Origin of the sequence: Streptomyces sp. Inha503 (assembly GCF_047215865.1) — a bacterium.
Taxonomy (GTDB): domain Bacteria; phylum Actinomycetota; class Actinomycetes; order Streptomycetales; family Streptomycetaceae; genus Streptomyces; species Streptomyces lycopersici.
The window spans coordinates 1,376,438-1,434,108 of record NZ_CP178360.1; the positions used below are offsets into that span (position 1 = coordinate 1,376,438).

Sequence of the window (57,671 nt, forward strand, 5' to 3'; positions counted from 1 at the left end):
GCTGAAGCCGGGCTTCCTGCGCTTCCCGGGCGGCTGTCTGGTGAACACCGGAAGCCATAAGGCGTACGAGGCGCCGGACTGGGAGCGCAAGCGGTCCTACCAGTGGAAGGACACCGTCGGCCCGGTCGAGGAGCGGCCCACCAACGCCAACTTCTGGGGCTACAACCAGTCCTACGGCCTCGGGTACTACGAATACTTCCAGTTCGCCGAGGACATCGGCGCCACCCCGCTGCCCGTGGTGCCCGCGCTCGTCACCGGCTGCGGCCAGAACAAGGCCACCGACGACCCCGAGCTGCTCAAGCGCCACATCCAGGACACCCTCGACCTGATCGAGTTCGCCAACGGGCCGGTGACCTCCACCTGGGGCAAGATGCGCGCGCAGATGGGCCATCCACGGCCTTTCGGCCTGGACCGTCTGGAGGTGGGCAACGAGGAGAACCTCCCCGACGCCTTCTTCGAGCGCTTCGCCGAGTTCCGCAAGGCCATCGAGGCCAAGCACCCGGAGATCACGGTGATCAGCAACTCCGGGCCCGACGACAGCGGTGTCACCTTCGACCGCGCCTGGGAGCTGAACCGCGCGGCCAAGGTGAAGATGGTCGACGAGCACTACTACAACAGCCCGCGGTGGTTCCTGGAGAACAACAACCGCTATGACTCCTACGACCGCCAGGGCCCGAAGGTGTTCCTCGGCGAATACGCCTCGCAGGACAACCGCTTCGGAAACTCCCTGGCCGAGGCCGCGTACATGACGGGCCTGGAGCGCAACGCCGATGTGGTGAAGATGGCCTCCTACGCCCCGCTGCTGGCCAATGAGGACTACGTCCAGTGGCGGCCGGATCTGATCTGGTTCAACAACGCCGCCACCTGGGGCTCGACCAGCTATGAGACCCAGAAGCTGTTCATGAACAACGTCGGGGACCAGGTGGTGCCGAGCCGGGCGTCCGCCACCCCGTCCCTCCCCTCCGGCCCGATCACCGGTGCCGTCGGCCTGTCCACCTGGGCCACCAGCGCCGCGTACGACGACGTCCAGATCACCTCGGCGGACGGGGCCACCCTGCTGAGCGACGACTTCTCCGGCGGCGACGGCAAGTGGACCAAGGCCACCGGGACCGGCTCCTGGCAGGTGCGGGACGGCGCGTACGTCCAGTCCGACACCGCCGCCGAGAACACCATGGTCACCGCGGGCGACAGCGGCTGGCAGAACTACGACCTGAGGCTGAAGGCCACCAAGCGCTCGGGCAGCGAGGGCTTCCTCATCGCCTTCGGGGTCAAGGACACCGGCAACTACTACTGGTGGAACCTCGGCGGCTGGGGCAACACCCGGTCCGCCGTGGAGAAGGCCACGGACGGCGCCAAGCAGACGATGGCCGAGGACGATACGAGGATCGAGACGGGCCGGGAGTACGACGTGCGGATCGAAGTCCGCGGCCGACAGGTGACGCTGTACCTGGACGGGAAGAAGTGGGGTTCGTTCACCGATGACAAGGTGGCCGAGCCGTTCCGACAGGTGGTGACCCGCGACAAGGCCACCGGCGAGCTCATCGTCAAGGTGGTCAACGCCCAGGACGCCGCCGCCCGCACCCGGATCGACCTCGGCCAGGGGGTCAGGGCCCGGCGGGCCGCACGGCTGACCACGCTCCAGGGCGCCCCGGACGCGGTGAACACCGCGACCGATCAGCCCATCAAGCCGAGCAGTTCCACGTTCGACGGTGTGGACACCACCTTCAGCTACACCTTCCCGGCCAACTCCATCACCTTCATGCGGATCGCCACGCGGAAGTGAGCCGGGCTCGCGGCCGGTGACCGGAGCGGTCACCGGCCGCGGTCTCATCCGCGGCCCCGATCGCCGAGCGCACCGCCCGCCGCGCCCACCGCCAGGCCGAGGACGACCATCACGACATAGCCGTACACCGCATAGCCGTCGGGGACGAGGAAACGGACGAACCCCATGAAGTGGAGCCAGCCCCACCATTCGTGCAGCAGACCGCTTCCGCCGCCGACGACGAGGGTGAAGGAGAGCAGATGCGACACGGCGGCGAGCGGGGAGGTGTCCTTGGTGGATGTCATGACCCGAACCTAGGCGGGCCGCCCCGGGCGGCGGATCGGGCACAAGGCGGCCCGGCGGTGACCAAAGGAGACCGCACGCCACCGGGGAGTGGTACTTAAGTATCCGCTCGCGGTACGAGTCCCCGCTCGCCCGCCCGGTCCGCGTAGATTTCCGGGACATGCGCCGCATCCACCGCACCCGCCGGGACTGGGCAGCCGATCTGGGGCTGATGCTCTTCGCCGCCTGCTTCGCCGCCGCCAGCTCCGACTCCATACCGATCGAGGAGAACCTGGATCCGGTGTGGCTGACCGTCGATCAGGTGATCGGCGGGCTGGGGTGTGCGACGGTCCTGCTGCGGCGGCGGTGGCCGGTGGCGCTGGCGGTGGCGCTGCTGCTGGCGGGCAGCGAGCTCTCGCACTATCTCACCGGTCCCGCGATGGTGGCGGTGTTCACGGTGGCCGCGACCCGGCCGGGGCGGGCCACCGCGTGGGTGGCGGCGGTGGCCTTCGTACCGCTCCCCGTCTTCCTGTGGCAGCTGCCGGAGGAGTCCGGGGACCGGAAGAGCTCGGCGCTGACGTACTTCGCGCTGATCGCCGGGACCATCGGATGGGGGTTGTTCCGGCGGTCCCGGCAGCAGCTGATCGCCTCCCTGCGGGCGCGGGCCGAACTGGCCGAGGCAGACGCGGAGTTGCGGGCCGAGCGGGCCCGCCGGGAGGCGCGGGAGGAGATCGCACGGGAGATGCACGATGTGCTGGGACACCGGCTGACGCTGCTGAGCCTGCACGCCGGGGCGCTGGAGTTCCATACGAAGGCGCCCCGCGAGGAGATCGGAAGGGCCGCCGGGGTGATCCGGGAGAGCGCCCGCCTGGCGCTGAGCGATCTGCGTGAGGTGATCGGGGTACTGCGCGCGGGACCGGCGCAGGACGAGCGGCCCCAGCCCGAACTGGCCGATCTGGCCCGGCTGGTGGCGGAGGCCCGGACGGCGGGCGGCCGGATCGAGCTGACCGGGCCGCCCGACGGCCCGGCCCCGCCGCCCGTGGTGGGGCGCACGGCGTACCGCATCGTCCAGGAGGCGCTGACCAACGCGCGCAAACACGCGCCCGGCGCGGCGGTCACGGTACGGGTGTCCGGAGGCCCGGCCGACCGGCTGACGGTGGACGTCCGCAACGCGCCGCCGCCCAGTGCGGCCGCGGACACCGGCGGTGGCGAAGGCGGCCGTGGCGAGGGCGGCGGGCAGGGGCTGATCGGGCTGGCCGAACGGGCCCGGCTGGCGGGCGGCGAGCTGAGCGCGGGCCCGGCCCAGGGCGGCTTCCGGGTGCGCGCCTGGCTACCCTGGCCCGCGGCGGACACGGTGTCCGCCCAGGGGTGAGGGAGGACGGCGCGGGTGATCCATGTCCTGCTGGTGGACGACGACCCGATCGTACGGGCCGGACTGCGCCTGATGCTGGGCGGCGCCCCGGACATCGACGTCGTCGCGGAGGCCGCCGACGGGGCGGAGGTGCCGCCCCTGGTCGCCGCCCACCGGCCCGATGTGGTGCTGATGGACATCCGGATGCCGGGCGTCGACGGGCTGACCGCCACCACGGAGCTCCGGGCCCGGCCCGGCGCCCCGGAGGTGCTGGTGCTGACCACCTTCCACACCGACGGCCATGTGCTGCGGGCGCTGCGCGGCGGCGCGGCCGGGTTCCTCCTCAAGGACACCCCGCCAGGGGACATCGTCACGGCCATCCGCACGGTGGCCGCCGGGGATCCGGTGCTCTCCCCCGCCGTCACCCGCCGGCTCATCGAGCAGGTGGCGGGCGGCGGGCAGGAGGACCGGGCCGCCGCCGCCCGGGCCCGGCTGGCGCTGCTGGGCGAACGGGAGCGGGAAGTGGCCCGCGCGGTCGGGCGGGGCCGCTCCAACGCGGAGATCGCCCGGGAGCTGCATCTGGCGCTGCCGACGGTGAAGGCCCATGTGTCGCGCATCCTGACCCGGCTGGATCTCAACAACCGCGTCCAGATCGCCCTGCTGGTCCATGACGCCGGCGCGTCGAACGACTGCTGAACGGCGCTCCTCGCACCTCGATGGGTGAACGATGGCGAGCAATTTTAATTCAGTCGCTTGACTTAAGTGAGGCCCATGGGGTTGCCTGATCTTGTCGATGACCGCCCCGCCCCGTACCGAGGGAGAAGCGTCGTGACTCCAGGAGACGGCGAGCCGTTACTCAGCTATCCGATCCCCAGCGATACGGCGCTGGGGCCACCCGCCGAGTGGGCCCGGCTGCGGCAGCGGTGTCCGGTGGCGAAGGTGGCCCTGCCCAGCGGGGACGAGGCATCGCTGCTGACCCGCTACGACGATGTGAAACAGGTGCTGTCCGACCCGAGGTTCACCCGGCTGCTGAACGCCGACGACGCGGCCCGGATCTCGGACAGCGAAACCGGCGGAGTGTTCAACAGCTCGATGGCGCAGTCGCTCCCGCAGGGCGGCGAGGGCCATCAGCGCTGGCGCCGGATGGTGGCCAAATGGTTCACGGCCAAGCGCATGAACGCGCTGCGGCCGGGGATCGAGGCGATGGCCGAACGGCTCATCGACGCCATGCTGGTCCACGGCCATCCGGCGGACCTCAAGGCCCACCTCGCCTTCCCGCTGCCGGTGTGGGTGATCTGCGATCTGCTGGGCGTCCCCGACAGCGACCGCGACCGGTTCGCCCACTGGTCCGACACCCTGCTCAATCTCACCCGCTACCGGCAGGACGAAGTCGACGCCGCCCAGGCCGAGTTCGCGGACTACATGGCCGCCCATGTGGCGGCCAAGCGCACCGGTCCGGGCGAGGATCTGCTCAGCGAGCTCATCACCGCCACCGATCCCGGCGGCCATCGGATGTCCGACGCGGAACTGGTGGCCACCGGCCAGGCCCTGCTGGTCGCCGGGCACGAGACCACCGCGAACATGATCGGGAAGATGATGGCCATGCTGCTGGCCGACCGGAGCCACTGGGAGCGGCTGCTGGCCGACCGCTCGCTGGTGCGCACCGCCGTGGAGGAGGCGCTGCGGTTCGACGCCAATCCGGGGTTCGGGATGCCCCGGTACATCGGTGAGGACACCGAAGTGGCCGACACCGTACTGCCGCGCGGCACCACCGTGGTGTGCAGCATGGCCGCCGCCAACCGTGACGAGACCGCCTTCGAGGGCGCCGGCGAGCTGGCGCTCGACCGCAGCCCCAACCCCCATCTGGCGTTCGGCGCCGGGACGCACTCCTGCCTGGGCCAGGCGCTGGCCCGCACCGAGCTACAGGCCACGCTGGACGTACTGCTGCGCCGCCTGCCCACCCTGGAACTCGCCGTCCCCGTGGCGGAGTTGCGGCGGCTGGAGGGCCTGGCCGTGGGCGGGCTGCGTGACCTCCCGGTGCGGTGGTGACCATGGCGGGCAGGGCCGTACGGCACGAGCGGGCCGATGCCACGCGCGGGGCGATCCTCGCCGCCGCGGAGCGGCTGTTCGCCGAGCGCGGGGTGTACGCGGTCTCCAACCGCCAGGTCAGCGAGGCCGCCGGACAGGGCAACAACACGGCGGTCGGCTACCACTTCGGCACCAAGGCCGACCTGGTACGGGCGATCGCCCGGCAACACGCGGAGCAGGTCGAGCGGTTGCGCCTGCGGATGCTCGACGAGATCGGCGACTCCACCGACGTACGGGACTGGGTGGCCGCTCTGGTGCGCCCGGTCCTCGAGCATCTGGCGGAGCTGCCCAGCCCGACCTGGTACGCGCGGTTCTGCGCCCAGGTGATGACCGACCCGGCGCTCCACGAGATCATGGCCGATGAGTCCATGGCCTCTCCGGCGCTGCGGCGGACCGTCGAGGGGTTCAACCGGTGCCTCCCCGAGCTGCCGATCGAGGTGCACATCGAACGCGGGGCCATGTCGCGCCATCTGATCCTGCACATGTGCGCCGAGCGGGAGCGCGCGCTCGCCGAGCACACCGCCACGCCCCGGTCCAGCTGGCACGACGCCGCCACCGGCCTGATCGACGGGATCGTCGGGCTGTGGCTGGCGCCCGTCACCCGCTGACCGCGGCCGCCACACACCGGCGGCCCGCCGAGGGCCGTCGAGGGACAACGGGGGCAACGGGGTCAACGGGGGACAACGGGGGTTCCACCACATGCCTCAACCGAATTGAGGGAGCGATGACCAGCACAGTGAACCCGGTGGACGAGCGCGCCGCGCGGGCCCCGGAGTTTCCGATGGCCAGGGCGGCGGGCTGCCCGTTCGACCCGCCCCCGGCGCTGCGGGACCTTCAGCGAGAGGGCCCGCTGGCGAGGGTCCGCCTGTGGGACGGCAGTACGCCGTGGCTGGTGACCCGGTACGCCGATCAGCGGGCGTTGCTGGGCGACCCGAGGGTCAGCGCCGACATCCACCGGCCCGGCTACCCCCGCCAGGCCCCGATGCCGCCCGGAGGTACGGGGGTCAGCTTCATCCTGAAGGACGACCCCGAACACGCCCGGCTGCGCCGGATGGTGACGGCGCCGTTCGCCATCAAGCGGGTGGAGGCCATGCGGCCCGGTGTGCAGAAGATCGTGGACGACCTGATCGACGAGCTGCTGGCCGGTCCGAACCCGGTGGACCTGGTGGAGGCGTTCGCCCTGCCGGTGCCCTCGCTGGTCATCTGTCAGCTGCTCGGAGTGCCCTACGCGGACCACGACTTCTTCCAGGACAACAGCAAGGTCATCATCAACCGGAACGTCACCCCCGAGCAGCGCTCGGCCGCCCACGGCAACCTGATCGAGTATCTGGACGGCCTGATGGGCGAGAAGATCGCCCGTCCCGTGGACGATCTGCTGTCCGGTCTCGCCGAGCGGGTCACGGCGGGCGAACTGTCCCGCAACGAGGCCGCGCAGATGGGTGTGCTGCTGCTGATCGCGGGCCACGAGACCACCGCGAACATGATCGCGCTCGGCACTCTCGCCCTGTTCGAGCACCCCGGGCAACTCGCCCTGCTGCGCGACACCGACGACCGCCGGCTGATCGCGTCGGCGGTGGAGGAGCTGCTGCGCTATCTGCACATCACCCACAGCGGAAGGCGCCGGGTGGCGGTTGAGGACATCGAGGTCGGCGGGGAGGTCATCCGCGCGGGCGAGGGGCTGATCCTGGCCAATGACATCGCCAACCGGGACCCCGGGATGTTCGCCGAGCCCGACCGGCTGGACCTCCGGCGGGACGCCCGCCGCCATGTGGCCTTCGGCTTCGGGGTGCACCAGTGCCTGGGCCAGCCGCTGGCCCGGATGGAGCTCCAGGTCGTCTACGGCACGCTCTACCGCCGTATCCCCACTCTGCGGCCGGCCACCGAGCTGGAGCGGATCCCGTTCAAACACGACGGATCGGTCTACGGCGTCTACGAACTGCCCGTGACCTGGTGAAAAGGGAGGAAGCCCCGATGAAGGTGACCGTCGATCAGGACAGGTGCGTCGCGTCCGGCCAGTGTGTGGTCGCCGCGATGGAGGTTTTCGACCAGCGCGACGAGGACGGCATCGTGGTGCTGCTCAACGCCGAGCCCCCGGCCGAGCAGGCCGACGACATCCGGCACGCCGCGGCGGTGTGCCCGGCCCTGGCCATCGCGGTCCAGGACTAGGGCCGGATCCGGGGCCGGGTCCCGGACCGTACGGCCGCAACCGGGCGGCGGCGCGGGCGTTTTCCTCGTCCGCGCCGCCGCCACCCCGTGCACCCCGGTGGGATGCGCACGGCCCTCAGAACACGTCGATCTCGGACAGCATGAAGAAGGGAAGACAACCGTGAGCAGTACCGGTCTTAGGGATCGCGGCGTCATCGTCACCGGAGCAGGATCGGGGATCGGCCGGGCCGCGGCCCTGACGTTTGCCGCCGAGGGGGCGAAGGTACTGGTCGCGGACCTCGACCGGGACGGCGCCGACCAGGTTGTCACAGCGATAGGGGCGGCGGGCGGAGTGGCCCGCGCGGTCATCGGCGACCTCGGCGACCAGCGGGTGGTGGACGAGGTCGTCGCCACGGCCGTGGAGGCGTTCGGCGGGCTGGACGTCCTGGTGAACAACGCCGGTGTCATGGACCGCTTCTCGGCGGTGACGGACACCGACGACACCGAGTGGGACCGGGTGCTGCGGATCAACCTGACGGCCCCGTTCATGCTCACCCGGGCCGCGCTGCCGCACATGCTGGCGGCGGGCCGGGGCGCGATCGTCTTCACCGCCTCGGAGGCGTCGCTGCGCGGCAGTACGGCCGGGGCCGCCTACACCGCCTCCAAGCACGGTGTGGTGGGCCTGGTGAAGTCCCTCGCGGTGATGTACCGGGAGCAGGGGATCCGGGCCAACGCGATCGCCCCGGGCGGCACCGCGACCGGCATCCGGGTCGACGCCAGGCCCGGGGCCCACGGCCCGGCCGTCATAGGCGCCCATGCCACCAGCATGGGCAGGATCGCCACGGCCGAGGAGCAGGCCGCCGCCATCCTCTTCCTGGCCTCCGACGCCGCGAGCAATGTCAACGGCGTCATCCTGCCCGTGGACAACGGCTGGTCGGCCGTCTGATCCGATGCCGGGCCGATCATACTGGCCTGTTTTCGATATTGCTCAAGGTGACGGCGGCTCACTAAAGTAGTTGTTGAGGTTTAAAGGAAAATTGTCACGGCTTTCCCCTGTCATCGCGCTCTCCACCGCATCGCGCTCTTGAAAGGAAGGCACTGTGCACAACCAACCTCTCCACTCTTCCGAGACTCTTGACTACCTCGTCATCGGTGCCGGCCCCGCCGGCCTCCAGCTCGGGCAGCTGCTGGCGACGGCGGGCCACACCTACCGGATCCTGGAAGCCGGAAACAGACCGGGGACCTTCTTTCAAAAGTTCCCCCGCCACCGTCAGCTGATCTCCAGCAACAAGGTGCACACCGGAATCGACGATCCCGAGTTCAACCTCCGGATGGACTGGAACTCCCTGCTGTCCCCCGATCCGGAACTGCTGTTCACCCGGTACAGCAAGCGCTACTTCCCGGCCGCCGACGACTATGTGCGCTATCTCGCCGACTTCGCCGAGGCGTTCGATCTCGACATCGCCTTTGACACCCGGGCGGTGCGGATCCGCCGCGACGACGACGGCTTCACCGTCACCGATCAGCACGGCGGCGACCACCGTGGCCGCCGGCTGGTGATGGCCACCGGGGTGAGCCGGCCCTACATCCCCGATGTGCCCGGTATCGAGACCGCCGAGGACTACTCCGATGTCTCGGTGGACCCCGAGGACTTCACCGACCAGCGCGTATTGATCCTCGGCAAGGGCAACTCCGCACTGGAGACGGCCGACAACCTCATCGAGACGGCCGCCGTCATCCATGTGGCCGGACCGCACAGCCTGCGGCTGGCGTGGAAGACCCACTATGTGGGCCATCTGCGCGCCGTCAACAACAACTTCCTCGACACATACCAGCTCAAATCACAGAACGCCGTACTCGACGGCAATGTGCTCTCGATCGAGAAGGAGCCGGGCGACGGCGGCCGGTACCGAGTGCGGTTCGGCTTCTCCCGGGCGAACGAAGTCGTGAAGGAGATCCCCTACGACCGGATCATCGTGTGCACCGGCTTCCGTTTCGACGCCTCGCCGTTCGACCCCGAATGCCGCCCCGAGCTGGTCATCAACGACCGCTTCGCGGCCCTCACACCGGCGTACGAGTCGGTCAACGTACCCGGGCTGTACTTCGCCGGTACCCTGACCCAGCAGCGCGACTTCAAGAAGTCCACCAATGGCTTCATCCACGGATTCCGCTACGGCGTACGGGCGTTGAGCCGCATTCTCGACGAACGCCACCATGATCTGGCCTGGCCGGCCCAGCCGCTGGCCACCGACCCGTCCGCGCTGGCGGACGCCGTGGTGGCGCGGGTCAACCGCAGTTCCGCGCTGTGGCAGCAGTTCGGTGTGATCGGCGACCTGCTGGTCGCGGCCAGCGGCGACCAGGCCCGTTACCACGAGGAGGTGCCGGTCGCCTACGCCCACGAAAGCCCCCTGACGGCGGGCGCCGACTACTTCATCGTCACCCTGGAGTACGGCCCCGACCACGACAAGGTCGATCCCTTTGACATCACGGTGCGCCGGGCGGCGCAGAACTCGGTCGGGGAAGCCTTCGACGCCTCCTATCTGCATCCGGTGATCCGCCACTTCCGGGGCGGTGAACTCCTCGGCACCCACCACATGGCCGAGAACCTGGAGAACGAGTGGAACCACCCGAAGGTCCACCACGCCCCGCTGGTCGAGTTCTTCGCGCGCGAGCTGGACGCGCAACCCGCCGGCGCGGGGCGGTGACACCGCGCCATGCTGATGACCGTCCAGGACTTCGAAACCACCGCCCGGACGAGACTCGACCCCGTCTACGCCGACTTCATCGCCGGTGGCGCCGGGGACGAGATCACCGTACGGGCCAATGAAGAGGCGTTCCGGCGGCTACGGCTGCTGCCCAGGGTGCTGCGCGGCAACGCCGAGCGGGCGCTGGACATCACCGTGCTCGGCAGCCGCGCGCGGACTCCGATCCTGCTCTCGCCGACCGCCTTCCACAAACTCCTCGTCGAAGAGGGGGAGTTGGCCACCGCACGAGCCGCCGCGGCCGCCGGCACGATCATGATCGTGAGCATGGCGTCCACGGTGGCGGTGGAGGACATCGCGGAGGCCACCCGTGGCGCCGGTGAGGGCGGCGGCCCGGCACCCCTGTGGTTCCAGCTCTACCTCCAGCCGGACCTGGAGTTCACCCGGTCCCTGGTGCGGCGGGCCACCGACGCGGGGTGCACCGCGCTGGTGGTCACCGTGGACTCCCCGGTGCGCGGCGCGCACGAGCGCGATCTGCGCAACGGCTTCCTCGACCTGCCGGACGGACTGCGCTGCGAGCACATGGTCGATCCGCGCGAGCGCGGCCGGGTGCGGCCGATCGCCATGTCGCCGGAGATCTCCTGGACCCATATCGACTGGCTGCGCGGGATCACCTCGCTGCCGATCCTGCTCAAGGGTGCCCTGCACCCCGAGGACGCCCGGCTGGCGGTGCGCCACGGCGTGGACGGACTGCTGCTGTCCAACCACGGGGGCCGTCAGCTGGACACCGTGCCCGCCACGATCGAGCTTCTCCCCGGGATCCACGCGGCGGTGGCCGGACGGCTCCCGATCGTGCTGGACGGCGGCGTCCGGCGGGGCACCGATGTGGTCAAGGCGCTGGCGCTCGGCGCGTCCGCCGTGGGCATCGGCCGGCCGGTGATGTGGGCCCTGGCCGAGGGCGGTGAGAAGGGCGTACGGCGGCTGCTGGAACTGCTGCGCGAGGAGCTCGACCAGGCACTCGCGCTGTGCGGCGCCTCCGGTGTCCAGGGCCTCACCCCGGATCTGGTGCGTGCCCCGGTATGGCCTCCCGCCGACGCCTCCGCCACTCCGCCCGGTGGAGTGGCGTCATGAGCCGCCTCAGACGGGCGGCCACCGGTGCGACGGCCGTGGCGCTGACGGCCAGCCTGCCGTACTGGCTGCCCCGGCTGGTGATCGGCCTGCGGGTGCGCCTCTTCGCGCGGGTCAACGGCGAGGAGGGGATACCGGCGCCCGGCCGTGAGGTGCCCGTCGAGGAGTTCAAGCGGGTCTACGGGCATCCGGCCGCGAACGGCCGCAGCCGCGGCGCCGCCCTGTCCGACCTCTTCTGGTACTGGCTCTCCCCCGGCCCCGAGGTCCACCAGGAGCATCTGGAACCCGGCCCGCGGTACGACGAGGTGGCCAGGACGACCCGGCAGATCCTCGCCGGGCTCTCCCGGGAACGGTGGAGCGAGCTGGTCGGCCGCTGCACCCGGCGGGTGCTCGATGAACTCGACCAGGGCACCGGCCGATACGGCACCCGGGAACACCGGGTACGGCTGCGCGATCTCATGATGCCGGTGTGGGCCGAGGTCTACTACGAAGTGGTGTTCCGCGAACCGTGCCCGCGCCATGTCCGGGACCTGATAGTCGGCAACGCCGACGACGTGGTCAGCGCCCTGAAGTGCACCAGCCTGCGCCATATGGACCGGCGGAACCGGCTCACCTCGTATCTGCGCGAACGGCTGGCGAGCGATCCCCCGCCGGTGCCGCTGCCGTCGCTGCTCAGTCGGCGGGAGCAGGCGTACTACCTCCAGGGCACGTTCTTCAACACCGCCGTGGTGCAGACGTCGGAGGCGATGGCCCATCTGCTGCTGGCACTCGCCACGCACCAGAGCGTCCAGAACCGACTGCTCTCCGGCGAGGAGGACGCCGACTACCTGGACCATGTCATCAACGAGACGCTCCAGCACTTCCCGCTGTTCGGCGTGGCCCACCGCATCACCACCGGGGAGATCCCCCGGACCGACGGACCCCCGATACCCACGGGCTCGGTCCTGCTGTTCAACTACCCCGAGTATCAGCGGTCGGGAGCCACCGGCCCACAGCGGTTCGACCCCGGTCGCTGGCTGTCCCCCGACACCCGGCCCTCGGCCTTCATCCCGTTCGGCGTGACCGCCAACCGGCCCTGTCCGGCCCGTGGTTTCGCCGTGCTGACCATGCGGGTCGCGGCCGAGGAGACACTGCGGCGCTTCCGGCTGGAGTCCACGGCCGAACACACCCGGTCGCTGCCCAGCCGCGGCCCCTGTCTGCTGATCCCGCACACCGCCCGGTCGGCCCCGGCGGGCCGGAGACCGGCCGGGCGGGCGATGAGGCTCACCGGGATGCGGCTGGGCGACCGGTGGGCGGCCATCCCGCGCAGCCTCACCCAGCTGGTGCTCGGTGGCTACATGGTGTGGGACGCCCGGCGCCAGGGGCTGTGCCGGAACTACTTCGCCACGGCGCCCGGCGACATCGCCGAACCCGCCGTCGCGGTCAGCCGTTGGGGAGGATGAGTGATGAGCCCCACTGAGCTCGCCCCCGCCTTCTTCATCGCCGCCGTGGTGATCCTGCTGACCTGCCGTCTGGTGGTGATGGCGACCGGCCGGTTCGGCCAGCCTCCGGTGGTCGGGGAGATGATCGCCGGTGTGCTGCTCGGCCCGTCGCTCTTCGGGCTGGTGGCTCCGGGCGCCTCGGACGCGATCTTCCCGCCGGAGCTCACACCGGTGCTCTATGTGGCCGGGCAGATCGGCCTGGTGGCCCTGATGTTCCACGCGGGGTACGAATTCCGGGCCCACGCGGGCAAGGGACTGGCCGGAACCGCGGTGACGGTCTCCGCCGCCGGGGTGGTGGTCCCGCTACTGCTGGGCGTGGGACTGACCTTCGCCGCCCATGGCCACGTCCCCATCTTCGTCGACGGGGTCTCGGTCTGGGTGACCGCGGCCTTCGTCGGGGTCGCCCTCGCCATCACCGCCTTCCCGATGCTGGCCCGCATCATCACCGAGCAGGGGATCTCCGGGACCCGGTACGGTTCACTGTCCCTCGCCTCGGGGGCCACCGACGACGCGGCCGCCTGGCTCATGCTCGCCGGGGTGCTGAGCGTGGCCTCGGAGAAAGCAGGACCGATCGTCAAGGCGCTGGGCGGTTCGCTGATCTTCGTGGCCGTCCTGTTCCTGGTGGGTCGGCGCCTGCTGGCGTGGATCATGACCAGGCCGGGGCTGAGCGACGAGACCCGGCTGCTGTTCACGGTCGCGGTGCTGTTCTGCGGCGCCTGGTTCACCGACACCATCCAGCTGTACGCGGTCTTCGGGGCGTTCTGCGTCGGCCTTGCCATGCCCCGCCACGAGGCGTCCGAGCGGGTGGTGCGGACCGTCCAGGGGACGACCCAGGTCATCTTCGTGCCGATGTTCTTCACGTACTCGGGTCTGAACACGCGCTTCGATGTGTTCGCCGACCCGGCCGTGATGGCGTTCGGCGCGGGCTGCGTCGTGCTCGCGTCGGCCGGCAAGTTCGGCGGTTGCTGGGCGGCCGCCAAGCTGTGCGGGGAGCCGGGCGCGGTGGCGGTCAGGGTCGGCGCCCTGATGAACGCGCGCGGGCTGATGCAGCTCATCGCGCTCAACATCGGGCTGTCGGCCGGGATCGTCGGCGATGAGCTGTTCGCGGCACTGGTCCTGGTCGCGCTGGTGACCACGGTGATGACGGTCCCGGTGCTCAACTGGCTGGACCGCCGGGACGCCGGATCCCGGACGGCCGGGGAGCCGAGCGACACCGCGGCGCCGGTGCCGGCCGGGAGCTGAGCACCACCCCCGTACGGGAGAGTCGCGGTGTGCCCGCGGGCACACCGCGACCTCTCAGCCCCGGTGACCTCACACCGTCATGCCGTCTCCAGCGGGCCGGTGACCCGCGACAGCAGCGCCAGTTTGTCCGGTTTACCGCTCGGCGCCACCGGCACCTCGGTCACCACGGTGACGGTGGCGGGGACACTCGCCTCCCCCAGCTCGGCCGCGACAAGGGCGCGTACGGCGTCGAGGTCCGGTTCACGACCCTCGGCCGGGACGACGAAGGCGTGTGCGGCCTCGCCGGTGCGCTCGTCGGGCGCGCCCACCACATACGCCTGGTCGACATCGGGATGGGCCGCCAGCGCGCGTTCGATCGCCCCGGCGTAGTGCACGATCGCGTTGATGATGACCACCTCCCGGGCGCGCCCGGTGAGCCGCAGAAAGCCGTGTTCGTCCAGGTGCCCGACGTCGCGAGTACGCACCCACCCCGCCCGCAGCACCTCTCGGGTCCGCCTCTCGTCCTTCCAGTAGCCCGCCATCGCGGAGTCGGTGCGCACCCATATCTCGCCGGTGGTCCCGGCGGGCACCGAACGCCCCCCGGGGTCACGGACGTCCAGCTCCACACCGGACCACGCCCGGCCCACCGAGTCGTACAACTGGTCCGGCCACTGGGCCATATGGTCCGGGGTGAGCAGGGTGAGCATGCCGGTCTCCGTCTGCCCGTAGCCCTGGTGGACCACCGGACCGAGCAGCCGGGCCGCCTCCGCGAGCCGGTGCGGGGCGAGCGGGGACCCGGCCACCAGCAGCACCCGGAGGCTGGAGGTGTCCACGCGCTCCGTGCGCAGGACGTCCAGCACATGGTGCAGCCGGGGCACGGTCATCAGACACGCGGTGATCCGGTGGCGCTCGAAGACCTGGGGGAAGGCGAACGGCGGTTCGGGAATGACGGCGGTGCCGCCCCCCATCAGACAGACCCCGAGATGCTCGAAGATCACCGCGCTGCTCAGGGTGCCGAAGAGCAGATACCGCTCGTAGCCCGCCGCGAGCCGTGCGGTCGGTTCGGACCAACGTGCGGGCTGCCAGGCCCAGTTGAGGGCGAGCGAACGGTAGCTGTGCGCACAGCCCTTGGGGCGTCCGGTGCTGCCACTGGTCAGCGTCACCAGGGCGATGTCGTCGGGGCGGCCCTGGGCGGTCGGCTCCCCCGTCGCCTGCGGGTGACCGTCCAGGAGGTCCGGGCCCAGCCGCGACACGGTCACCCCGCCCGCCCCGTCCAGCAGTTCGGGGGTGGCACCGGTCTCGTCGGCCACCAGGACGTCGATTCCGTCGGAGAGGACGTACTCCAGATGGGCCGGGGTCATGCCGGGCCGCAGCCCCGTCACCCGGCAGCCCAGCGCGTACGCCGCCACCAGCAGCGCGAAACCCTCGGGCGTCACATCGGTGGCCACCGCCACCGAGCGGCCCGGGCCGAGTCCGGCCGCCCGCAGCCCGTCCGCGCACCGGCCGATCAGCTCCAGCACCTCGCCGCGCGAGAGGACGCGTGAGCGGTGTTCGAAGGCGGGGAGATCCGGCCGCGCGCGGAAGGCGTCAAGGAGGGCCTGGGGGAAGGGTGCCGTGATGGGCCCGGCGTCGTGGTGGGGGGATCTGTGACCGGATGCTCCCGCTGACGTGTCCATGTGCGTCTCCGTTCGGGGGTGGTACCCAATGGGACGTGGTGGATCACCTGACACGATACGGCGGCACGGACCGCCCGCGGCCACGGTCGCGGATCGTCACCGTCACGCGGTCATTCGCCGCGCCAGATGTTGTCGTAGGCCGCTTCCTCGATGGCTCGCCGCTGCCGCTCGGCCTCCAGCTCCATCACGGCGTCGTTGACGGCGGCGAGCACGGTCACGGTCGCGTCGCCGGCCGTGCCCGCGGCGTCCTCCGCGGGCTCCTCACGGATGCCGATGGCCGCCGCGAGGGTGGCGAGGACGGGCTCGTCCGAGGCCCAGCGGTCCGTCGCGTGGCGGCGGGCGGGCGAGTCGACCGGCACCGCCTGACCGGCGCGGAGCGGCAGCCAGCCGTGGCGCCGCCGGGTGATCTGCCCCGCCTCCTCCAGGGCGTCCAGATAGGCGGAGGACAGACCGCGGCCCCTGCGCCACAGCCACTCGCCGACCGGCTCGTGGGGCGGCTGGCGAACGAGTGCCGCCGCGGCCTCGTCCAGCAGGCGGTCCCCGGTCGGCGGGCAGAGCCCCGGCACGATCCGCTCGTCCTCGATCGTGAGCGCCTCGGTGCCGAGGAGGTCGATCAGCTCGGCCCCCGCGAGCGCGAGCGACAGGTCGCCCCGCTCCAGGGGTCGGATGGGCGCCACGTCCAGAGTGACGATCAGCAGGTCCCGCGGTGTGGTCATCAAACGCTCCGCTCGCCGTTCCCGCCAACGATACGTTCCCAAGCGCACGGACGTACGCCGACGTGCCTGCCGGGTACGCCATGCCGGAGGCCGCTCAGGAGCCGGTGGCCCCCCACGCGTGGGCCAGCGCGGCCGCCTCGCCACGCGAGGTGACGCCCAGCTTCTCCAGGATGTTCGCCACATGGAACTTCACCGTCGACTCGCTGATGTGGAGCTCCTGGGCGATCTGCCGGTTGCGCCGTCCGCGGGCTAGCTGCTCCAGCACCTCCAGCTCACGCGCCCCCAGGCCGTCCAGCGGATCCTCGCGGGCGGGCTGCGGCGGGCCCAGCGGCACGGTGGCCGTCACCGTGGTGCCCCACTCCGGGACCGCGTCCACGTCCAGCCGTCCGCCCAGCGCGGCCAGCCGCTCCCCGACCCGGCGGGCGTCCAGGTCGGTCCGCCTCAGGACGCCGGGGCCGTCGTCCCGTACGGTGGCGCGCAGCTCGCCCTCGCCGACCTTCCAGCCGATGTGTACGCGGCGCACCGGGCGCGGCGCGCCGTCCTGGCCAGGTCCCTGCTCGCCGAGCATGGCGTGCACCACGGCCCGCACCACCGCACGGGCCGTATTGGCCACGTCCGCGGCGAGCCGCCGGTCCGCGCCCTCCTCGGTGCCGGGCGGGCCGAGGTCCAGCCGTACGGACAGGCGGCGCAGCTCCGGGCGGAGCGATTCGGCGAGCCGGGCGAAGGCGTCACCGGCCGGCTCCTCCACCAGCGCCTGATCGCGGTCGGTCCGGGCGCGCAGTTCGGCCAGGGCGCCGACGGCGAGGTCCACCGCGCGGGCTCGGGCGGTCCGGTCGTCCAGATCGCGGGAGCGCAACACGCCGAGCAGGGCGGACAGGGCGGCGCCATGGGCGTCGACGAGCTCGGCGATGGCCGTGGCCCGCGCCGCGGCCGCGGCCCGCGACTGGCCCAGCATCCCGGGCACCGCCTCCACCGCCATCCGGTCGCGGTGGGCGGTCACCAGGTCCCACAGGGCGCGGGCGGCCGCCAGGGCCTCACCCGGGACGGGGGTCTCCTCGGTCCGTACGAGGACGAGCAGCGCGCCCCGCGCGGTGGCGTCGCTGTGCACGGCCAGCACGGGCACCTCGGCCCCGGCCATCCACGCCCGGCCCTGCCAGGTTCCCCCGGCGCGCGCCAGCGGGGCGATGGCGGCCATCTCGGCGCTGGTGATGGGGGTTCCGGGGTCGCCGGGCGGGTCGCCATGGGTCTTGAACGGTGAGTGCGGGCAGTTGCCGGAGAGTTCGGCCACCGCCCGGTGCGCGATCGCCTCGGAGAGCGCGGCGGACAGGCGCGGCAGGATCTCGCCCAGGGGTGCCCGGATCACGTCGACTGCGGCCGTGAGGTCCATGTCCGTCAGCGTAATGGGCCCGTCCCGCGACCCCGGCTGCTCCTCCGGCCAGGTGGAACTGGCCGAAGGAACGGCGGGGCCGGGGCATGCCCCGGCCGAGGATGGCGTTGTCGCAACAAACAAGCCCCCTCGACAGGGCTGACGGGAGTGAGAGTGATGAAGGCGATCGTCTACGAGGAGTACGGCGGCCCCGAGGTGCTGCGGCTGAAGGAGACGGAGGAGCCCCATCCGGGTCCCGGGCAGGTGCGGCTGAAGGTCATGGCCGCCGCCGTGAACCCCCTCGACCACAAGATCCGCGGTGGCTGGATGCCACAGATGGGCCCCGCCGCGTTCCCCGCGATCCCGGGTATCGAGGCGGCCGGGGTCGTCGACGAGGTCGGTGACGGGGTCACCGATGTGTCCGTGGGCGATGAGGTGCTGGGCTGGACGGACACCGGGGCCTACGCCCCGTACGCGCTGGCCACGGATGTCGCCCCCAAACCGGCCGGACTCGACTGGGAGACGGCCGCGGCGCTGCCCGTGGCCGCCGAGACCTCGGCACGCGTCCTGGACCTGCTGGGGCTGAAGGAGGGCGAGACCCTGCTGCTGCACGGGGCCGCCGGTGCGGTCGGCGGGGTCGGGGTCCAGCTCGCGGTGGCCCGGGGCGCCACCGTCATCGGCACCGCGTCGCCCGCCAACCACGACTATCTGCGCTCGCTCGGCGCGATCCCGGTGGCCTATGGCGAGGGTCTGGCCGACCGGGTGCGCGCCGTGGCGCCCAAGGGTGTCGACGCCGTCTACGACGCGGCCGGCCAGGGCGCCCTGCCCGTCTCGATCGAGCTGCGGGGCGGCACGGCCGACCGCGTCGTCACCATCGCCGACCCCGCGGCCGCCGATCTCGGTGTCACCTTCTCGGCGGGTGGCGGCGGCCGCCCGGTGGAGGCCGTCGCCGAGTACGCGCGGCTCGCCGCGGCGGGCCGGCTGCGGGTGCCCGTGGTGCGGAGCTTCCCGCTCGCCGACGCCGCCGCGGCCCATGAGCAGAGCGAGACCGGCCACAGCCGCGGCAAGCTCATCCTGCGGCCCTGATGAGCGCTGCCGCGGCCGCTTTCGTGACCGCTTTCGTGGCCTAGGAGGCCGCGTTCATCAGGTCCAGTGCGCTGTGCTGTCGTGCCGCGTCGGTCTTGTCCAGCGGTCCCGACCAGCGCAGTCCGTACTGGTCCAGGGCGTTGCGGTCGGCGGCGTAGGCGCGGTCCGCCTGCCGTTTGAGGTAGGCCGTGTAGGGGTGGTCGGCCAGGGCCGCGTTCAGCTTGGCCAGCCCCCGTACATGGGCACCCTTGAACGACGGGCCGTCGGCGCCGCAGTCGCCGGTCTCGCAGGGGTCCCTGAGGATGCCGTCGGCCGTGTTGAGCTGGGACGACGTGGTGGCGGCCGTGCCGATGCGACGGGCCGTGTCGAGCACGGAACCGTCACCGGTCGCCCGGTACAGCTCGGTGAGGCCGCCGAGCAGCACACCCTGGTTGTAGGACCAGACCGCGCTGCCGTTGTTCTTGCAGGTGCCCAGGTCGATGCCGTCGTTGACCAGGTTCGAGGAGTTCACCATGCCGGTGCCCTGGAACCAGGTCCACTCCGACTTCGCCCGCTGGAGATGGGCGGTGTCGCCGGGGATCCGGTTGTGCAGGGCGGCGTTCAACTGGAGGTAGAGGGAGTTGGCGATGGCGTTCTTGTACGTCTTCGCCGTGCTCCACCACACCCCGCCGCCACAGGTGGAGTCCCAGTAGGAGGCCATGTAGTCGGCGTCGGCGCGGGCGGTGGCGAGATAGCGGGAGTCCCCGGTGAGGTCGTAGGCGGCCACCCAGGCCAGACCCCACCAGCCGGTGTCGTCGATGTAGTCGTTGCGGAACTGCCCGCCCTGCGCACCGAGGTTGAGGTCGTAGGTGCGGGCGATCGCGTACTCATAGCTATGCATGCCCGTGACGCGGATGTTGTCGATGACGGCCGTGAGGGCGTTGGCCGAGTTCCACCAGCCGGTGGTGGAGAACAGACCGGTCCCGTTCGAGTAGAACGCCATCTGGGCGGTGGCGGCGGCCGTACGGCGGTCCCATGCGTTCCAGGTCGTACGGGCCCACTGCGTGCAGGCGATGTCGGCGCGGTCACCGGCCTTGCCGCAGGCCCGCAGCGCGCCGACGCCCTGGACGCCCCAGTCGTCCACGTTGTACATCAGGGTGCGCCAGCCGCGCTGTCCGGCGGGGATGGCGGTATTGCCGAGGCGGCTGCCCGAGAACCAGGTCCGGCCGCCGTCGAAGGAACGGTCCAGCCACACCTCGTCACCGGGGCTGCCGTTGTCGATGGAGGCCCAGCCCATCGCGTCGGCGTCGTCGAAGTGCAGGGCGATGGAGCGGGAGAAGACGGTGGCCGTGACGGGGGTGCGGCTCTGCGGGGCGAGCGCCGGATCGCGGGCGTCGCAGTACTTGTTGCACACGGTGGCGGACGGCGCCGCTTCGGCCGTGGCCGGGAGGAGTTGCGGGGCCAGCAGGGCGAGCGCTCCGATGGCGAGGGCGGCCAGACGGGTGCGCAGCGGTCTCTTGCGTCTCATGCCGTGCCTCCTCCCGGCCTAGTTGAAGGGGTCCAGGGTGATGGACGCCTGCTGCGGATTGCCGTCGTGGACGAGCGACTCGTGCTGGCCGACGTCGTCGAAGGCGAAGGCGTACGCCTTTCCGTCGGCCATCTGGCCGTGGATGGCGCGGGCGTAGTGGTTGGTCACGCCGTCGGTGTAGAACCCGGCGTCACCGGTGTCCGGCTGGTTGGGGTTGGTGAGCAGGGTCGTGCGGTTGTAGCCCGCGCACAGGGTCCGCGAAATGGGGCCGCGCACCTGGTCGTTGGGGGCGTCGAGGCGCTTGTAGCAGCCGAAGACGGAGTCGGAGTCCGGCTTCTGGAAGCTGGTGACCACGGCTCCCGAACCGTTGGTGAAGTTCATGACGTCGCCGGAGACCCGCCCGAAGTACTTGGTGTTCGGCCGGTCGGCGAAGGGCGTGACCGTGAGGGTGGTGCCGGCGTACTTCCGCCACACCCGGTTGATGTAGTCGTCCATCGCGTTCGCGGGCAGGGCGCCCGCCTCGATGCCGTGCCCGGGTGACAGGGCCCGCAGCACGGTGCCGTCCGGGCGGGTCTGGATGAGTTTGCCCCAGCCGCCGGCCTGTGCGCGCAGCGCGTTGAGGACGCCGTTGTAGCCGCCGGGCTTGAGATGGCCGGTGGTCTTCGTACTGCCGTCGGCGCCCCGCACGCCCACCGCGTACGGCGCGGAGAACATGTCGACCTGGGTGCTGTTGATGTACAGCCCGGAGTCGTCGAGGGTGAACTCGCTCCAGTTGAACAGGATGTTCCGGTTGGGGTCGGAGGGGTTCTGCACGGCGGGCTGCACCAGGCCGCCGGTGGTGAGCCGGAAGTCGATCTTCTGGCCGTAGGAGAAGTAGACCCGGCCGGAGAGCTTGGGGACGCGGATCGTCAGGGACTGGCCATTGGCCGGTCCGGCGATCGACGCGTCGGGCGCCGGGGTGGGCGGGTTGCCACCGGCGGGCCAGGGGTGGAAGGTCCCGGAGGCGTCGGCCCAGCCCTGCTGCCCGGTCGAGAGCAGGGTGCCGAGCGTATAGACGTAGATCTGGTCGCCGCGCCCGGAGTTGTTGGTGAACTTCAGCGGGATCGTGTTCGGCACGGCCGGCCGGGCGGACGCCTCGGGGGCCAGTGCGGTCATGCCCAGGGCCAGGAGTAAGGCCGACGCCCAGCAGGGCAGGGTGCGGAATCGGGTGGAGACGCGTCTGGACATACGCCACCTCTCGCGCGGCCCCACGGGGCCGCGTCAGCGGGGGGAATGGGGGGTCTCATGAAGCGGGGGTGCCGGAAGTGCAGAGTCATAATGGCAGTGAACATGACACTGGTCTAGACATTCTCACGTACCGACATCAGCCCAGGGCCGGATGCGGAGCCCTGAGGTCCGCGGAGCCCGCCGGGTCGAGATCGTCCCGCTTGGCACGGAGCTCGTCGGTGTCCGGATGGCCGATCTCGAGGGCGATCTCCAGGGCCTGGCCCCGGGCGGCCCGGGCGGCGTCCAGGTCGCCCGCGGCCAGCTGGGTGTCGCCGAGGTGGTTCAGGATCTCGGTCTCGTGGTACCGGTCGCCGAAGCCGCGCACCAGGCGCAGGGCCCGGGCGTAGCACGTCACGGCGGCGGGGTACTCGGCCAGGTGGTGATGGGCGTAGCCGAGGCTGTCCCACGCCCCGGCCTCGGCGTGCCGGTCCTCGATCTCCTGGTTCACGGACACCGCCTGGGCGCAGTAGTCCAGCGTCCGCCGGTAGTCGCCCAGTACCGCGTGCACCCACCCGACGTTGTTCAGCGCCAGGGCCTCCCCGGCCCGGTGCCCCGCCTGCCGATAGAGCGTCAGGGCACGTTCGTTGTGGCCGAGCGCGTCCCGGTGGCCGTCCAGCCGGCCGCAGACCCAGCCCAGGCCCCGGTGGACATGTGCCTGACGGACGGGATCGCCCAGCCGCTCGTAGAGGTCGAGGGCGTGCCGGAAGTGGCGGCGCCCCTCGTCCAGGCGGCCCATCTGGGTGAGGCAGCTGCCCAGACCGCGGTGGGCGGCTGCCTGCCACGCCGGATCGCCGAGCCGCTGGGCCGCGCCGAGGGCGATGCGCTGGACGGCGGCCCAGTCGTGCCAGTGTCCGCGGTAGTCGAAATAGGTCTCCAGGTTCCTGGCCAGCCGCCAGGCCCCCGCGTCGAGATCGGCGCCGGTGGCCAGGTCGACCACGCCCAGCAGTACGGCGTGCTCCGCGGTGAACCAGGCGAGCGCCGCGGCCTGGTCCGCCATCTCCTGCGGGCAGGCGTCCGGCACGGCGGGTGGCAGGGGGACGCGATCCCGGTGCGGATCCAGCAGCCCGGCCGCGCGATCGGCGGTGCGCAGATAGTGCTCGACGACACGGCGCCGCGCACCCCTGCGATCGGCCTCGGGGTCCACGGTGTGGGCCAGTTCGCCCGCGTAGGCGCGGAGCAGGTCGTGCGGCGCGTACCGGCCGGGCGCGACCTCCTCGACCAGGTGCACCCGGACCAGCTCGGCCAGCGGGGGGCGCACCCGGGAAACCGGGAGGCCGGCCAGGCCCGCCATGGCCGGGAGGGAGATGTCCGGTCCTGGATGGAGGCCTAGCAGCCGGAACAGCCGTGCGGTGTCCGTGCCGAGCGCGTGATACGACCAGGAGAACACCGCCCGTACGTCGGTCGCGGTATCGCCCCCGCTGAAGACGTCCAGGCCGAGCTGGGTGTCGTGCAACTCCGCGGCGAGCGTCCGCAGCGGAAACCGCGGGGTCACCGCGACCCTCGCGGCCACGACCGCCAGCGCCAGCGGCAGCCCCACGCACGCCGCGGTGATCGCGTCGAACGCCTTCGGGTCGTCCGTCCGCCTGACCCGCCTCAGATGGCGCTCCAGAAGCAGCCGCGCCTCGCCGTCGGTGAGCGGGTCCACCGCGCACGGGCGTGCCCCATTGGCGGCGACCAGTCCGGTCAGGCGGTCGCGGCTGGTCACCAGCACCACACAGCCGCCCGTGCCGGGAAGCAGCGGCCGCACCTGGTCGGCGTCGCGGGCGTTGTCCAGCATGATCAGCATCCGGCGGTCGGCGATCAGCGACCGGTACAGCCCGGCCTGTGCCTCCGGATCGGCGGGCATCTCCTGCGGATCCACGCCCAGTGCGCCCAGGAAGCCGCGTACGGCCGCCGCCGCGGGCACGGGTCCGGCGGCGGGAGCGAACCCGCGCAGGTTCACATACAGCTGCCCGTCCGGGAAGCGCGGCAGGTTGCGATGGGCCCAGCGCAGCGCCAGCCAGGTCTTGCCCACCCCGCCGACACCGCTGATCGCCGCGATGTCGAGCGTGCCCTCACCGTCGGCGGTCCCGCACAGGTCGTCGAGCGCGGCGAGTTCCCGCTCGCGGCCGACGAACGTGACCGGCGGTGCGGGGAGTTGCTGGGGCACCGGCCGCGGTCGCCGTCGGGGCGTCACGGACGCCGTGTCCGGGGCGAGGGCGAGCGCCGGATCCGCGGTGAGGATCCGCTGGCGCAGCAGCACCAGCGGCGGGCTGGGGTCGAGCCCCGTCTCCTCGGCCAGCCGGCGCCGGAGCCGCTCATGGTGCTCAAGCGCCTCGGTCTGGCGCCCGCACCGGTACAGGGCCAGCATCAGCTGTCCGGCCACCCGCTCGTCCAGCGGATGTGCCTCGGCGCGGGCGGCCAGCTCGGGCAGTGCCCGGCCGTGCTGCCCCAGCCGCAGCCGTACGTCCATCAGATCCAGCTGCCCGGTGAACCGCTCGGCCTCGAGCACCGAACGCTGAGCGTTGAACCAGGGTGTGTCCGCCCCGGCGAACGCCTCACCCCGCCACAGCCCCAGGGCGGTCTCCCACAGCGCCGCCGCCTCCTCCCCGCCGCCGGCCGCACGAGCCCGGCAGGCCGTCTCGCGGAACCGGAGCACATCCACCGCGTCGGTCTCCGCCGCCAGCCGGTAGCCGCCCTGCTCGCGTACCAGCTCCGCCCCCGTCCCCGCCAGCGCCTGCCGTAACCGGGACACATACGCGTACAGCGCCTCCCGGCCGCGCCGGGGCACCCCCACCCCCCACACCCGGTCCACCAGCGGCCCCGTGGGCACCACCCGCCCCGCGTCGACGGCCAGCGCGGCCAGCACCAGCCGCTGCCGTGCGTGCCCCACGTCCACCGGCGTCCCGTCCCGCCACACCGTTATGGCACCGAGCACGCCGAATCGCGCCCCCATGCGTTTTCCCCCGTTGTGTCGTAGCCCCCGCGCCGACCACTTGTGGATGACAGTCGGCGCAATACCGAGTCAACAACTCCCCAAGGTACGGGGAGGACTTCCCGGTATGGAAGGGACATCACGACGGGGAACACGAGCCGGACGCGGGGGACCTTCTATCGCCCGGGTGCGCCCCTCATCCGCCCCGGGCGGCCGGCTGCGCGCCGATCGCCTTCGACACCAGCCCCGGCAGATCCGCGAGGGAGTCCCGGATGATCGCCCGCTCCATGGCGAGGACGTCCGCTCCCGGCCTGATGCCCAGCTCCTCGGCCAGTACGTGCCGCAGCTGCCGGGCCGCACCGAGCGCGTCGGCACGGCGCCCGGTCAGACACAGCGCGATCATGAGCTGATGGCGGAAGGTCTCGCGCAGCGGGTGGGCCGCGACCAGGATCTCCAGTTCGGGTACGACGTCATGGGCGTGTCCCTGGTGCACTTCGGCCCATACCCATGCCTCGGTGGCCAGGAGCCGCGCCTCCTCCAGCCGTACGAGTTCGGCGGTGATCGCGGGGAGGTCCGGCACATCGGCGAGCAGGGGCCCTCGCCACATGTCCAGGGCCCGCCGCAGCCCCTCCGCCGCCTGCCCGGTCCGCCCTTCGGCCAGGGCCCCGCGCGCCACCCTCGCGAGTGCCGTGAAACGGTCGGCGTCCAGCTCCCCGGAGTCCACCGCCAGCCGGTAGCCCGGCGGGCTGGTGAGCAGTGGGCTTCCGCCCCGCACCGCCGGGCATCGCTCCCGCGGGGGCTCGGGGAGTGCGCGCCTGAGCCGGTGGACGTACTGCTGGACCAGTTTGGGGGCGGACTTCGGCGCCCCGCCCGGCCAGAGCTGCTCCACCAGTTCCCCGGCCGGCACCGTACGGCCCGCGTTGACGAGCAGCGCGGCCAGCAGCGCACGGCACTTGGCCTGGCTGACCATCCGGAAGGCGCCGTCCGGTCCCCGGATCTCCAGTGGCCCGAGGATGCGGTAGCGCACCGGCGGCGGGGTCATCGGCGGCCACCGTGACGGCGCCCGTCGCACCCGCGCCCGGCTCCGGGGGCGGCGAGGGTGAGGACGTCGGGCACCCGGTCCGGTGCGGCCACCCGCAGCAGTCCGTATCCGATCCCGGCCGATCCGGTCATCAGTCCGGGGGTGGTCACCCCCATCGGGACTCCGGGACGGACGTCCCCGGTCAGCACCCGGTCGGCCACCAGGCGGGCCACGCGGGAGCCGAGGTCGTCGGTCTCCCCCAGCGCGGGGCCGGCCGCGAGCAGCGCCGCCACCAGACCCAGATCCCCGTGGCACAGCGAGTCGTTGCCCAGTCCGGTGCCGACGCCGTCCCGCAGCAGGTCGCCGCGGACGGTGCCGGCCGCGATGCGCAGGTCCTCCGCGATGAGCTCATGGGCATCGGCGAGCCCCTCGACGCCGAGCAGCGCCGCCCGGACCAGCCCGATACCGGCGGCACCGTGACACCAGGCGTCCATGAAGGATCCCCGCGGCACGATGCTGCGCAGATCCGGCCAGTTGCCCCGGCCGGGGTCCAGACCGTGACGTTCGAACCGGAGCGCCTCCTCGCACAGCCGGTAGTGGTGGTCCTCGCCGGTCACCTCGGCCGCGCGGGCCAGGGCGAGGGCGAAGCCGCTCGCCCCGTGGGACATTCCCAGCAGCGGCCGGTCGGGGTCGACCGCCGTCCGCCAGGCCACTCCGCCGGTCACCTCGGTCGCCGCCTTCGCGAGTGTGGCGGCGGCGAGCCGCAGCGCGTCCGCGGTGCGCTCGTCCGGACGCGTCCGGTGGAGCGCGGCCAGGGCCAGCGTCGCCCCGGCCGTTCCCTGGACCACGTCGAGTTCCCGGTCGCCCTCGAACCGCCCGGCCAGCTCGGGAACCAGCGCGGCGGCCGCGTCGAGGAGTTCGGGCGCGTCCCACAGGGCGGCCAGATGGGTGAGCGTGTAGACGGCGCCGCCCAGTTCGCCGAATCCCCCGATGCTCAAGTTGAAACGAAGGTGACGGCCACGGTCGGGGCTGGTCAGCGAGTCGGCGAGCGATTGCGCGACGCGTTCGGCCACCTCCCGGTACCGCTGGTCCCCCGTCATCGAGCCGAGGTGCGCGAGGAACAGCGCGATACCGCTCACCCCGTCGTAGAGGCTGATCCCGGCGGGTCCCGCGCGCCAGTAGCGCTCCCCCACGACATTGAGCGACAGCCAGTGCGGGGGCTGGTCGTCGGTGCCGTGCACCGCGGTGTCGAGCAGCTCGTCCGCGAGGGCGGTCGCGGCCCGCAGGGCGAGCCGGGTGTCGAGGGGGCGGTCGGGCAGCTCCTGCGGCCGGGGGGCGTTCCGGGCCCGGGTGCCGAAGGTGAGGCCCGTCAGTGACGCGTCGATGCACCACTTCTGGCGGCGCAGATCGATCGGGCCCATGCGGCGGATCTTGGCGCGCACCGCCTCCATCCCGGAGGTGGCCAGGAAGTCGCGGACGACAACGCCGTCCGCGTCGCACAGGTCGGTGGCGAACGGCGTGGTGTGGTAGGTCGGCACATCGAGCCGGGCCAGCTGGCGCTGCTCGCTGGTCAGCAGCTCGATCCGGCCCTCGACGCCCCGGTGCCCGTCCGCGAGGCCGGCTTCGAGCACATACTCCCAGTCCAGCGAGTCGCGCAGGACGTCCGGGTGCATCGACTCGGCGAGGATGCGGCTGTAGACCGAGGTCGGCCGGGGCACATGGCGCACGGCGTCCTCGGCGAAGGCGGCGATCGGGCCGTCCTCGGCGAGCAGTTCGTCCCGCTCCCGTTCGATGAGCCCGTAGGCGGACTCGAAGCCCTCCGTCAGGGACCGGCGGTACCGCAGCGGATCGACGGACGTTCCGTCCACGGAGGCCCGGTTGGCCGCGCCGGCGATGGGCATTCGCTCGCGCACCAGCCTCATCTCGTCGGTGCCCTGGCCGGCGTAGGTCGGCAGCACGCTCGGTGAAAGCTGGCCGCCGCCGCCCGCGAGCCCGCTGATCTCCGCGTCCCGCCAGCCCGAGTCGTCCACCTCGATGATCCGCTCCGGCAGCAGCCCGATGCCCAGGACGGAGTCATTGAGGACGTCGGGCACCGCGCCGGCGATCCGCAGAACGGGGTCGGCCACCGCTCGGGACCGCCCGAGGAAGGTGGCCTCCAGGTCGACGAAGACGGGGTGCTCCCCCGCCGCGATCAGGTTCTGGAGATGCAGATCCGCGCCGCAGATGGCGTGGAACAGGGCCAGATGGGCGCCTTGGCGCCAGAAGAACCGGTCGGCCTCGGCCTCGTCGGCGCACGTCCCGGAGGCCACGTGCTCCACCCATCCGTACCCGGGCCGGGGCAGCACCTCCACGGTCCGCAGCGGATGGCGCAGCCCCCGGTCGTTGAGGCGGGCGAGCAGGTCGTTGAAGTGGCGCTCGACGGCGACCGACCGCGGTTTGTAGACCAGCTTCGTACCGTCGGAGAGGGTGAACAGCGCGACCGACCGGCCGCCGTTGTGGGTGTCACCGGCGCCGAAGCCGATGTCCGTCACATCACCGAGACCACGCCAGGAGCCGCCGAACACCGCGCGCAGCCGGGGCAGATCGGCCAGGAAGCGCTCGGCGAACTCCTGCCTCACATCGGTCCAGTGGCGCAGCGAGGCCACCAGTTCACGGGCCAGTACGGGGTATTCGGACAGGATCTCCAGCGCCCGCCCGGGGGTGCGGACCGTGGCCATGAACGAGGCGAACCGCTCCTCGGGGGTGGCGCCGGGCAACTCACCGGTCACCCTGGCCACGTTGAGTTCCAGAACCAGGGCACGGGAGACCATGCCGGAGATCGTTTCCAGGGGCGGGAGGAGGAGGGGGTGGTCCGGGGGCAGCCCGGGCACCCGGCGCCGGAGTTCCGCCCGGGCCCGGCGCAGCAGTGGGAGGGCCAGTTCGGCCGGGCCGAGCCCGGGGCGGTGACCGTGGTCATGGCCGGGACCGCGGGTGGCCGCGTGGACATGGCCCCGGACGTCGTCGTCACCGTCGGAGGTGTGATGACGCCATGCCTCGGCGATCACCTTCAGCCACTCCGGTGTGGGCAGCCGCCCGGCGAGCGACTCCGCGGGCTCGCCCAGCAGGGTGATCAGCTCCTCCTCGGTAACCCCCGTGGCAGTCCAGCGCTCCAGCGGGTCAACGCCGGTGGCGGGCCTTCCGGCGGAGAAGAGGATGCCGCTGCGCCACAGCTCCAGGCGGCGCAGCCCGTGCGCACGCTGTTCGGCGGTGACCGCCGGAGCGCCCGGCGACCGGTCGCGCAGGGGCACGCCTCGCCACCACGTCGTCGAGTTCAGGATGTCCTGCTGCCGGTTCCTCACTTCTCCCCCTACTTTTCTCGGCTCTGTCGCCCGCTATGGCCCTGTCGCCGTGGAGACGGCCCGATCGCGATCCGGTCCGGCGCGGGCCCGGTGGGGCCCGCGCCGGAATGGCTCATGGGTCACCGCGTCCGAGGACGCACCGGGTCAGCCACAGAGCCAGTCACAGGTGAAGCAGGTGCGGCAGGTCTTGTGACCGCACGTCACCCAGGTGTCGGTGAGCCCCCCGCCCACGACGTTGTCCAGCCGCTGGTCGGTCAGCTCGATGGCACCCGCCGGGTGGGCGGGCAGCGCGCTGAGCTCCTCGGAGCTCAGCCCGGCGCGGAAGACCGGGTCCTTCCATGCCTTGGTGGTCCGGTTCATGGTTCCTCCGTTCGACGTGCTCTCATCGGTTCGTTCATGGACGTCACCCCGGTCGGCCCGGTGCGACACAGCCAAAAGTGGGTGAGCGAGTTGGCCGGGAACCTTGCGGAAACCTTGTGCCGCCGCGCCTCGCGGTGCCCTCCGCGCCGGTCGGCGGCGCGATGAACCGGCGGTGAACCGGGACCGAACCGGTGTGCCGCACGCTGCTGCGCCAGGGAACGCGGCGCGGGAGGAGACACATATGAGCGGCGGGAAGGTGGGGTCGCGGGTGCCGTTCGTGGCCCAGATGAGCGAGGTCGAGTGCGGTCCCGCCTGTCTGGCCATGGTGCTCGGGGCGCACCGCCGCAGAATTCCCCTGCGGGAGCTGCGCGCGGAGTTCGGGGTGAGCCGCGATGGCGCGAGCGCCCGCCGGATCCTGGAGGTCGCGCGCGCCCACGGCCTCGAGGCCCGGGGGCTGAAGGTACCGCCGGACGCGCTCGGCGCGGTGCGCAAGCCCGCCATCGCCCACTGGGACGACCACCACTTCGTGGTGGTGGAGGGTGTCGGGCGCAAGGGGGTGCGCGTGCTCGACCCCGGCGGGGGACGCGCCGCCGTCTCCCATGAGGAGTTCCGCGCCCGGAGCTCGGGCACCCTGCTGGAGTTCGCCCCCGGCCCCTCGTTCATCGAGCGTCGCGGGCGCCGGGATTCCTGGCCGCTGCGGCTGGTGCGCGACATGATGCGGATGGCACCGCGGTGGGCCGCCCTCGCGGTTCTGCTCTCCGGGGTGGTGCAGCTGCTCGCCCTGGGGTCGGCGTTCCTCACCAAGTACGGCATCGACACGCTCATCGGTGAACGGGCCGGGACGCTCTCGGGTCTCTCCCTGAGCATCGCCGGTTTCGTATCGGTGTACGCGCTGATCGGACTGGGGCGGGCCGGGGCCCTGCTGGTACTACAGCACCGGCTGGACGGCGCGCTCGGCGACCGGTTTATGACTCATCTGTTCCGTCTGCCGTTCGGCTATTTCCAGGCCCGGAGCAGCGGGGATCTGCTGGCCCGCCTCAACAGCAACACGGTGATCAGGGACCTGCTGACCTCGCGCATGGTCACCTTGGTCATCGACAGCGTCTTCGTGGTGGGCTATCTGGTGCTGCTGTGCGCCTTCAGTCCCTGGTACGCGCTCCTGGCGGCGGGGCTGGGCGCGGCGCAGATCGCCATCGTGCTGGCCACCCTGCGGCCGGCCAACGCCCTGGCGAAACGGGAGCTGAGCGCCGAGGCCGCCACCCAGTCGGTGGCGGTGGACGCGTTGCGGGGCGCGGAGTTCGTGAAGAGCGCGGGGCTGGTCGGCACCGTGCTCGACCGTTGGCGTGGGGCGCTGGGCGACTATCTGCGGGCGGCGCTCCGGCGACGCCGTCTGGACGCCCTCACCGACTCCCTCACCCTGCTGCTCCAGGTGGCCTCCCCGCTGGTGTTGCTGCTGCTGGGCATCGCGCAGGTGCGCTCGGGCGCGCTGACCATCGGCTCGATGATCGCGCTCAACGCGATCGCGGCCGGGCTGCTCACCCCGATCGCCGGGCTGGCCACCAGCGCGCGCTACCTCCAGACCATCGGTGCCCATCTGGAGCGGGTGCACGATGTGCTGGACGAGCGTCCGGAGGTCCGAAGGCCGGGCATCACCGCGCCCGCCACGGTGCGGGGCGAGATCGAGCTGCGCGGAGTGGGCTTCCGCTACGGGCGGGGGCCGTGGATCCTGCGCGATCTGACCCTGCGCGTTCCCGCGGGCGCGAAACTCGCCGTCGTCGGGGCCAGCGGCTCCGGGAAGACGACGATGATCCGCCTGCTCGCCGGGCTGTTGCGGCCGACCGAGGGCACGGTGCTGCTCGATGGGCTGGCCATCGAGGAGTACGACGCGGACAGCCTGCGCCGCCGCTTCGGCGTCGTGACACAGGAACCCCATGTCTTCGGCGGCACCATCGGATCGAATCTGCGGCTCGGCCGGGACGAGCTGCCCGACGAGGCCCTGTTCGAGGCGCTGGGCCGGGCCGGGCTGCTCCCCGATGTGCGGCGGATGCCCATGGGGCTGGAGACGCATGTGGCGGAGGGCGGGAGTGCGCTCTCGGGGGGCCAGCGCCAGCGCCTGGCGATCGCCCGCGCGCTCCTGGCCGACCCCGCGCTGCTGGTGCTGGACGAGGCCACGAGCCATCTGGACGCCGTGACCGAGGCGGAGGTGGCCGGTGAGCTGTCCGCGCTGGGCTGTACCAGGATCGTCGTCGCGCACCGAATCAGCACGATCATGGACGCGGACGAGATCGTCGTCCTGGACGACGGCCGTTTCACGGAGCGGGGAGGCCACGACGACCTGATGCTCGCCGGGGGCCGGTACGCCGAGCTGGTGCACCGGCAGCTCCCGGCCTCGCTCCGGCCCTCATGATCGCCACCGCGCCGACGTGGGCGTCCGGGCGTAAAATGGGCCGCGTCCGCACCAGGAGGGCACGAGGAGCGGAGGCATCAGATGACCGAGGCAGTCCCCTCCCGCACCGAACGCAAACGGGAAGCCGATCACCCGGACGTGCCGTGGACGACCCCCTCGCAGGCCGAGGGCGAGCGCGACGACGAGACGGACACCGGCCACCCCGACGTACAGAGGACGACTCCCTCACAGGCCGAAGGGGAACGGGACTAGCCCCCCTCTCGGCACCCGGGCCCGCGGGCCGGTGACCTCCCACCGGCGGGCGGGCCCAGCCATGTGGCCCGGACGCGGCGGCTGACGCGTAATGCCGCCTCCACGCCGGGGGTCTCCCGGGCGGAGCGGCCGCGGCGGGTCGCTATCCTGACCGGGGAGGCGAGATGGCACGCGCGACACAGACCACCGGGACACCCGGCACCGTCCCACCGGCGGCACGCCACCACGGCAATCGGCACGGGCGCAGCGAGCAGGCCCGGCTCGCGGTGCTGAACGCGGCCGACGACCTGCTGGTCGAGAAGGGCTTCGCGGGCGTCACCATGGAGGGCATCGCCACCCGGGCCGGTGTCGCCAAACAGACCATCTACCGCTGGTGGAGCACCAAGACCGACGTCCTCATGGACGCCTTCCTCCAGGACGTGGCCGAGGACCTGACCGTGCGCGACCACGGCGACCTCGCCCGGGACCTGCGCACCTATCTGCGCGAGCTGGCCTGGTTCCTCAGCGCGTCCGACTCCGGTGCCGTCTTCAAGGCGCTGATCGCCCACGCGCAGCACGATCCGGCGTTCGCCCGGGACTTCCGGTCCAGGTACCTCGACGACCAGCGCGGCCGCGACCGCCTTCCGCTGGAACGGGCCCTGGAGCGCGGGGAGTTGCCGCCCGGCCTCGATCTGACGGCCGAGACCGACCAGCTCATGGGCCCCGTCTACTACCGGGTGCTGGTGACCGGCGAACCCGTCGGCCAGGAGTTCACCGACCGGCTCGTCGACGCCTTCCTCCACCGCCACGGGCTGACGGCACCGGCGAAGGACTGAGCACCGCCGGGAGACCGTCCACGAACAGTGCGCCCGCGAGCAGCGCGGCGCTTCCGCGCGGCGCGATGCCCCGCTCCCGCAGCTCCGTGTCCAGAGCGGACAGGGCGGCGGTGCCCTCGGGCGTGGCGGTGCCACCCGCCTCGAGCACACCATGCGCCCCCTCCTTCACCCGTCGCAGGCCGGGCGGGCCCGCCCGGTACAGCGGCCCGGTGTCCTGGAGGGTGCTCATCACGGTGAGCAGCGCGTCCAGGCGCGCCTGGGTCTCGGTGGCCCCCGCCGCACGCGCCCGGGACAGGGCGTCCAGGGCGCGGCGCACATGGGGGAAGGCGGCCCGTGCCTCGCCGCGCACGCCCGGCGCCCCATAGGTGGCGGAGACATGCGAGCCCGGCGAGGGGCGGCGCGGTGCGCCACGGTCGGGGTGGTCCGCGATCCGTTTGGCGGTGGCGGTCAGCTCGTCGGGCCCGGCGCCGGGGCGCAGCGCGGCGGCCGCCACCAGCAGGCCCATCACCCACAGCGCGCCATGGTGGAGGGGGCCGGTGGCCGCGCCGCCACCGGCCCGTGCCATCGTCCACTCGGCGCAGCGGCCGATGGCGCCCAACTCCTCGCGCAGCGCCCGGGTCGGCTCCCCGGGACGGCGGGCCGCGGCGGCCATGGCCGCGAACCCGGGTGTCAGCGCCTTGGCCGACCAGCGCAGCGCGAGCAGATCGGCACCGGTGGCGCGGGCCTGGAGATCGCGGGTGTCGGCGAGGCCCGGTTTGGGCGTCAGCTCCGCCTGGGCGATCAGGGCGAGCACGGCGGCCCGTGCCAGTGCCTCGTCCGTGGAGCGCGTCATCGGCATGCCCGGAGGCTAGACGGCGAACCTTTGACGGACATGAGGCGTTCCTGTGGCCCCGCTGTGCGCCCGCGAAGGAGGCGCACCAGAACAGCAGGCCCTCACGGAACAGCGCGAACAGGGCGTGGCGGCGGTCGGGCGAGGCCACGGTGGCCGGTTCGGTGGCGGGCGGCTCGACCTCATACCGGTCGGCGAGCCGGCGGGCCTCGTCGGTACGGTCGCGGGCCCGTGGGCGGGCTTGGCCCGCGGCTGGTTCTTCAGCCCCGGCGCCAGCTCTGGCGGTGCCTGGTACCACTCGGACTCCCAGTACAGGGCGAGTTCATGGCCGTCCGGGTCGCCGGTGACATGGAGCGGGCCGATACCGGGCTCGTCCTCGACCCATCGTCCGGGGAGCCCGGCGGCCTCGGCCTCCTTCACCCGGCGGTGGAGGGTGCGGTCGGGGTCGGGGGTGAGCAGTTCGACATGCCCGAGGTGGGCGATGTCCCCGAGCGGCGGGGTCATCGGCAACTCCTTGAGTCGAGTGCGCGGGAAGGAGGCATGGTGGTGCCGTGGCGGGAGAAGAGGGGTGGTGCGGGCGCGGAACCGGGCGCCGGATCAGGCCGGGCGGGGAAAGACCGTGCCGTCGAAGATCTTCCGTGCGGTGCGTACGACGGCCGTGCCCCGCGCCACCGGAGTGGCGCCGTCGTCCACGGACGTGTCGATGTCCAGGAAGCCGGTGGGGTGTTCGATGCGCAGCCGCTCCCCCGTCGCCGGGAGCCGGGCCACGTCCTCGCCGGCGTTTCCCTCGACGCACAGCCCGGCGGCGACACTGGCGGCCCCCAGGACGCCGATCGCCGTATGGCAGCGGACCGGGATGAAAGTGCGGGTCATCACGGTGCCGCCGTGCGCGGGCGGGGCCAGCAGGCTGAGCTTGGGCACGGTCGTGGCACTCACATCGCCCAGGCCCATCAGCCGCCCCGCCTCCCGCCGGATCTCCTGGAGCCGGGCGCCGAGCGCCGCGTTCGCCTCCAGTTCCTCGGGGTCCTCATAGCCGGTGACGTCCAGGGCGGACGCGGCGATGAGCACGGTCGGCATGCCGTTGTCCACGCAGGTCACCGGGGTGCCGTCGATGAGGTCGCGGGCGTGGCCGGTGGGCAGCAGCGGGCCGCCGCCCTGCTCGAAGCCGATCACCATCGGGGCGGCGGAGCCCGGGACACCCGCGATCTCGGCCGAGCCGGTGTAGTCGACGCGCCGGTCCGGGGTGGGCACGGTCACGGTGGCGTGGTCGCCGCTGTTGACCATCCTGATCCGTACCGGTGTCCGCCCGTCCCGGGCGGCGACCAGGCCCCGTTCCACGGCGAAGGGGCCGACCCCGGCCAGGAGGTTGCCGCAGTTCTGCCGGTCGGAGACCTCGGCCTTGTCCACGCCGAGCTGGAGGAACAGATAGTCGACATCGGCGTCCGGGCCCTGGGCGGCGGAGACCACGGCCACCTTGCTGGTGAGGGGGTGGGCTCCGCCGAGGCCGTCGATCTGCCGCGGATCGGGGCTGCCCATGATGCGCAGCAGCAGATCGTCCCGGGCACCGGGGCCGGGCGGCAGGTCCTCCGCGAGGAAGTAGGCGCCCTTGGAGGTGCCGCCGCGCATCAGCATGCAGCGCACGCCCTCCGGCCCGCTCATGAGACGGCCCCGCCGCGGACGTCCTCGGCGTACTCGGCGTACGGCTGGTACCGCACCCCGAGGCGGGCCAGGGTCTCCCGCAGCCCATAGCGGTCCAGGCCCAGCTGACCCTCGGCGAAGGCCGCCCGGGTCGCCTCCTCCTTCGCGGTGCGCGCCTCGGCCGCCTCGACGGCCGTGGCGGCCGAGTGGCGCGGTACGCACATCACCCCGTCGTCGTCGGCGAGGATCACATCGCCGGGGCGTATGCACTGCCCGCCCACCACCACGGGCACATTGACGGACCCGGCCGTGGCCTTGACGGTGCCCTGCGCGCACACGGCGGCCGACCACACGGGGAAGCCCATCGCGCGCAGCTCGGCGGTGTCGCGCACCCCGGCGTCGATGACCAGGCCGCGGACCCCGCGGTGGTGGAGCGCGGTGGCGAAGAGCTCGCCGAACATGCCGTCCGTGGACGGCGATGTGGTGGCGACGACGAGGACGTCACCCTCGGCACACTGCTCGACCGCGGCGTGGATCATCAGGTTGTCGCCGGGCCGGCACAGCGCCGTGACCGCGGTGCCCGCGATGCGCACGTCCTGCTGTACGGGGCGCAGCCCGGGGCCCAGGCATCCGGTGCGGCCCATGGCCTCGTGCACCGTGGCCACGCCGTAACCCCGCAGGGCCTCCACATGTTTGGCCGCGGCGCGTGGCGGGTCGGTGACGATCACACCGCTCGGCCGTGCGGCGGCGGGCACGTCACCCGCGCTACCGTGCGTCATCGCTGATATCTCCTTGCTGGACAGGTCGGTGACCCACCCCGCGGCGCGCGCCCCGCGTCATTCGCCCAACGCGTCGATCACACTGGCGAGGTGGACACGGACGGCCGCTTCGGCCGCCTGTGGGTCCCTGGCCCTGATCGCCTCGATCACGGCCAGGTGTTCACCCAGGGACCGCTGGGCACGCCCCGGCCGCAGCGCGAGCTGGAAGCGATGGCGCACCAGCTGTGCGTTGAGCCGTTCCAGCAGCTCCACCGCCACCCGCTGACCGGAGAACTCCCGGATGCGGGCGTGCAGTTGGTGGTTGAGGTCGGAGTAGGTCAGCGGTTCGCCGTCGGCGACCGCCTTGGACATCGCCGTGCCGAGGTCGGCCAGCTCGGTCAGCTGCTCCTCGCTCGCCTCGACGGCCGCCTTGGCCGCGCACAGCCCTTCCAGGACCATGCGGCATTCCGTGATGGCCACGGCCTCCTCCACGCTCACCACCCGCACCCGTGAGCCACGGTTGCGGATCCGCTCGACCAGACCCTCGGAGGCCAGATCGATCAGCGCCGCGCGGATGCTCGCCCGGGTCACACCGAACTGCTCGGCGAGTTCGTTCTCCACCAGCCGCTGGGCCGGCGCCATCTCCCCGCGCGAAATCGCCTGCCGCAGCTGCTCCAAGGCATGCTGCTTGGCCTGCTCCCCGGTGCCTGGACGAGCTTCCTTCGGCATCGTGTGCCCTCCCTGAGTGAGTGCCTGTCGAAGGTAAATCTAGGCCAACAAGATTGTCAACGATTTCGTTGCCCATATTGGCGACAGGAACCGGCCCCACCCACCCCCGATTCCGGCCTCGCTCCGGCCCCGTGACAGGGAAAGCCGGGGTTGCTTCAATGGTCCGGCGGTTCCCCATCGGACCCCGTAGACCGTTGGAGCGTGCCCGTGCCCCTCTCGCGTCGTGCTCTCGTCTCCACGCTCCCGGCGGCCGCACTGGCGGCCATGGCCCTCCCGCTGCGCGCACGGGCGGCGGGACACCCGGCGGCGGCCGGTGAAGCGACCGGTGCCGCTCACACCCGGCTGATCGACAACACCGTGGCCGTCTTCGCCGGAACGCGGGAGACCAACGCCCGCCCCGAGGTGCGCGCCAAGCTCGCCTCCATCGCCGCGACCGCCCGCTCCCGGCTCACCGCGATGGACCGCGCCGGGCAGGGCGAGCTCTTCCAGGGCCTCGCCCTGGGCACCAGCGATCCCAACCTGGTCACCTCGTTCCAGTACCTCTACGAGATCGCCCTCGCCACCCGCACACCGGACGGCGGCACACCGTCCGGACTCCACGGCGACACCGATGTCCAGCGGCGCGTCATCGACGGCCTGATATGGCTCCACGAGCACTATTACGGCGACCAGTCGAAGGGCTACTACGGCAACTGGTTCACCTGGGAGATCGGCATCTCCACCCACGTCAGCAAGACGCTGGCGCTGCTCGCCGACGAACTCGCCGCCCACCGGCCCGATCTCACCGCCGCCTACGTGGCCTCGATGGACGCGTATCTGCGCAACGGCAAGGACGGCGACGTCGACCTCGACTCACGCTTCCACACCGGCGCCAACCTCGCCGACATCACCACCAACCGCGTCCTCCAGGGCGCCGTTCTCGGCGACGAGGCCCGGATCACCAAGGCCATCGCCGACCAGCTGACCATCCTGGCCACCATCGACCCGTACGAGCTCCGGCACGGGGTCACCGACGGCTTCTACGCCGACGGTTCCTTCATCCAGCACGCGTCCGTGGCCTACACGGGCTCCTACGGCAAGGGCCTGCTCACCCGCGTCGTACAGAGCGTCAAAATGCTCGACGGCACCGGCTACACGACCGACGACCAGCTGGTCCGCGTCGTCCAGGGGTGGGTGGTGGACGGCTTCGCGCCGCTGATCTTCGAGGGCTGGCTGATGGAGATCGTCAAGGGGCGCGGGGTGTCCCGGCCGGCCACGGGGTACGCCGACGCGGCCGAGGTGGTGGAGGCCGTGGTGGGCCTCTCCGCCCATGCCACCGACGCCGACGCCACGGCGCTCAAGGGCTATGTGGCGTATCTGCGGCAGACCTCCAAGGCCACGCTCGACCCTTCGGGGTTCGTGTCCCCGGTGAGCATCGCGGCCTACGCCGACATCCTCGCCGACTCCTCGATCCCGGCGGGCGACCTCGGGCCCGCCGAGCGCCATGTGGCGTTCAACGCGATGGACAGAACCGTCCACCGGCGCCCCGGCTACGCGTTCGCCCTGGCCCGGAGCTCGTCCAGGATCAGCAGATACGAGTACATGAGCGGCGAGAACCTGATGCCCTGGTTCCAGGGGGACGGCGCCCACCATCTGTATCTGTCCGGCCAGGACCAGACCCAGGCGTTCGGCATCGACTACCTCACCACGGTCCCGCCCCAGCGCCTCGCCGGTGTCACCGCCCCGGTGGAGACCCGCCGCACGGTCCCCGAGCTGTACGGCACGCTCTGGTACGACAACCCCGGGCGTGGCTTCACCTCCTCCTCGGAGGCGCAGAACACCTATGTCTACTTCCCCCGGTCCACCCATCCGTTCTCCGGTGGCGCCGCCCTGGGCCCGTACGGGGTGGCGGGGTTCGTCCAGTCCGACGACGTGGCGTACACCGCGAAGCAGGCGGGCGACCTGCCCGAGGACTTCGTGGTGTACCGCGACGCCGATGCCACCAAGTCGTGGTTCCTGTTCGACGACGAGATCGTGGTGCTGGCAGCGGGTGTCGGCGATGCCGCCGGCCGCGCGGTGACGACCACCCTCGACACCCGGATCGCCGCGCCCTCGGACACCCTCACCCTCAGCGGGCGGCTCCGCGGCGGTGCGCCCTGGTCCGGCACCGGCACCGCCCCGCTCGCATGGCTGCGCTACGCCAATACCACCCGGGCGGCCTCGGTCGGGTATGTCTTCCTCGACGGGCCACCGCCCACCGTCACACTGGACACCGTCACCCGCAGCCGCCGCGCGGTCCGCCTCGCCAACCCCGACCTCCCGGTGACCAAACGGCTCTTCGCCGTGACCGTGGAGCGGGCGGCGGGCGCTCCGCACACCTCGATGGCGTACGCGCTCGTCCCGAACGCCACCGAGCGCCAACTGGGCGGCTACGCCCGCCGCCCGCTCACCGTCCTGGCCAACACCACCCGGCTCCAGGCCGTGGCCCACCGGGGCCTGCGGATGACCGCGCTCAACGCCTTCACCCCCGGCACCCACCACGCAGGGCGGCTGTCGGTGCGCGGCCCCGGCTCGGTGATCCTGCGGGAGACGCGGGACGGCGGCGTGGCGGTCGCGGTGTCCGATCCGACCACCGAGCGCGACACGGTCTCGCTCGTCATCCGGGGCCGGAGGATGAGCGCCGTGGCGGCGGACGACGGTGTCCGGGTGAGCCGGGTCCCCGGCGGCACCCGGATCGTCGTCACCACCCGCCACGCCTACGGCCGGAGCTTCACGGCGACGCTGCGCTGAGCCGCGAGGTGCGCAGGTGCTGGGCGCCCGAGCGGACCGCCCACAGGAACACGGCGAGCGCGAGGACGCCCACCGTCACGGTGTCATACGGCGCCGGGAGGCGGCCGGAACCGCCGAAGGTGCCCAGCCACGACAGCACGGTCAGCGCGGCGAGGTGGAAGACCAGCCAGGCGCCGCGCCGCAGCTCCTCCCCCAGCGGTGTGCCTCCGTCCTCGCGGCGCTGCACCAGGAACAACACGGCGCCGGCCAGGACGAAGGGCAGCGCGAGGCGCAGATCGTGCCAGCCTGACCAGTAGACGAACTCGCTCGCCACCACAAAGCTCACCGGGGCGATCCAGCGCACCCCCGGCACCTGGCCCTCGGCCCGCGCCACTCCCCGCTCGCGGTCGTGTGCCCGGAACGCCGCGACGGCCACCGCCGAGGCGGCGTAGATCAGCAGATACATGTCCCCCATCACGCTCACGATGTCCTGCCAGCCGCCGAACGGCAGCATGAACACGACGATGACCGCGAGGTTGAGCAGCAGCGCCCGCCGCGCCACCCCGGACCAGGGGTGGATGCGCATGAAGAAGCGGGGCAGCAGACCGTTCTTGGCCAGGGCGTACGTATGGCGAGCGTCGATGGCCACGCCCACATAGGCCGATCCGCCCGGTGAGACCACCGCGTCGGCGTAGAGCAGCGTGGCCAGCCAATGGAGGTTGAGCACCAGGGCGAGCTGCCCGAAGGGCGACTCGAAGTCGACTCCCTTCCAGCCGTGGCCCAGCAGCGACTCCGGCACCGTGTAGAGGAACGCCAGCTGGAGCCCGAGGTAGACCAGCACGGCGAGGCCGATGCCGGTCAGCACCGCGGCCGGTACGTTACGGCGCGGATTGCGGGCCTCACCGGAGAAGTCGAGCGGGGCCTGGAAGCCGTTGACGGAGTACACGATGCCGCCGCCGGCCAGCGCGGTCAGGCAGGCCGCGTAGCCGTACGGGGCGAAACCGCCGTGATCGGTGAGGCGCCCGGAGTGGGTGCCGGACAGGAACAGCGCGACGATGGTGAGGATCGGGACGACGACCTTGAACACCGAGATCAGGTTGTTCAGCCGGGCGAATATCCGTACGGCGAACCAGTTGCACGCCGTCAGTACGACACTCAGCGCCACGGCCACCGCGAGGCCCGAGGCGCTGAGGGTGCCGCCGTTGTAGAGCCCCGGCAGATAGTGGGCGGCGTACTGCATGATCGCGCTGATCTCGGCCGCCGTACCGCCCACCGAGAGCAGCACCGACCAGCCGATCATCGTGCCGACCAGCCGTCCGCTGGCGTACAGCGGCCAGCGGACGGTGCCGCCGCCCTCCGGGCGGGTGGCGCCGAGCTCCACCATGACCAGCGCGATCAGAGCACACAGCACACCCGCCGCGATCCAGGACAGCAGGGCGGCGGGACCGGCGGTCTGGGCAGCGTACAGGGCCGCGAACAGCCACCCGGACCCCAGGATGTTGGAGAACCCGATCGCGGTCAGGGCCCAGAATCCGAGGTCCTTGTGGAGTCGTCCCTCCTCGGCGAGCACCTCCGGCGCGGCGATGGACTCCGGTGGGTGGTTCTGCGGCACGGTGGCTCGTCTCCTCGGTGGTGCACGAACATGCAAAGGCCCAGCGTGCCACGCGTGCCGACGGGCTCCGCCGACGCACCCCGGGCCTCGGACCCCGGACCTCGTGACCCGGACCTCGTGACCCGTCTCGCGGCCCGCGCCGGATACCCGCACGTCCTCTCCTACGGCGTGGACTCGCTCCATGCACTCCGATGGCGTAGCAGCGACGGCGGGGCCCGGGAGGCGTACCGAGACTGGATGAGACGCCGGGCGGCCGCCCGTGGTGTGTCCGTACGGGAGTGGAGGAGGGACCATGCCCCGGAGCGGAGGAGACCCCATGTCCCACCGCAAGGATCTCGGGCTGCTCGCCCTGCGCCTCGGCGTGGGCGGGGTGCTGGTCGCGCACGGCGCGCAGAAGCTCTTCGGCTGGTGCGGCGGCGATGGCCTTCACCGTACCGCCGAGGCCATGGAGGCGATGGGCTTCCGTCCGGGGCGGGTCAGCGCCGTGGTGGCCGGGCTGGGCGAGGCGGGCGGCGGGCTGCTGCTCGCGCTCGGGTTCGCCACTCCCGCGGCCGGGGCAGCGGCCGCGGGGACGATGGCGGGGGCGGTGTCGGTGAACGCGCCGGCCGGGTTCTTCGCCCAGTCCGGGGGGTATGAGTTCCCGGCCCTGCTGGGCTGCTCGGCGGCGGCGCTCGGGATCTCGGGGCCCGGCCGCTACTCCCTCGACCACCTCACCTGCCATGTGCTGGACCGGCCGTGGCTGATCGCGACGGCGTTCACCACGAGCGCGCTGGGGGCGGCCGCGGTGATCAAGCGCAGGATGGCGGTGACCGCGGAGCGTGAGCTCGCCGGGGAGGAGGAGCTCTACGAGTAGCGGCCCACCCTCTGGCAGGTGACGCCCGCACGGCGTGCGAGGGGCGGCCTGGTGCGCCATGGTGGATGCCAGGGCCGGGGAACGGTTCGCACTGGTGGAGGGTGGGTGCGGATGTTCAGCAGGCGCAGCTTCTGGAAGATGGTGGGCGCGGGTGCGGTCGGGGCACCGCTCGCCGCCCGGGCCGCCACCGGCTCCGCGGAGGCCGCGGGGACGCTTGTCGACTCGGCGGAGCGGGGGATGTCGGCCGCGCGGCCGCACCCGTCCTTCGCCGCCCTGCGGCAGATCAGGGCCGGGGTGCTGAACGTCGGCTACGCCGAGGCCGGTCCGGCCCATGGCCCCGCGGTCGTCCTGCTGCACGGCTGGCCCTATGACATCCACAGCTATGCCGATGTGGCGCCCTTGCTCGCCGCCAAGGGCTATCGGGTGATCGTCCCGTATCTGCGCGGCTACGGGACGACGCGCTTCCTGTCGCCCCGGACACTCCGCGACGGCCAGCAGTCGGTGTTCGCCCTCGATCTCATCGCCTTGATGGACGCCCTCGGGATCGAGCGGGCGATCCTCGCCGGGTTCGACTGGGGCTCGCGCACGGCCGACGTCGTCGCGGCGCTGTGGCCGGAGCGCTGCGCGGCCCTGGTCTCGGTGACCGGCTATCTGATCACCAACCGGAAGGCGAACAAGCAGCCGCAGCCGCCGAAGGTCGAATGGGCCTGGTGGTACCAGTACTACTTCGCCACCGAGCGGGGTGTACGCGGGCTGGAGAATCCCGACTACCGACGCCAACTGGCGCGGCTCGTCTGGCGGTTCAACTCCCCGACGTGGCATTTCGACGACGCCACCTTCGCGCGCACCGCCGCCGCCTTCAGGAACCCGGACTATGTGCGCATCGTGATAAGCAACTACCGCTGGCGGCTGGGGCTCGCGGCGGGCGATCCCCGGTACGACGGTCTGGAGCGGCGCCTGGCCAAGGGCCCCGTCATCGGCGTCCCCACGGTCACGCTGGACGGCGGGCGCGATCCGTTCACCCCGGCCGGGGGCGGTGCCGCGTACCGGGACAAGTTCTCGGGCCCGTACGCCCACCGGACGCTGAAGGGCATCGGCCACAATGTGCCCCAGGAGGCTCCCGAAGCCTTCGCCGATGCCGTGGTCGAGGCCGACCGTCTGCGACGGCGCTGAGCGGCGCGATCGGGCCGAGCGACGCGACGGGGCCGAGCGACGCGGCCGGGCCGCGGGAGGCCGTGGAAGGCCGTGGAAGGCCAGGTCCGAAGGGGGCAGGGGATGGCGGAGTTCGAGGTGGCCACCGGCGCCGCGGAGCTCCCCGGCGGCGACGGCCGGGGCCGCGAGGCCGCGGTGCGGACCGCGTTCGAGGGGCTGCTCCAGATCCGCCGGCTGATGAACGCGGACACCGCCGACACCGCCGGCACCGAGGGGGTGCCCGCCGAGTGGGAGCGGCGTCAACCGGTGCGGGCCGTGGCCCTGGCGCTGGAGGCGGCCGGTGTTCCGCCGTCGGCCGTCGACGCGGAGGGCCGCCGTACGGCGACCGGATACTGCCTCGGCGCGGCGGAGCGGACCGGGGTGGTGCGGGTCGAGTGGCTGGGCCCGCCGGGAAGTGGCGCCGGGTACGCGGCGGAGGGCGCGCTGCGGAACTGCGCGGCCGTACTGCGGCGGCTGGGCTGGGAGGCGCTGGAGTACCGGGGGCCACGCCGCCACCGCTACCTCGAGGTCGAGCCGCCCCCGGCCGGGCCTCCCCGGCGCTGACCGAGCCGGTGGGCCACCCGGCCCCGGGAGGCGGGGGCTGACGCCATGTCGCCTCCCGGGGCGGTATGGCTCACGCGTTGGGGTCGAAGGGGATGTCGGACGGTTTGGCCTTCGCCAGGTGGGAGTTGAGCGTGCTGTCCTTGAGGCCGAGGGTGGCGCTGCCGAAGTCGGCCTGGCTCAGCTTGTCGCGCAGCCCGGCGGGGTAGCCGTTCCAGCCGACCAGCGCGGGGTACTGCCAGGTGTGCTGGTGGTTCTCCGGCGGTTCGTCGTTGGCGTTCGCCGGGCGGAAGCAGTGGGTGCTCAGGCCGTCCTTGTGGTAGACGACCTTGGGGTGGGTGCCGTCCCAGCGGATCTGGTCCCGGTTGTAGATGTTGAAGTCGCCGTGGGCCGAGGTGGCCACGTACTTGGCCTCGTCGCCCTGCACCCACACCACGACGTGTTCCCAGTCGTGGCGGTGGCCGCCGAGCCCGCTCCCGGCCACGGCCTGGTCCTTCTCGAAGTACAGGCCGTAGATGATCGCGCACCAGCCGTTGTTGCACTTGGAGCGGGAGTATCCGTTGGTGTTGTCCAGGTCCCAGGAGTCGCGGCACTGGCCGTTGAGGGCGCCGCTCGGGTTGAGACCGCCCGCGATCGTCCCGTCGGGGCCGATGGCGGGCGTGGGGTAGCAGCCGTCGGTGTCGTAGTCGAACGCCGGCTGGAACGTCCGCTCCGTGCTGTCCGCGTTGGCGGGCAGGGACTTGGGCGGGTCCGCGAGCGCACTGCCCGGGAAGGCCATGACCAGCACGATGGCGCTGCCGAGGATGGCGGACACTCTGCCGATCCGCGAACTCTTCTTCACTGCGTCCTCCTGAACGACCGCGGCGTGGCCGCACGCCGGGAAGGTGGGGGGTTGGCATGCTCAGGTCAGCATGATCGCATTCCTCGAGCGGCGGCGGGAGATGTCGCCGTGATGAAGAGTCAGCCAACAGCTATAGCAGGTGCGGTGGGGCGGGGCCCGGGGGCCTCGGCCTTGTTTTATTCCGGGGTGTTGACGAAATAGATCGGCGTACGCATGCTGGTCGGCATGCACCCCCATCAGGACGGCCCGCTGGCCCGGCTACGGCGGGGACACGAAGACTTGGTACTGGACCTGTTGCGCAAACACGGCCCGCTCAGCCGGGCCGAACTGGGGCAGCACAGCGGGCTCTCCCGGACCACCCTCAGCGATATCGTCACCGAGCTGATCGAGAGCGGCGCCGTGGTCGCCACGGCGCCCGGAACGGCCCCGCGCAGACGGGGGCGGCCGGTGGAGGCGCTGACGCTCAACCCCAGCGCGGGCCAGGCCATCGGTATCGACTTCGCCCGCCGGGCGGTGCATGTCTCCGCGGTCAACGTCGCCCATGAGGTGATCGGTTCGGCCAGTGAACCGCATGACCCGGGGCTGCCCTGGGAGGATCGGATCGCCCTGGCCGAGCGGCTGGTCGGCACGCTCGCCGAAGGCGCCCTGCGGCTGGGCGCGCTGAACGCCATCGGCGTGGGTGTCGTCGGCCCGGTCGAGGACCCCGACGCGGGGCCCTCGCAACCCTGCCCCTCCGCCGATCTGCCCGCCCTGCTGCGCAAGCGCTTCGAGGCCCCGGTGCTGGTGGACAACAACACCCGGCTCGCCGCGCTCGCCGAGGCCACCTGGGGCGCCGCGGCGGGCGGTCAGGACGTGCTGTACCTGCGGCTGTCGCACGGTGTGGGCGGCGGGCTGGTGGTGGCCGGCGCCCTGCACCGCGGGGCGTACGGCCTGTCCGGTGAGTTCGGGCATATCGCGGTCGAGTCGGGCGACGGACGATGTTCGTGCGGCGCCACCGGCTGCCTGGAGACGGTGGCCTCGGTGGGCGCCGTGCTCGCCGCCTACCGCCGCGCGGGCGGCCACGCGGACGGCCTGGCCGCGCTCCTCGGGGCGCTGGAGGCCGGCGATCCGGTGGCGCTGCGCACGCTGGAGACGGCCGGCACCCATATCGGCACCGTGCTGGCGGCGGTGTGCAACGCGATCGGCCCCGGGGTGATCGTGCTCGGTGGCGAACTCGCCGCGGCCGGCCCACCGCTCTTCGAGCCGGTCGAACGGGCGCTGCGCGCACACATCATGCCGATCTCACGGGACCGCGTGGACCTGAGGCCGGCGGCGCTCGGCGAGGCCGGTGGCGCCCTGGGCGGTATCGCCCTTGTCCTGCGTGAATCCCCCCTGCTCAGCCAATACCCGGCCCGTCCGGGCTGATCCGGCCCGGTCCCGGGCCGAAGAGGAGGACCCATGTACCCCGCGAGGCGTCCATGACGGTGGTCACCGCGCCCGAGAAGACCCCCACGACACCACAAGCGCCACGCGGCGCACGACGCACCGTCCACCCCCTCGTGTTCAATCTGATCGCCCTCGTCCTGGCCATCGCCCTCTGGGCGCTGACCGCCGCGGCGGGGCTCGCGGACATCCCCGGGCCGCTCTCCGTGAGCTCCCGGGCGCGGGAACTGCTCTCCGACGGAACCCTCACCGAGGACGCGCTGGCCAGCCTCCAGCGGGTGCTCCTGGGGTTCGCGCTCGGCACCCTGGCCGCCGTGCCCGTGGGCTTCCTGATGGGCTGGTATCCGGTGGCCCGGGGCCTGTTGGAACCGTACGTCCAGTTCTTCCGTACGATCCCGCCACTTGCGCTGATCCCGCTGGTGATCGTGCTGATGGGCATCGGCGAGGCCCCGAAGATCTTCGTCATCTTCCTGGCGGCGTTCATGTCCTGTGTGGTGGCCGCCTTCCAGGGGGTGACCGGAGTGGACCGTACGCTGATCGACGCGGCGCGGGTGCTCGGCGCCTCGGACCGGACCGTCTTCCTCAAGGTGGTCATCCCGGCGTCCACGCCGTTCATCCTGGTGGGCATGCGCATCGGACTCGGTGCCGCCTGGGCGACCGTGGTGGCGGCCGAGATGATCGGCGCCCAGAAGGGTCTCGGCTTCGAGATGGTCCACGCCCAGACCTACTACGACGTCCCCACGATCTTCGTGGGTCTGATCAGTATCGGTGTCATCGGCCTGGTCATGGACCGTCTGTTGCTACTGGCCGAACGCCGTCTCACCGCGTGGCAGGAGCGCCGATGAGCCCCAAGATCTCTTTCCGGGACGTGGTCAAGACGTACCCGATGAAGAGCACCACCTTCACCGCCCTCGGCCAGGTCTCCCTGGACATCGGGGACCGGGAGTTCGTCGCCGTCGTCGGCCCGTCCGGCTGCGGCAAGTCCACCCTGCTGTCCATGGTGGCCGGACTGGTGGAGCCCACCTCCGGCACGGTCACGGTGGACGGCGCGCCGGTCACCGGGCCGGGGCCGGACCGTGGGGTGATCTTCCAGCAGTACGCGCTGTTCCCGTGGCTGACGGTACGCGGCAACGTCGAGTTCGGGCTGAAGCTGGCACACGTCCCCGCCGCGGAGCGCCGGCGGCGCGCCGATCACGCCATCGAGCTGGTCGGGCTCGCCGACTTCGCCGACGCCCTGCCCAAGACGCTCTCCGGGGGGATGAAACAGCGCTGCGCCATCGCCCGCGCCTACGCCGTGGACCCCGAAGTCCTGCTGATGGACGAGCCGTTCGGGGCGCTGGACGCGCTGACCCGGGTGCAGTTGCAGGACCAGCTGCTGGACACCTGGACTCAGGAGCGGCGCACGGTCCTGTTCATCACCCATGACGTCGACGAGGCGGTGTATCTGGCCGGTCGGGTGGTCGTGATGGCCGCGAGGCCCGGCCGGATCCACCGGGTCATCGAGGTGGACCTCCCCTATCCGCGGACCGAGGAGATCCGGCTCTCCGCGGAGTTCGCACGCATCCGCAATGACGTCTGGACCCACGTCTACCACCAGGCACCGGCCGGCTCCGCCGCCTGACCCACTCCCCAACCGCACGTACTTCCCGAAAGGACTCACCCGAGATGAGGATGAGCCGACGCGACTTCATGATTTCACTCTCCGCTGCCGGAGCGGCACTTTCAGTGGCGGCGTGTTCGTCCTCCGGCAGCGGCGGCTCCGCGGTCAGGTTCGGCTATATCGCCGACTACAACGGCGCGAGCCTGCTGGCCATCGCCGATGAGCGGGGCCTGTGGAAGAAGCACGGCCTGACCGCCGAGCCCAAGGTGTTCGTCAACGGACCGGTCCAGATCCAGGCCCTGCGCACCGGCAACCTGGACTACGGCTACATCGGTCCTGGCGCCCTGTGGCTGCCCGCCTCCGGCAAGGCCACCATCGTGGCCATCGACACCCTCACCTACGCCGACCGGGTGATCGCCAGGCCCGGTATCGACTCGATCCGGGATCTGAGAGGGAAGAAGGTCGGCGTCCCCGAGGGCACTTCCGGTGAGATGGCGCTCAATCTGGCGCTCCAGAAGGCCGGGATGACGATGAAGGACATCTCGAAGGTGGTGATGGACGCGCCCACCGTCGTCTCCGCGTTCTCCTCCGGGCAGATCGACGGCGCCGGGATCTGGTACCCGCTCATCGACACCATCAAGGAGAAGGTGCCGGGGATGAAGGAGGTGGCGAGCACCGAGGATCTCCCCGGCTCCTCCTTCCCCACCGCGTTCGTCTCCGCCGCCAAGGCCAAGCCGGAGCGCGATCAGAAGGTCGTGAAGGTCCTCCAGGAGGCCAACGACTGGCGGGCCGCCCACCCCAAGGAGTCCATCGCGCTGGCCGCGAAGCTGCTCAAGGCCGATGAGGCGAAGGTCGCGGCGGACGCGAAGCATGTGAAGACGATGACGACCGCCGAGCTGGTGGCCAGAACCAAGGACGGCACCGTCGAGAAGTGGCTGGACGGCATGAGCCAATTCTTCGTCCGTACCGGGCAGTTGCCGAAGGCCCCCGACCCGTCCTCGTTCTACGCCGGTGACCTCTACACGAAGGCGGCCGCTTGATGAACCTGCTGTTCCTGATGACCGATCAGCACCGCGTCGACACCCTCGGCTGTTACGGCAATCCGCATGTGGCCACGCCGAACCTCGACCGGCTGGCGGCGACCGGAACCCGCTTCGACCGCTGCTACACCCCCACCGCCATCTGCACCCCGGCCCGCGCCAGTCTGCTCACCGGGCAGGCGCCGTTCCGCCACCGGCTGCTGGCCAACTACGAGCGCAACGTCGGCTATCTGGAGGATCTGCGCGAGGACGCGTTCACCTTCCCCGGCGCCCTGGCCGAGCGCGGCTACCAGCTCGGACTGGTCGGCAAGTGGCATGTCGGCACCCACCGCAACGCCGCCTCGTACGGCTTCGACGGGCCCGATCTGCCCGGCTGGCACAACCCCGTGGACCACCCGGACTACGCGGCGTACCTGACGGAGCGGGGCCTGCCCCCGTACCGGATATCCGATCCGATCCGCGGCACCACGCCCAACGGCAATCCGGGCAATCTGCTGGCGGCGCGGCTGCACCAGCCGGTGGAGGCCACCTTCGAGCACTATCTGGCCACCCGCGCCATCGAGCAGCTGGAGCGCTACGCCGCGGACGGGCGGCCGTTCTTCCTGGCCACCCACTTCTTCGGGCCGCATCTGCCGTATCTGCTGCCCGACGCGTACTTCGACCGCTACGACCCCGACCTGGTGGACCTGCCCGTCTCGATCGCCGAGACCTTCGAGGGAAAGCCACCGGTACAGCGCAACTACAGCGCCCACTGGACCTTCGACACCATCCCCATCGAGGTGACCCGCAAGCTGATCGCGGTCTACTGGGGCTATGTCACGCTGATCGACGAGCAGATCGGACGCATCCTCACCCGGCTCGACGAGCTCGGACTGGCCGATGACACCTCGGTGTTCTTCACCGCCGACCACGGCGAGTTCACCGGCGCCCACCGGCTGCACGACAAGGGCCCGGCGATGTACGAGGACATCTACCGCATCCCCGGCATCATCCGCGTCCCCGGACAAGCCCCGCAGGTGCGCCAGGAGTTCGTCAGCCTCACCGACTGCACCGCCACCATTCTGGACCTCGCGGGCTGCGACACCTCACCGGCCGTGGACAGCCGAAGCCTGGTGCCGCTGGTACGGGGCGAGCACCCACGGTGGCCCGCCGAACTGCTCGCCGAGTTCCACGGCCACCACTTCCCGTATCCGCAGCGGATGATCCGCGACGAGCGCCACAAGCTCATCGTCAACCCCGAGTCGGTCAACGAGCTCTACGACCTGGACACCGACCCCCATGAGCTGACCAACCGCTATGAGCACCCCGAGTTGCTGCCCGTGCGCCGCCGTCTGATGCGCCGCCTGTACGACCTGCTGCGGGAGCGCGGCGACAACTTCTACCACTGGATGACCCCGATGTTCGACATCGGCGACCTGGACTACGACCCGAGTCTGAGCTCCTTCGAGCCGGAAGGGACCGCGTAGATGAGACGAAGCCGCAGACGGAGCCCTCGGCACAGCCCTGGCACTCTCGTCGCCGCGCTGCTGTGCACGCTGCTGGCCGGGCTGTTGCCCGCGGCACGGGCGACGGCCGCCCAGCGCCCGGCGACGGAGCACACCACGACGGCCCACCAGGCGACCACCTACCACAACCCCCTCACGGCCGGAGTGGTCGACACCTTCCCCGACCCGGTGATGATCCGGGGCAAGGACGGCCTGTGGTACGCGTACGGCACCCAGAACCCGGTGTTCCAGAGCAAGGGCGAGGACGGTGAGCGGATGCTGCCCATCCTCCGCTCGGCCGACCTGGCGCACTGGGAGTACGCCGGGGAGGTCTTCACCCCGGAGACCAAACCCGCCTGGCACCAGGGCGCCCGGCTGTGGGCCCCCGACATCCGCTATGTGAACGGCCACTACAACCTCTACTACTCGGTGTCCTCCGAGAACACCGTCGGAGTGGCGACCGCGCCCACGCCCACCGGCCCCTGGACCGACCGGGGAGCCGTACTGCCCTCGCCGAGCGGCTGCGCCACCGGCAACATCGACCAGGCCCAGTTCACGGACGAGGGCGGTCAGCCGTATCTGTACTGGGGCAGCTACGACACGATCTGCGTGGCGAAGATGAACGCCGCCCGGACCCGTATCGAGGGCGCGGTGACCGAAGTGGCGCAGGGCCGCCGGATGGAGGGCGGGTTCGTCGTCCGGCGCGGTGGCCACTATTACCTGTTCTACTCCGACGCGGGCTGCTGCGACGGCGCCTACAGCGGCTATCAGGTCAAGGTCGGCCGGGCGACCAGCCCGACCGGACCCTTCGTGGACGACCAGGGCGTTCCGCTGACGGCCGCCACCAGCAAGGGCGGTGTGGTGCTGACCGCCAACGGCAACGGCTGGATCGGCCCCGGGCACAACGCCCTCCAGACCGATCTGTCCGGCCAGGACTGGCTCGTCTACCACGCCATCTCCTCGGACGACCCGGACCTGAAACCGGCCGCGGGCGGCACGCTGAAGCTGTCCAAGCGGCCGATGCTGATGGACCGGCTGGACTGGATCGACGGCTGGCCGGTGGTGCGGGCGGGGGCCGGCCCCTCCCAGGGCGCACAGCGGGCCCCGGTGGCCTCCTGGGCCGCGGGCGGCACGTTCAACGACGGTTCGCTGAAGGGGTGGCACGGCGGTGGCGGCTCCGGTACGGACAACTGGAGCGTCGGACACGAGCAGGACGCGCGGGGCTTCGTCACACCGCGCGGGAATCCCACCGGCCCCGCCCACCTGGTCTCGGACGGGTCCGCCCCGGCGGCCCGGCGCGCCGAGGCCGATCTGCGGGTCACCTCGGCCACCGGTGCGGCCGGGCTGCTGGCCGGCTACACCGGTCCGGACGACTTCGTGGTGGCGTGGCTGGACCGGCGGCGCAACGCACTGGTGACGGACGTACGGGTCGACGGCCGCAGCCGTGGCACCCGTACGACCCCGCTGCCGGACGACTTCGCCTGGGACACCTGGCACAACGTGGCGGCGGAGATCCGCGGCACGCGGTTGACCGTGGAGGTGAGCGCGGACCGGCTGCGGGACGCGGTGGCCACCCAGGAGCGGCCACTGCCCGCGGCGGCGGTCCGCTCCGGAAAGGTCGGCGTGGCCGCCCGGGGCGCCGGTGCGGCGGCCGACAACGTGGGGGCCGCGGCGCTCCACACACCGGTCACCAGCCGCGTCCCCGAGCGGGTGCCGGGTCCGGCGCTGCCCGCCTACAGCGATGACTTCGACACCGCCACCGTCCCCGGCACCACCGCGGATTCTCCGTGGTCCTGGGTGCGCGGACCGGCGTCCGGGGTCACGATGTCCGATGGCGCCCTGTCCTGGCCCACTCAGGGTGCCGAGCTGTATCTCGGCACCAATACGGCGTCGGTGCTGACCCGGGACGCTCCCCGGGGCGACTACACCGTGGAGACCAAGCTCCGGTTCGCCCCCGGGCGGACCAATCAGCAGGCCGGGCTGGTGCTGTACGGGAACGACGACCGCTACTTCAAGCTGGTGCACGCGGTGCTGCCGGTGAGCCACGCGGACGGGAAGACCACACATGTCACCGAGTTCGCGAAGGAGGGCGAGCGTCCCACCACCACACCGCCGACCCCGGTGGCCTATGGGCCGATGTTCGGCGGCCCGACCGCGGACACGCTGTGGATGCGGCTGTCGTACCACGCCGACACCGCACGGGACGAGACCGAGGTGAGCGCCGCCACCAGCACGGACGGCGTGACGTGGGTCCACACCGGCGTGTGGACCCTGCCGACGTCGAGCAAGCTCAGGATCGGCCTGCTCGCGCAGAACACCGCGGGCGCGGTCGCGCGGTTCGACTATCTGCACACCTATCGCGGCTGATGTGCCGAGTGGGCCCCCGTCCTATGCTGATCAGCGTTGTTGACGCGAGACGGGGGCCACTTCGGTGGCCGGAAAAGGTGAGAGAGCGTGGCCAAGCCTGTACGTGCGGCTATCGGGGACGTGTGGATCACATGTGTGTTCTGCAAGGGCGATCTCTTCCGGGATCGCGAGGTGAAGCTCAACAGCACCGGTATGGAGCTGTTCAAGTTCGGCTGGGCCAACGAATCGGCCACCGGGTTGATCTGCTGGAACTGCGGCTATGTGCACCTTTTCGCCAACAAGGACGTCGAGCTGTACAAGGTGAAGAAGGGCGAGATCTAGCCAGGCCCACCGGCGGCCGTCCGAGGTCGTGGCAAAAGTTGCTGCGCGGGATCTTTACATCGATGTAAACGGGTGATGGCATACCCCTGCCCGGTCAAATCCCCCGCCCTCCCGGAGATCCCATGGCTCACCCGGACATCACCTCGCCCGAAGTGTCGAACGACGTTCCACGACCCGAATATCCCCGGCCCAGTTTCGTCCGTGCGGACTGGCTCAATCTCAACGGCACCTGGCAGTTCGCCTTCGACCCCGGCGACAGCGGGCTCGAGCGCGGCCTGGTCCACCAGGAGCTGGACGGGCGGATCCTGGTCCCGTTCTGCCCCGAGTCCGAGCTGTCGGGGATCGGGGACACCGACTTCCACCCCGCGGTCTGGTACCGGCGCACGCTCCGGATACCGGCGGACTGGGCCGGCCGGCGGGTGCTGCTGCACTTCGGGGCCGTCGACCACGACGCCACCGTGTGGGCCGACGGCCGCGAAGTGGCCCGGCACAGCGGCGGCTTCACCTCCTTCACCACCGACCTCGGCGTGGTGGCGGGCGCGACCGGCGGCGACGCCGAAGTGGTGATCGTGGTACGGGCCCGGGACGCCCGCCACGGCCCCCAGGCGCGCGGCAAGCAGGCCACCGACTACGCCAACAGCGACTGCCACTACACCCGCACCACCGGCATCTGGCAGACGGTGTGGGCGGAGCCGGTGCCCGAGGTCCATCTGCGCAGGCCGCGGATCACCCCCGACCTCGCGTCCGGCGCCTTCCACCTCGAACTGCCGCTCAGCGCCAACCGCCCCGGCCACCGGATCACGGCCCGGGTGAGCGACGCGGACGGCCGGACGGTGGCCGAGGCGAGCGTACGGGCCGACCTGGATCTGGCGCCCCGTATGGTGCTCGCGCTGCCCGAGGACCGGCGCCGCCCGTGGTCTCCGGAGGACCCCCATCTGTACCGGGTGCGGATCGAGCTGCTGGACGGCGGCGGCGAGACCGTGGACCGCGCCGAGTGCACCGCCGGGCTGCGGTCGGTGGCCATCGACGGCAAGCGGCTGCTGCTCAACGGCCGCCCGGTCTTCCAGCGGCTCGTCCTGGACCAGGGCTGGTACCCGGACGGGCTGATGACCGCGCCCGACGACGCCGCCCTCGTGCGGGACATCGAGCTGTCGCTGGCCGCGGGGTTCAACGGGGCGCGACTGCATCAGAAGGTGTTCGAGGAGCGTTTCCTGCACCACGCGGACCGGCTCGGCTATCTCGTCTGGGGCGAGTTCGGCGACTGGGGAGCCAGCACCGGGCGCACCACGGGGGACAACCAGCAGCCCACCGCCGGATTCATCGCCCAGTGGCTGGAGGCCGTGGAGCGGGACTACTCCCACCCGTCGATCGTGGGCTGGTGCCCGCTCAACGAGACCCACCAGGAACTCCACGACCGGCAGACCGTCCTGGACGATGTCACCCGGGGCATGTTCCTGGCCACGAAGGCCGCCGACACCTCCCGTCCGGTCCTGGACGCCTCCGGCTACTCCCACCGCGTGGCCGAGACCGATGTGTACGACTCGCACAGCTATGAGCAGGACCCGGAGGCGTTCCGCCGCCAGATGGCGGGGCTGGACAAGGACGACCCGTATCTCAACCCCGACAGCCGGGGGAACCCCGGACGGAGGGACACCGACGCGGTGTGGTCGCTGCCGTACCGCGGCCAGCCCTACTTCTGTAGCGAGTTCGGCGGCATCTGGTGGAATCCGGATGAGGCGGACGCGGCGGCCGGGGACGACCGCGAGGTGTCCTGGGGGTACGGGCAGCGGCCGCGGACCGAGGAGGAGTTCCAGACCCGCTTCGCGGGGCTGACCGGCGCGCTGCTCGACGACCCCCTGATGTTCGGCTACTGCTACACCCAGCTCACCGATGTGTTCCAGGAGCAGAACGGCGTCTACCGCTTCGACCGGAGCCACAAGCTGGACGTGGAGCGGCTGCGCGCGGCGCAGCAGCGCCCCGCCGCCTTCGAGCGTCCGGCCGGGGAGGAGGGGCGATGAGCGGCCTGTCACGGCGTGGTCTGCTGAGAGGCGCGGTGTACGGGGCGGGGGCCGCCGTGTCGGCGTCCGCGCTCAGCGGCTGCGGTTCGATCGCCGGGAGCGTGCGGAGCGCCGACGAGATCGAGTACTGGACCCTGTTCACCGGCCCCGACGGCGAACTGATGAAGACCATGACGCGGAACGTGGAGAAGCGCGTCCCGGGTCTCAAGGTCAGGACGACGGTGCTGGACTGGGGCCCGCCGTACTACACCAAGCTGGCGATGGCCTCGGCCGGCGGCCGTTCGCCGGATGTGGCGATCATGCACCTGACCCGGCTGGCGGGCTACGCCCCCGGTGGTCTGCTCGACCCGTGGGACATGGATCTGCTGGCCGAGTTCGGCCTGAAACAGGACGACCTCAACAAGACGCTCGTCAAGCGGAGTCTGTACCAGGGTGACCCGTACGCCGTTCCGCTGGACACCCACCCGTTCGTCGTCTTCTTCGACCGGGACGTCATGGACAAGGCGGGGCTGCTCACCGGTGACGGGCGGCTGGTGCCCTTCGAATCGCCGGAACACGCCCTGGAGCTGATGGACAAGCTCCGCAAGGACAGCGGCAAACTGGGGCCCGTCTTCGGCCACGCCAACGACGCGGCCATGGGCTGGCGGATGTTCTGGACGCTGTTCAGCCAGACCGGCGCCACCTTCGACCTCACGGGGAAGCGGGCCGAGATCGACGAGGACACCGCCGTCCAGGTGGTGCGCTTCATGGCCGACCTGACGCGCGACAGCCGCACCATGGACGTCCAGACGGCCATCGCCGCCTTCGCCAACGGCCGCTCCCCGATGATCTTCTCGGGCGAGTGGGACATGGCCACCTACAAGTCGACCCTGAAGGACAGGCTGGGCGGCTCCCCCATCCCCACCTTCTACGACCGTCCGGCCGGGGCCTCGGACAGCCACGCCCTGGTGCTGCCGCACCAGGACAACCCGGATCCGGAGCGCAGGCGGCGCGCCCACCGGTTCGTGGCCGAGCTGGTCCGGTCCGGGCTGACTTGGGCGACTGCGGGCCACATCCCCGCGTACACACCGGCCGTCTCGTCCGCGCGGTACGCGAAGCTGCGCCCGCAGTCGGAGTACGCGGGCGCAGCGAAGCAGCTGGTGCTCGACCCGCCGGTGTGGTTCGCGGGCTCCGGCTCGGACTTCCAGACCCGGATGTGCCAGGCGCTCGATCCCGCGCTGGGCGGCTCGTCGTCCGCGCAGAGCGCGGTGCGCACGATGGTCTCCCAGATCAACACCCTGCTGGCCCAGCCGAATCCGGCCTGATCGCGACGGAGTCGCAATGGAAAGGAGCGATGTCATGGCTTCCGTCTCCACGCCCGCCCGGCGGGCCGCGGCCGGAACCCGGCGCGCCGGATCCCGGCGGACCGCCGCCACGGACCGGCTTCGGTCGGGCGGCGCCGGGTGGCTCTTCGCCACCCCCTTCCTGGTGTTCTTCACGCTCTTCCTCATCGTGCCGATCGGCATCGGGCTGTGGATGAGCTTCACCAACGCCAGTCTGACCGGGCACGGTGACAGCACCCTCGTCGGCCTGGACAACTACACCGAGGCGTTCGGCGACAGCCAGGTGTGGCAGACCCTCGGCAACACGGTCTGGTTCACCGTTCTGACCACCGTCCCCCTCGTGCTCGTCGCCCTGGCGATGGCCCTGCTGGTGTACACGGGGATGCCGGGGCAGTGGCTGTGGCGGCTGGCCTTCTTCGCCTCGCATCTGCTGCCGGTCGCGGTGGTCTACCAGATCTGGAGCATGCTCTTCCAGCCGGACCGGGGAATGCTCAACGGCCTGCTGAAGATCTTCGGGATCGACGGCATCGGCTGGCTGACGGACGAGAAGTACGCGATGTGGTCCATCGCGCTGGTGACCCTGTGGTGGACCGTGGGGTTCAACTTCCTGCTCTACCTGGCCGCGCTCCAGGCGATACCCGACCACCTCTACGAGGCGGCCGCGCTGGACGGCGCCGGGGCGTGGCGCCGGCTGTGGTCGGTCACCCTGCCGCAGCTGCGCCGGACCACCGGGCTGATCGCGGTGTTGCAGGTGATGGCGTCGCTGAAGGTGTTCGACCAGATCTATCTGCTGACCAAGGGCGGCCCGAACGGGTCCACCCGGCCGATCCTGGAGTACATCTACGACACCGGCTTCACCAACTACCGGCTCGGCTACGCCTCGGCGGTGTCGTATGTGTTCTTCGGGCTCATCATCATCCTCTCGATCGCCCAGCTGAAGATCTTCTCGCGCAGGGAGGACTGATCGCGCCATGACCACCGACACACTCTCCCCCCGTACCCCCGGAAAGCCCCGGTCGACCATGCCCCGGGAGGTGGTCCGGCGGCGCCGCTACGGCGGCCACGTCTGGCATCCCTCGCTCGGAACGGGCCCCCTCCCCCGTGTGCTGACGCTGCTGGCGCTGGCGCTGATGACGGTGGTCTGGCTGGTGCCGTTCGGCTGGGGGGTGGACACCTCGTTCAAGACGGAGGTCGACGCGAGCGCGTCGGGCGCCGACTGGATCCCCAAGGCGGGCTTCACCCTCGACGCCTACCGGACCATCTTCGGCCAGGGCAATCTGCCGGTGTGGGCGGTGAACAGCGTCGTGATCGCGGTGTGCGTCACGGCCATCACCGTGGCCATCTCGGCGATGGCGGCGTACGCCTTCTCGCGGACGCTCTTCCGCGGCCGCCGGGTGCTCTTCGCCGTCACCGTCGCCTCGATCATGGTGCCGCCGCAGATCCTGATCGTGCC

Annotated in this window: 47 protein-coding genes and 1 pseudogene (2 of these 48 running past the window's edge); 31 read left to right on the forward strand and 17 right to left on the reverse strand. The window is 71.7% G+C overall.

Translation table 11 applies throughout. The features are described 5' to 3' along the window. Positions 1–1,783, forward strand: the 3' portion of a protein-coding gene (locus ACJX2R_RS05745) for an alpha-L-arabinofuranosidase C-terminal domain-containing protein (protein ID WP_413099086.1). The gene continues 797 nt to the left of window position 1, outside the view; only the last 1,783 of its 2,580 coding nucleotides appear in the window; the start codon falls outside the window, past its left edge; its stop codon occupies positions 1,781–1,783. 44 nt (positions 1,784–1,827) lie between these two features. Here the strand turns inward: ACJX2R_RS05745 and ACJX2R_RS05750 are convergent, their stop codons facing one another. Further along, positions 1,828–2,067, reverse strand: coding sequence for a hypothetical protein (locus tag ACJX2R_RS05750; RefSeq protein ID WP_413099087.1), 240 nt, complete (start codon positions 2,065–2,067; stop codon positions 1,828–1,830). A gap of 158 nt (positions 2,068–2,225) precedes the next feature. Between ACJX2R_RS05750 and ACJX2R_RS05755 the strand changes: the two genes are divergently transcribed. The 11 genes from ACJX2R_RS05755 to ACJX2R_RS05805 all read left to right on the forward strand — a co-directional run bounded on the left by ACJX2R_RS05755 (position 2,226) and on the right by ACJX2R_RS05805 (position 14,181). Next, positions 2,226–3,416 (forward strand): sensor histidine kinase, encoded by a 1,191-nt coding sequence (locus tag ACJX2R_RS05755; RefSeq protein ID WP_413099088.1) that lies wholly within the window; start codon positions 2,226–2,228, stop codon positions 3,414–3,416. 15 nt (positions 3,417–3,431) lie between these two features. Further along, positions 3,432–4,091, forward strand: coding sequence for a response regulator (locus tag ACJX2R_RS05760; protein ID WP_413099089.1), 660 nt, complete (start codon positions 3,432–3,434; stop codon positions 4,089–4,091). 132 nt (positions 4,092–4,223) lie between these two features. Beyond that, positions 4,224–5,444: a cytochrome P450 gene (locus ACJX2R_RS05765; RefSeq protein ID WP_413099090.1), complete on the forward strand. Its 1,221-nt coding sequence runs from the start codon at positions 4,224–4,226 to the stop codon at positions 5,442–5,444. Between the two features lie 2 nt (positions 5,445–5,446). After that, positions 5,447–6,091, forward strand: coding sequence for a TetR family transcriptional regulator (locus ACJX2R_RS05770; protein WP_413099091.1), 645 nt, complete (start codon positions 5,447–5,449; stop codon positions 6,089–6,091). A 116-nt stretch (positions 6,092–6,207) separates the two neighbouring features. After that, a complete protein-coding gene (locus tag ACJX2R_RS05775; protein WP_413099092.1) occupies positions 6,208–7,437 on the forward strand; it encodes a cytochrome P450 in 1,230 nt (409 codons plus the stop codon). A gap of 17 nt (positions 7,438–7,454) precedes the next feature. Further along, a complete protein-coding gene (locus ACJX2R_RS05780) occupies positions 7,455–7,649 on the forward strand; it encodes a ferredoxin (protein WP_413099093.1) in 195 nt (64 codons plus the stop codon). A 160-nt stretch (positions 7,650–7,809) separates the two neighbouring features. After that, entirely contained in the window at positions 7,810–8,574 is a 765-nt protein-coding gene (locus tag ACJX2R_RS05785) for an SDR family NAD(P)-dependent oxidoreductase (protein ID WP_413099094.1), read from the forward strand. Between the two features lie 154 nt (positions 8,575–8,728). Then, positions 8,729–10,333, forward strand: coding sequence for an NAD(P)-binding domain-containing protein (locus tag ACJX2R_RS05790; RefSeq protein ID WP_413099095.1), 1,605 nt, complete (start codon positions 8,729–8,731; stop codon positions 10,331–10,333). A gap of 9 nt (positions 10,334–10,342) precedes the next feature. Further along, positions 10,343–11,461, forward strand: coding sequence for an alpha-hydroxy acid oxidase (locus tag ACJX2R_RS05795; protein WP_413099096.1), 1,119 nt, complete (start codon positions 10,343–10,345; stop codon positions 11,459–11,461). Then, positions 11,458–12,900 carry a cytochrome P450 gene (locus tag ACJX2R_RS05800; RefSeq protein ID WP_413099097.1) on the forward strand — a complete coding sequence of 481 codons (1,443 nt, stop codon included), beginning with the start codon at positions 11,458–11,460 and terminating at the stop codon, positions 12,898–12,900. Before ACJX2R_RS05795 ends, ACJX2R_RS05800 begins: the two co-directional genes overlap by 4 nt. Positions 12,901–12,903: 3 nt before the next feature. Then, a complete protein-coding gene (locus ACJX2R_RS05805; RefSeq protein WP_413099098.1) occupies positions 12,904–14,181 on the forward strand; it encodes a cation:proton antiporter in 1,278 nt (425 codons plus the stop codon). Between the two features lie 77 nt (positions 14,182–14,258). On the opposite strand, the gene ACJX2R_RS05810 is transcribed toward ACJX2R_RS05805, so the two are convergent. The 3 genes from ACJX2R_RS05810 to ACJX2R_RS05820 all read right to left on the reverse strand — a co-directional run bounded on the left by ACJX2R_RS05810 (position 14,259) and on the right by ACJX2R_RS05820 (position 17,939). Beyond that, positions 14,259–15,836: a class I adenylate-forming enzyme family protein gene (locus ACJX2R_RS05810; RefSeq protein WP_413099099.1), complete on the reverse strand. Its 1,578-nt coding sequence runs from the start codon at positions 15,834–15,836 to the stop codon at positions 14,259–14,261. Positions 15,837–15,946: 110 nt separating this feature from the next. After that, positions 15,947–16,552, reverse strand: a complete 606-nt coding sequence (locus ACJX2R_RS05815; RefSeq protein WP_262701070.1) for a GOLPH3/VPS74 family protein — start codon at positions 16,550–16,552, stop codon at positions 15,947–15,949. A 94-nt stretch (positions 16,553–16,646) separates the two neighbouring features. Further along, the gene (locus ACJX2R_RS05820; protein WP_413099100.1) at positions 16,647–17,939 is read right to left on the reverse strand and encodes a LuxR C-terminal-related transcriptional regulator; all 1,293 of its coding nucleotides are present in this window, start codon (positions 17,937–17,939) and stop codon (positions 16,647–16,649) included. Between the two features lie 156 nt (positions 17,940–18,095). Between ACJX2R_RS05820 and ACJX2R_RS05825 the strand changes: the two genes are divergently transcribed. Then, on the forward strand, positions 18,096–19,004 hold the full coding sequence (locus ACJX2R_RS05825) for an NADP-dependent oxidoreductase (RefSeq protein ID WP_413099101.1): 909 nt from the start codon (positions 18,096–18,098) through the stop codon (positions 19,002–19,004). A 40-nt stretch (positions 19,005–19,044) separates the two neighbouring features. On the opposite strand, the gene ACJX2R_RS05830 is transcribed toward ACJX2R_RS05825, so the two are convergent. The 6 genes from ACJX2R_RS05830 to ACJX2R_RS05855 form a co-directional block, all read right to left on the reverse strand. Next, a complete protein-coding gene (locus ACJX2R_RS05830) occupies positions 19,045–20,511 on the reverse strand; it encodes a glycoside hydrolase family 76 protein (RefSeq protein WP_413099102.1) in 1,467 nt (488 codons plus the stop codon). Between the two features lie 18 nt (positions 20,512–20,529). Further along, positions 20,530–21,738, reverse strand: a complete 1,209-nt coding sequence (locus ACJX2R_RS05835; RefSeq protein WP_413099103.1) for a glycoside hydrolase family 64 protein — start codon at positions 21,736–21,738, stop codon at positions 20,530–20,532. Positions 21,739–21,874: 136 nt separating this feature from the next. Beyond that, entirely contained in the window at positions 21,875–24,712 is a 2,838-nt protein-coding gene (locus tag ACJX2R_RS05840; RefSeq protein WP_413099104.1) for a BTAD domain-containing putative transcriptional regulator, read from the reverse strand. 175 nt (positions 24,713–24,887) lie between these two features. Further along, on the reverse strand, positions 24,888–25,733 hold the full coding sequence (locus ACJX2R_RS05845; protein WP_413099105.1) for an AfsR/SARP family transcriptional regulator: 846 nt from the start codon (positions 25,731–25,733) through the stop codon (positions 24,888–24,890). Continuing rightward, positions 25,730–29,050 carry a type 2 lanthipeptide synthetase LanM family protein gene (locus ACJX2R_RS05850; protein WP_413099106.1) on the reverse strand — a complete coding sequence of 1,107 codons (3,321 nt, stop codon included), beginning with the start codon at positions 29,048–29,050 and terminating at the stop codon, positions 25,730–25,732. Before ACJX2R_RS05850 ends, ACJX2R_RS05845 begins: the two co-directional genes overlap by 4 nt. Positions 29,051–29,194: 144 nt before the next feature. Further along, on the reverse strand, positions 29,195–29,410 hold the full coding sequence (locus ACJX2R_RS05855; protein WP_044579866.1) for a mersacidin/lichenicidin family type 2 lantibiotic: 216 nt from the start codon (positions 29,408–29,410) through the stop codon (positions 29,195–29,197). A 241-nt stretch (positions 29,411–29,651) separates the two neighbouring features. On the opposite strand from ACJX2R_RS05855, the gene ACJX2R_RS05860 reads away from it, so the two are divergent. The 3 genes from ACJX2R_RS05860 to ACJX2R_RS05870 all read left to right on the forward strand — a co-directional run bounded on the left by ACJX2R_RS05860 (position 29,652) and on the right by ACJX2R_RS05870 (position 32,884). Beyond that, on the forward strand, positions 29,652–31,817 hold the full coding sequence (locus tag ACJX2R_RS05860; RefSeq protein ID WP_413099107.1) for a peptidase domain-containing ABC transporter: 2,166 nt from the start codon (positions 29,652–29,654) through the stop codon (positions 31,815–31,817). An 81-nt stretch (positions 31,818–31,898) separates the two neighbouring features. After that, positions 31,899–32,069: a hypothetical protein gene (locus tag ACJX2R_RS05865; RefSeq protein ID WP_262701186.1), complete on the forward strand. Its 171-nt coding sequence runs from the start codon at positions 31,899–31,901 to the stop codon at positions 32,067–32,069. Between the two features lie 164 nt (positions 32,070–32,233). Further along, a complete protein-coding gene (locus ACJX2R_RS05870; protein ID WP_413099108.1) occupies positions 32,234–32,884 on the forward strand; it encodes a TetR/AcrR family transcriptional regulator in 651 nt (216 codons plus the stop codon). Here ACJX2R_RS05870 and ACJX2R_RS05875 read toward each other — a convergent pair. From ACJX2R_RS05875 to ACJX2R_RS05895, 5 genes and pseudogenes are all read right to left on the reverse strand, one after another. Then, a complete protein-coding gene (locus ACJX2R_RS05875; protein ID WP_413105777.1) occupies positions 32,820–33,716 on the reverse strand; it encodes a triphosphoribosyl-dephospho-CoA synthase in 897 nt (298 codons plus the stop codon). The genes ACJX2R_RS05870 and ACJX2R_RS05875 overlap by 65 nt on opposite strands. 225 nt (positions 33,717–33,941) lie before the next feature. Then, positions 33,942–34,217 (reverse strand): annotated as a pseudogene (locus ACJX2R_RS05880) (catechol 2,3-dioxygenase); the annotation flags it as partial. A gap of 93 nt (positions 34,218–34,310) precedes the next feature. Beyond that, entirely contained in the window at positions 34,311–35,372 is a 1,062-nt protein-coding gene (locus ACJX2R_RS05885) for a 4-oxalomesaconate tautomerase (RefSeq protein WP_262701079.1), read from the reverse strand. After that, positions 35,369–36,130: a 4-carboxy-4-hydroxy-2-oxoadipate aldolase/oxaloacetate decarboxylase gene (locus ACJX2R_RS05890; protein WP_413099109.1), complete on the reverse strand. Its 762-nt coding sequence runs from the start codon at positions 36,128–36,130 to the stop codon at positions 35,369–35,371. The genes ACJX2R_RS05885 and ACJX2R_RS05890 overlap by 4 nt, the downstream gene beginning before the upstream one ends. Before the next feature lie 57 nt (positions 36,131–36,187). Next, the gene (locus ACJX2R_RS05895; protein ID WP_262701081.1) at positions 36,188–36,838 is read right to left on the reverse strand and encodes a GntR family transcriptional regulator; all 651 of its coding nucleotides are present in this window, start codon (positions 36,836–36,838) and stop codon (positions 36,188–36,190) included. Between the two features lie 207 nt (positions 36,839–37,045). Between ACJX2R_RS05895 and ACJX2R_RS05900 the strand changes: the two genes are divergently transcribed. After that, complete coding sequence (locus ACJX2R_RS05900; RefSeq protein ID WP_413105778.1) at positions 37,046–39,607, forward strand: polysaccharide lyase family 8 super-sandwich domain-containing protein; 2,562 nt, start codon at positions 37,046–37,048, stop codon at positions 39,605–39,607. Here ACJX2R_RS05900 and ACJX2R_RS05905 read toward each other — a convergent pair. After that, positions 39,588–41,198: an APC family permease gene (locus ACJX2R_RS05905; protein WP_413099110.1), complete on the reverse strand. Its 1,611-nt coding sequence runs from the start codon at positions 41,196–41,198 to the stop codon at positions 39,588–39,590. The two genes, ACJX2R_RS05900 and ACJX2R_RS05905, sit on opposite strands and share 20 nt — an antisense overlap. 316 nt (positions 41,199–41,514) lie before the next feature. Between ACJX2R_RS05905 and ACJX2R_RS05910 the strand changes: the two genes are divergently transcribed. The 3 genes from ACJX2R_RS05910 to ACJX2R_RS05920 all read left to right on the forward strand — a co-directional run bounded on the left by ACJX2R_RS05910 (position 41,515) and on the right by ACJX2R_RS05920 (position 43,806). Beyond that, on the forward strand, positions 41,515–42,051 hold the full coding sequence (locus ACJX2R_RS05910; RefSeq protein WP_413099111.1) for a DoxX family protein: 537 nt from the start codon (positions 41,515–41,517) through the stop codon (positions 42,049–42,051). A 111-nt stretch (positions 42,052–42,162) separates the two neighbouring features. Continuing rightward, positions 42,163–43,224 (forward strand): alpha/beta fold hydrolase, encoded by a 1,062-nt coding sequence (locus tag ACJX2R_RS05915; RefSeq protein WP_413099112.1) that lies wholly within the window; start codon positions 42,163–42,165, stop codon positions 43,222–43,224. A gap of 102 nt (positions 43,225–43,326) precedes the next feature. Beyond that, positions 43,327–43,806, forward strand: a complete 480-nt coding sequence (locus ACJX2R_RS05920; RefSeq protein ID WP_413099113.1) for a hypothetical protein — start codon at positions 43,327–43,329, stop codon at positions 43,804–43,806. Positions 43,807–43,876: 70 nt separating this feature from the next. On the opposite strand, the gene ACJX2R_RS05925 is transcribed toward ACJX2R_RS05920, so the two are convergent. Beyond that, positions 43,877–44,644: an NPP1 family protein gene (locus ACJX2R_RS05925; protein WP_413099114.1), complete on the reverse strand. Its 768-nt coding sequence runs from the start codon at positions 44,642–44,644 to the stop codon at positions 43,877–43,879. A gap of 213 nt (positions 44,645–44,857) precedes the next feature. Here ACJX2R_RS05925 and ACJX2R_RS05930 point away from each other — a divergent pair, with 213 nt between their 5' ends. The 11 genes from ACJX2R_RS05930 to ACJX2R_RS05980 form a co-directional block, all read left to right on the forward strand. After that, on the forward strand, positions 44,858–46,048 hold the full coding sequence (locus ACJX2R_RS05930; protein ID WP_413099115.1) for an ROK family transcriptional regulator: 1,191 nt from the start codon (positions 44,858–44,860) through the stop codon (positions 46,046–46,048). Between the two features lie 53 nt (positions 46,049–46,101). Continuing rightward, entirely contained in the window at positions 46,102–46,911 is an 810-nt protein-coding gene (locus ACJX2R_RS05935; RefSeq protein ID WP_262701088.1) for an ABC transporter permease, read from the forward strand. Then, positions 46,908–47,687, forward strand: coding sequence for an ABC transporter ATP-binding protein (locus tag ACJX2R_RS05940; RefSeq protein WP_413099116.1), 780 nt, complete (start codon positions 46,908–46,910; stop codon positions 47,685–47,687). The genes ACJX2R_RS05935 and ACJX2R_RS05940 overlap by 4 nt, the downstream gene beginning before the upstream one ends. A gap of 44 nt (positions 47,688–47,731) precedes the next feature. Continuing rightward, complete coding sequence (locus ACJX2R_RS05945) at positions 47,732–48,706, forward strand: aliphatic sulfonate ABC transporter substrate-binding protein (protein WP_413099117.1); 975 nt, start codon at positions 47,732–47,734, stop codon at positions 48,704–48,706. Next, positions 48,706–50,172 carry a sulfatase-like hydrolase/transferase gene (locus ACJX2R_RS05950; protein ID WP_413099118.1) on the forward strand — a complete coding sequence of 489 codons (1,467 nt, stop codon included), beginning with the start codon at positions 48,706–48,708 and terminating at the stop codon, positions 50,170–50,172. Before ACJX2R_RS05945 ends, ACJX2R_RS05950 begins: the two co-directional genes overlap by 1 nt. Continuing rightward, positions 50,173–52,557 (forward strand): family 43 glycosylhydrolase, encoded by a 2,385-nt coding sequence (locus ACJX2R_RS05955; protein WP_413099119.1) that lies wholly within the window; start codon positions 50,173–50,175, stop codon positions 52,555–52,557. Positions 52,558–52,644: 87 nt separating this feature from the next. After that, positions 52,645–52,878, forward strand: coding sequence for a hypothetical protein (locus ACJX2R_RS05960; protein WP_164426901.1), 234 nt, complete (start codon positions 52,645–52,647; stop codon positions 52,876–52,878). Between the two features lie 122 nt (positions 52,879–53,000). Further along, positions 53,001–54,896 carry a glycoside hydrolase family 2 protein gene (locus ACJX2R_RS05965; RefSeq protein WP_413099120.1) on the forward strand — a complete coding sequence of 632 codons (1,896 nt, stop codon included), beginning with the start codon at positions 53,001–53,003 and terminating at the stop codon, positions 54,894–54,896. Beyond that, positions 54,893–56,200, forward strand: a complete 1,308-nt coding sequence (locus ACJX2R_RS05970) for an extracellular solute-binding protein (RefSeq protein WP_413099121.1) — start codon at positions 54,893–54,895, stop codon at positions 56,198–56,200. The genes ACJX2R_RS05965 and ACJX2R_RS05970 overlap by 4 nt, the downstream gene beginning before the upstream one ends. 34 nt (positions 56,201–56,234) lie before the next feature. Next, positions 56,235–57,182, forward strand: a complete 948-nt coding sequence (locus ACJX2R_RS05975; RefSeq protein WP_413099122.1) for a carbohydrate ABC transporter permease — start codon at positions 56,235–56,237, stop codon at positions 57,180–57,182. Positions 57,183–57,240: 58 nt separating this feature from the next. Then, positions 57,241–57,671, forward strand: the beginning of a protein-coding gene (locus ACJX2R_RS05980) for a carbohydrate ABC transporter permease (protein ID WP_262701182.1). The gene runs 457 nt beyond the window's last position; only the first 431 of its 888 coding nucleotides appear in the window; the start codon lies at positions 57,241–57,243; its stop codon lies beyond the right edge, outside the window.

Coding starts and splice junctions, on each gene's coding strand:
- ACJX2R_RS05920 (WP_413099113.1), top strand. CDS start 43,327: ATGGCGGAGTTCGAGGTGGCCACCGGCGCCGCGGAGCTCCCCGGCGGC.
- ACJX2R_RS05805 (WP_413099098.1), top strand. CDS start 12,904: ATGAGCCCCACTGAGCTCGCCCCCGCCTTCTTCATCGCCGCCGTGGTG.
- ACJX2R_RS05940 (WP_413099116.1), top strand. CDS start 46,908: ATGAGCCCCAAGATCTCTTTCCGGGACGTGGTCAAGACGTACCCGATG.
- ACJX2R_RS05830 (WP_413099102.1), bottom strand. CDS start 20,511: ATGAGACGCAAGAGACCGCTGCGCACCCGTCTGGCCGCCCTCGCCATC.
- ACJX2R_RS05945 (WP_413099117.1), top strand. CDS start 47,732: ATGAGGATGAGCCGACGCGACTTCATGATTTCACTCTCCGCTGCCGGA.
- ACJX2R_RS05750 (WP_413099087.1), bottom strand. CDS start 2,067: ATGACATCCACCAAGGACACCTCCCCGCTCGCCGCCGTGTCGCATCTG.
- ACJX2R_RS05870 (WP_413099108.1), top strand. CDS start 32,234: ATGGCACGCGCGACACAGACCACCGGGACACCCGGCACCGTCCCACCG.
- ACJX2R_RS05915 (WP_413099112.1), top strand. CDS start 42,163: ATGTTCAGCAGGCGCAGCTTCTGGAAGATGGTGGGCGCGGGTGCGGTC.
- ACJX2R_RS05845 (WP_413099105.1), bottom strand. CDS start 25,733: ATGACCCCGCCGCCGGTGCGCTACCGCATCCTCGGGCCACTGGAGATC.
- ACJX2R_RS05755 (WP_413099088.1), top strand. CDS start 2,226: ATGCGCCGCATCCACCGCACCCGCCGGGACTGGGCAGCCGATCTGGGG.
- ACJX2R_RS05775 (WP_413099092.1), top strand. CDS start 6,208: ATGACCAGCACAGTGAACCCGGTGGACGAGCGCGCCGCGCGGGCCCCG.
- ACJX2R_RS05840 (WP_413099104.1), bottom strand. CDS start 24,712: ATGGGGGCGCGATTCGGCGTGCTCGGTGCCATAACGGTGTGGCGGGAC.
- ACJX2R_RS05770 (WP_413099091.1), top strand. CDS start 5,447: ATGGCGGGCAGGGCCGTACGGCACGAGCGGGCCGATGCCACGCGCGGG.
- ACJX2R_RS05810 (WP_413099099.1), bottom strand. CDS start 15,836: ATGGACACGTCAGCGGGAGCATCCGGTCACAGATCCCCCCACCACGAC.
- ACJX2R_RS05895 (WP_262701081.1), bottom strand. CDS start 36,838: ATGCCGAAGGAAGCTCGTCCAGGCACCGGGGAGCAGGCCAAGCAGCAT.
- ACJX2R_RS05930 (WP_413099115.1), top strand. CDS start 44,858: ATGCTGGTCGGCATGCACCCCCATCAGGACGGCCCGCTGGCCCGGCTA.
- ACJX2R_RS05860 (WP_413099107.1), top strand. CDS start 29,652: ATGAGCGGCGGGAAGGTGGGGTCGCGGGTGCCGTTCGTGGCCCAGATG.
- ACJX2R_RS05885 (WP_262701079.1), bottom strand. CDS start 35,372: ATGAGCGGGCCGGAGGGCGTGCGCTGCATGCTGATGCGCGGCGGCACC.
- ACJX2R_RS05825 (WP_413099101.1), top strand. CDS start 18,096: ATGAAGGCGATCGTCTACGAGGAGTACGGCGGCCCCGAGGTGCTGCGG.
- ACJX2R_RS05875 (WP_413105777.1), bottom strand. CDS start 33,716: ATGACGCGCTCCACGGACGAGGCACTGGCACGGGCCGCCGTGCTCGCC.
- ACJX2R_RS05890 (WP_413099109.1), bottom strand. CDS start 36,130: ATGACGCACGGTAGCGCGGGTGACGTGCCCGCCGCCGCACGGCCGAGC.
- ACJX2R_RS05820 (WP_413099100.1), bottom strand. CDS start 17,939: ATGGACCTCACGGCCGCAGTCGACGTGATCCGGGCACCCCTGGGCGAG.
- ACJX2R_RS05780 (WP_413099093.1), top strand. CDS start 7,455: ATGAAGGTGACCGTCGATCAGGACAGGTGCGTCGCGTCCGGCCAGTGT.
- ACJX2R_RS05855 (WP_044579866.1), bottom strand. CDS start 29,410: ATGAACCGGACCACCAAGGCATGGAAGGACCCGGTCTTCCGCGCCGGG.
- ACJX2R_RS05975 (WP_413099122.1), top strand. CDS start 56,235: ATGGCTTCCGTCTCCACGCCCGCCCGGCGGGCCGCGGCCGGAACCCGG.
- ACJX2R_RS05835 (WP_413099103.1), bottom strand. CDS start 21,738: ATGTCCAGACGCGTCTCCACCCGATTCCGCACCCTGCCCTGCTGGGCG.
- ACJX2R_RS05965 (WP_413099120.1), top strand. CDS start 53,001: ATGGCTCACCCGGACATCACCTCGCCCGAAGTGTCGAACGACGTTCCA.
- ACJX2R_RS05935 (WP_262701088.1), top strand. CDS start 46,102: ATGACGGTGGTCACCGCGCCCGAGAAGACCCCCACGACACCACAAGCG.
- ACJX2R_RS05910 (WP_413099111.1), top strand. CDS start 41,515: ATGTCCCACCGCAAGGATCTCGGGCTGCTCGCCCTGCGCCTCGGCGTG.
- ACJX2R_RS05800 (WP_413099097.1), top strand. CDS start 11,458: ATGAGCCGCCTCAGACGGGCGGCCACCGGTGCGACGGCCGTGGCGCTG.
- ACJX2R_RS05865 (WP_262701186.1), top strand. CDS start 31,899: ATGACCGAGGCAGTCCCCTCCCGCACCGAACGCAAACGGGAAGCCGAT.
- ACJX2R_RS05970 (WP_413099121.1), top strand. CDS start 54,893: ATGAGCGGCCTGTCACGGCGTGGTCTGCTGAGAGGCGCGGTGTACGGG.
- ACJX2R_RS05795 (WP_413099096.1), top strand. CDS start 10,343: ATGCTGATGACCGTCCAGGACTTCGAAACCACCGCCCGGACGAGACTC.
- ACJX2R_RS05955 (WP_413099119.1), top strand. CDS start 50,173: ATGAGACGAAGCCGCAGACGGAGCCCTCGGCACAGCCCTGGCACTCTC.
- ACJX2R_RS05950 (WP_413099118.1), top strand. CDS start 48,706: ATGAACCTGCTGTTCCTGATGACCGATCAGCACCGCGTCGACACCCTC.
- ACJX2R_RS05815 (WP_262701070.1), bottom strand. CDS start 16,552: ATGACCACACCGCGGGACCTGCTGATCGTCACTCTGGACGTGGCGCCC.